The sequence below is a fragment of the Ferrovibrio sp. genome (assembly GCF_002796975.1).
Taxonomy (GTDB): domain Bacteria; phylum Pseudomonadota; class Alphaproteobacteria; order Ferrovibrionales; family Ferrovibrionaceae; genus Ferrovibrio.
Genome location: NZ_PEKV01000021.1, coordinates 3,677 through 51,611 on the forward strand (window position 1 = coordinate 3,677; position 47,935 = coordinate 51,611).

Genomic DNA, 47,935 nt, shown 5'->3' on the forward strand with positions numbered 1-47,935 from the left:
TCGGCAGCGAAACGCTGGCCCGGCCGCGTCGTGGTCGGCATCGATGCACGTTCGGGGCGTGTGGCGGTTGAGGGCTGGGCGGAGGCGAGCGATCTCGATGCCATCGATCTGGCGAAAAAATTCGTCGATGCCGGCGTCGCCGCCATCGTCTACACCGATATCGACCGCGACGGGTTGCTGAAGGGCGTCAATGTCGCGGCGACCGCGGCGATGGCACGTGCAGTGCCGATCCCGGTGATCGCCTCGGGCGGTCTCGCCGGCATCGAGGATCTCGTCGCGCTGAAACATGAAGCCGCCAACGGCGCCGCCATCGATGGCGCGATCCTGGGCCGTGCGCTGTATGACGGTCGTATCGACCCGGCGGCGGCTCTGAAGGAAGCAGCTTAGTCAAATGCGTAATGACGATCCTCGATAAGGCGACCGGCTGGATGGCGACCAAGGTGGCACGACTGGTTTTCGACCGGCAGCAGCTCGACTGGGCCAAGGTCGACCGCGTCGCCATCGACCGGCGCACCAGGGCGATTTCCGCCACGCTGTTGCTGGCGGGTGAGGATCATCCATTAGAGCTGCGCGGCAATTACGAGGACCGCGACGGCCGCATTGTCATCCAGTTGCTGTCGTTTTCGCGGCCGTGGATGGATGGCGCGACGCAGACCTTCGGCCTGCTCGACACCATCAACGCCGAACTGGCCGATCTGCAGGACAGTCATCCGCTGGCACGGCGCCTCGCCGCGCTGCTGCTCTAGGACGCATCCGATGTCTCTCAAGGTCCGCATCATTCCCTGCCTCGACGTCAAGGACGGCCGCGTCGTCAAAGGCGTGAATTTCGTCAACCTGCGCGATGCCGGCGATCCGGTCGAACAGGCCGCGGTCTACGACAAGGCCGGCGCTGACGAACTCACCTTCCTCGACATCACTGCCTCGTCGGAGGCACGCGACACGCTGTTCGATGTGGTGGCGCGCACCGCCGAGCGCTGCTTCATGCCGCTCACCGTCGGCGGCGGCGTGCGTACGGTGGAGGATGTGCGCAAGCTGCTGCTCGCCGGCGCCGACAAGACCTCGATCAACACTGCCGCTGTCAGCCGGCCGGAATTCGTGCGCGAAGCGGCTGAGAAATTCGGCAGCCAGTGCGTCGTGGTCGGCATCGATGCCAGGCGGGTGTCGCCAGACGGCAGTCCGGCAAAATGGGAAGTCTTCACCCATGGTGGTCGCAAGGGCACCGGGCTCGATGTGGTCGAATGGGCGAAGCGCATGGCAGACTACGGTGCCGGCGAGATCCTGCTCACTTCGATGGATCGCGACGGCACCGAAAAAGGCTTCGACCTCGATCTCACCCGCGCCGTGGCCGATGCGATCAGCATCCCGGTGGTAGCCTCGGGCGGCGTCGGCAATCTGGATCACTTTGTCGATGGCGTCGCCAAAGGCCATGCCTCGGCGGTGCTGGCAGCCTCGATTTTCCACTTCGGCCGGCATAGCATCGGCGAAGCGAAACAGCACATGGCCGCCGCCGGTATTCCGGTTCGGTTGTAAGATTGGGCGGCTGTAAGAGGGAGATGAAACGGCGATGAGCGAGAACCGCGATACGCTGGAACGGCTGTACGAGACCATCAAGTCGCGCAAGGGCGGCGATCCGGCCGTGTCGCATACTGCCAAACTCTTCGCCAAGGGCCGCGCCAAGATCGCGCAGAAGATGGGCGAGGAAGCCGTCGAGCTGGCGATTGCCGCCGTGTCGGAAACCCGGGAAGAGGTGATCTCGGAAAGCGCCGACCTGGTCTTTCACCTGCTGGTGCTCTGGGCCGAACTGGGTGTAACCGTCGAGGATGTGCGCGCTGAACTGCGCCGCCGCGAAGGCCAGTCCGGCATCGAGGAAAAGAAGGCCCGCCAGCTTACCTGATCCAGCGTTTCAATCCGGGAGAGACCAGCGATGGCTGCCGCCTACGACAGCAACAACATCTTTGCGAAGATCCTGCGCGGCGAGATCCCGTGCAAGAAGGTGCATGAGACCGCGCACAGCCTGGCCTTCCACGACATCAATCCGCTGTCGCCGGTGCATGTGCTGGTGATCCCGAAGGGGTCTTATGTAGGTTTCGACGATTTCTCGGCCAAGGCGTCGACTGACGAGATCGCCGATTATGTGAAGGCGATCGGCGACACGGCGCGCAAAGTGGGCGTCGATGCCGACGGCTACCGCCTGCTCAGCAACTGCGGCGCTCATGCCAATCAGGAAGTGCCGCATCTGCATGTCCATATCTTCGGCGGTCGCCCGCTGGGGCGGATGCTGAAGAAAGACGGCGAGTAACACTGAATCTCTAAATTTCCCGGTTTTCCGAGGCCGGCGGGCGATAACCCCGTCGGCTTTTTCATTGCAGCCAGGGCTTGTGACCTCGGAATGTTACTTTATAACGTTATAGAGTAACATTCTCTCAGGGGATTCGCATGTCATCTGTTTTCCGCCGCAGCCTGCTGCTCGGCACCGTTCTGCTGCCTGTTTCCGTTCAGGCCCAGGAAATACTGTCGCCGGTGGTCGTCACCGCACCGCTGCCGCAGACCAGCCAGGCCGATCTGGTCGAAGGCAGCAGCATTCTCAGCGGCGACGATCTCGACCGCCGCCGTGCCGCGACGCTCGGCGAAACCCTGCGGGGTCTGCCGGGCGTGTCGTCGACGTCGTTTGGTCCCGGCGCCGGAAGGCCGATCATCCGCGGTCAGGGCGGACCGCGTGTGCGCGCGATGGAAAACGGCCTCGACACCTTCGATGCCGCCACCGTCAGTCCCGATCATGCGGTGGCGGCACCGATGGGCGGCGCGCAGCGTGTCGAAGTGCTGCGCGGACCCGCGACGCTGCTCTATGGGTCGTCCGCCATCGGCGGCGTGGTCAATGTGATCGACGGCCGCATCCCGGACTCTGTGCCGAAGAACGGCGTCGGTGGTACCGCGCGCCTCGACTACGGCTCGGCGGCGCAGGAGAAAAGCGGCTTCGCCGGCATCGACGCTGCGGTGAACGACCGTTTCGTCGTACATGGCGAGGCCGGCGCGCTGACCGCCGATGACTATCGTGCTGGCGGCGGTCGCACCGTCGACAACTCGTCGATGCGCATCCAGAACGGCGCCGTCGGTGCCTCCTATCTGGGTGAAGCCGGTTATGTTGGCGCCAGCGTCAGCCACTTCAGCAGCTATTACGGTATTCCCGGCGACGAGGCCGTGCATATCGACCTGCAGCAGACCCGGCTCGACACCCGCTTCGGTCTCTACGATCCGCTGCCCGCGCTGGAGGAAGTGAAGCTGAAACTCGGCTATGCCAATTACCTGCATGACGAGATCGAGCCGACCGGCGAACCGGCGACGCGTTTTGACAACGACAGCTGGGAAGCCCGACTCGAAGCCATTCACAAACCGCTGTTCGGTGGCAACGATGGCGTCGTCGGCGTGCAAAGCACGCGGCGCGATTTTTCGGCGCGCGGCGAGGAGGCCTTCCTGCCGGCGACCGTCACCGACAGCAACGCGCTGTTTCTGCTCGAACGCTATGACACCGGCTCGTGGCTCTTTGCGCTCGGCGGGCGCATCGAGCAGGTCGAAATCGACAACCTGACCGCCACGAACGATCGCGACTATACGCCGGCCAGCGCCTCCTTCAGCGCCACCTGGCGCTTCACCCAAGGCTGGCAGGCGGGCGCGGCGCTGTCCTACACCGAACGCGCGCCGGCGGCGGAAGAGCTTTATGCCAATGGCGCACATCTGGCGACGCGCAGCTTTGAAATCGGCAATGTGGACCTCGCCAAGGAATCCGCCTGGTATTCGGAAATCTCGCTGCGCAAGGTGCAGGGCGATGTCACCGGCGGCGTGAATCTCTTTGCCACGCGCTACAGGGACTACATCTACGGCGCTTTCACCGGCAACCAGCAGGATGGGCTGGACGAACTGCAGATCGGCCAGACCGATGCCGACTTCCGCGGTGTCGAAGTCGATGCGGCCTGGACCTTCTGGCGCGGGCCGGTGAAGAACCGCCGCATGGGCCTCGATGGTGGAGTCGATTTCGTGCGCGCCGAGGATCGCAGCAACAGCAGTGCATTGCCGCTGATCCCGCCGCTCGGCTATCGCCTGGGTTTTGTCGCCGAACAGGACGATCTCGGTTTCCGTCTGGAACTCGCCGGTGTCGCGCGGCAGGACCGCACCGGCGCCAATGAGGCCGCCACCGACGGCTATCGCGTGATCAACGCAGCAGTCACCTGGCGGCCGTTTTCCGAAAACCGTAATGTCGCGCTGCTGCTGCAGGGCCGCAACCTGGCCGATGAAGAAGGTCGCCTGCACACATCGATGCTGAAGGACCAGGCGCCGATCCGCGGCCGTGAAATACGGCTCGGCGGCAGCGTCACGTTCTGACGAGCAATCCTGTTCCTTGACATCGCCGGGACAAGCCCGGGCATGACAGTTTGAGTTTAGGCGAATGCCTGAGCCGAATCAGCCCTACCGGCTTACCGCCGCTGCCACGGCGCGCACCAGGTCTTCCTGGAAAAAGGGCTTCGACAGTTTCGGCAGCGTGGATTCACGCGGCACTTCGGCATAGCCGGTGGCCAGGATGATCGGCAGGCCCGGGCGTTCGGCGCGCACGGTTTTCGCCAGCTGCAGCCCGGTCATCTGCGGCATCGCCTCGTCGGTGATCAGCAGATCGAGCGTGGCATGCTGGCGCAGGATCTCCAGCGCCTGCTGGCCCGACGTGGCTTCCAGCACGGTATGGCCCATCTCTTCCAGCATGGCGACGGTGTTCATCAGCACCAGCCGGTCGTCATCCACCGCCAGCACGGTCAGTGGCCGTGTCGACGACGGCGCGGCATCGCTGGCGGAACCTGCCTCGTCATGCGTGGCGGTCGCCGCGGCGAGCGGCAGCCAGAGTTCGGCGGTGGTGCCTTTGCCCTTCCTGCTGCTCAGTACCAGCCGGCCGCCCGACTGTTCGGCCAGGCCATGCACCATCGAGAGTCCCAACCCGGTGCCCCTGCCGATGCCCTTGGTGGTGAAGAACGGCTCGGCGGCGCGCTTCAGCGTCGCCTCGTCCATGCCCTCGCCGGTATCGGTGACCGACAGGCAGATATAGCGGCCCGGTGCCAGCGGTCCGGCCGGACCGCCGGCCGCGACGGTTTCCTCGCGCGCCGCGATCGCGATGCTGCCGCCGTTGGGCATGGCGTCGCGCGCATTCATCGTGAGGTTCAGCAGCGCCAGTTCCAGCTGGTTGGCGTCGGCCTGGACGGCGGCGAGCGTGTCCGGCATCCGCGTCTCGATCGCGATCGACGGTCCCAGCGTGCGCCGCAGCAGGTCGGTCATGCCGCGCACCAGTGCCGGCAGGTCGATGCTGCGCAGGTCGAGTTCCTGCTTGCGTGCAAAGGCCAGCAGGCGCTGGGTCAGTGCGGCGCCGCGCCTGGCGCCCTGCATGGCATTGTCCAGCAGCGGCGTCACCCTGGGATGTTCGGGCACGCGCTTTTTTAGCAGTTCGATACTGCCGATGATCGCCATGAGCAGGTTGTTGAAGTCATGCGCCACGCCGCCGGTCAGCTGGCCGATGGCATCCATCTTCTGCGACTGGAACAGCGCCTGCTGCGCCTGCTCCAGGGCCTGCTGCGTTTTCAGCTTCTCGGTCATGTCGCGCGTCACCTTGGCGAAGCCGACCAGCATGCCGGCCTCGTTGCGAATCGCATCGATCACCACATGCGCCCAGAACTGCGTGCCGTCCTTGCGCAGGCGCCAGCCTTCACGCTCGAAGCGGCCGTCCAGCGCCGCCGTCGCCAGGCCGCGTTCGGGCTCATTCTGCGCGCGGTCGTCTTCCGTGTAGAAGCGTGAGAAATGCTGGCCGATGATTTCTTCAGTGCTATAGCCCTTGATCTTCTCGGCGCCGGCATTCCAGCTCACCACCCGGCCATCGGGGTCGAGCATGTAGATCGCATAGTCGGTCACGCCCAGCACCAGGCGGCGGAACTGCTCCTCGCTGCGGCGCAGCCCTTCCTGCGCCAGCATGCGCTCGGTCAGATCGCGCGTCACCTTGGCGAAGCCGGTCAGCACACCGGAGTCGTCGTACACCGGATCGATCACCACACTTGCCCAGAAGCGCGTGCCGTCCTTGCGCAGGCGCCAGCCTTCGGCCTCGAAGCGGCCTTCGCGTTCAGCCGTCTCCAGCGCACGCTGCGGCATGCCCGCTTCGCGATCCTGCGGGCTGTAGAAGCGCGAGAAATGCTGGCCGATGATCTCGTCGGCGCGATACCCCTTGAACCGCTCCGCACCGGCATTCCAGCTCGTGACCGTGCCGTTCAGGTCGAGCATGTAGATGGCATAGTCGGTGATAGAGTTGACCAGCAGGCGATAGCGCCGGTCGTCGCTCAAGGCAGTGTTGTACGGCTGGTCCGCCGCCATGAATCCCCCGCAAACGAATGCTGCCTGTCGGCATATTGCTGAAACGCCCCACACTCCGGCGTCACGGACTGAACGGCGGCTCTGGCGGAAGGTTCCGGCCCAAAGAAGCTGAATCCGCAGGGCTGAACATGGAACGACGAGCCGGCCCCGGGCGATATTGAACCCGGTTCGGCCCCACGACTCAAGACATGGGACTCAAGGCATGCCACTCAAGGTGCGGTGGCTGTCATATCCCTGGCCGCCGGCGCAGGCAGGATACGCCGGGCCACCAGCACCTCGATGCTTTCCGATTTGCCGCGTAAAGCGACCGTTTCGCGCTGCCATTCCATGTCGGCCGGCGCCGATGAACCGGCGCGTTCGGCCACTTCAGCAGAAATCACCAGTTCGGCAGCGAAATCCTTGGTTGCACTCTCCAGCCGGCTGGCGGTGTTGACCGCATCGCCCACCGCGGTCAGGTGCATGGCGCTGCCATGGCCCATTTCGCCGACGATGGCCGGCCCGCAGTGAATGCCGATGCCGATACGCAGTTTCTGGTCCAGATCCATCTTCAGCGCGTCGTTCAGCTGCGCCAGCGCCTCGGCCATGCGGCGCGCGGCATCAAGGGCGCGGCGGCAGCCTTCGTCGGGGCCTTCATCGATGCCGAACAGCGCCATCACGCCGTCGCCGATGAACTTGTCGAGCTTGCCGCCGGCACTGTCGACCGCCTCGCCCATCGCCTTGAAATACTGGTTCAGCACAAACACCACGTCGTAGGGCAGCTTGCCTTCCGACAGTTTGGTGAAGCCGCGCAGATCGGCGAACAGGATCGCGATGCGCCGCTCGGAACCCTGCGCATACGAGTTGGCGCCATAGACCATGCGCGTTTGCACGCCGGCCGGCAGCAGCGGCAGCACGGCGAGATCGCCATAGGGCCGCACCTGACAGGCGAGCCGCACGCCGGGCGGCGCCTTGATACGGTCCAGCACCTTCTGCTCGGCGGCATCGGGCGGCGGCAGGTCGGCTGTTCCTGCACCGCTCAGGCGCACGCGACAGGTGGAGCAGCGGCCCTGGCCGCCGCAGACCGAGGCATGCGGATAACCGATCGCGCGGCTCGCTTCCAGCACGGTGAGATTACCGGCGAGACCACGGAACTTGCGGCCGTCGGGATAGCTGACAGTGACGATGCCGCGCCGCCGCCGCAGCAGGGCCGCCAGCATGCGGCCGAGCAGGGCGGCGGCGAGCAGTCCGATCATGCCCTGATAGGCGTAGTCGACATTGCGCATGCCGAAATCGTTCGCGACAGGCCCCGGCCAGTTGAGACTGCTGCGGAAAGCCTCCAGCCATTCCGGCTGCTGCATCGCCAGCAGCACGGCGCGGCCGGCCGAGAGATAGCCCATGGTCGCCAGCATCGGCAGCAGCAGCGCGAGCCCGAACAGGAAGGGCCAGATGCGTTCGGACAGGTTTTTCAGGCGCAGCCAGTAATAGATGCCGATGCAGCCATGGCCCCAGGCGATCAGGATCAGGATATTCTGGCGCAGGCCGATCAGCGGCTCCTGCACGAACTGCACGATCAGCACATAGGCGTAAGAGTCGTTGACGCCCATCGCCTCATGCAGGCCGCGCGTGCCGATCACATGATCGACCACCAGTGGCGGCACGCAGAGGCCGAGCGCCAGCTGTGCCCAGCCCTGCCAGGGAATACCGCGGTAATGGCCGCGCCGCAGCCAGTTGAACAGCGCCAGCAGCGGATGCGTGATGGCGGCGGCATAGAGCAGCAGCGTGCCGGGCCAGCTGCGCCAGACGAACTTGAACAGGCCCGAACCGGCATCCATCGCCTGCAGCGACACGATGCCCAGCGTATGATTGATCAGATGCGTGGCGAGGAAGGTGAACAGGATCAGTCCGGAAGCCAGCTTGGTCCGGCTGTAGATTTCCTCGTAACGCGCGCGCGCCGCCATGATGGCGCCAGACTATTGGGCCGGTACGGCAACGTCCAGCTTGTCGCGCTTCGCCTCTGTGGCACTGTCGCCTGAAGGCGAGGGAAGCTGCGGCGAGAACAGCAGTTCGAGATAGTTGCGGTAATGCCGCCACTGCGCCGCCAGGGGGCTCGCATCGCGCTGCACCTTCGACAGGATGAAGGCGCCCTCGGCCAGCGCCAGGCTCATCTCGGCCAGCGTCCGCAGCTCCACCGGCAGGCGCGGCGGATAGAGGCGCAGTACTGCTTCCAGCTTCGCGCCGATACGCGCGGTCCAGTGACTGAATACCTCGCGCACCACCTGCATGGTCGCATCGTCGAACAGCTGCGATTCATAGATGAAGGAGGCGTAGAGGCAGCCGGGATAAGGCGCGGTCAGCTTCGCGGTCTCTTCCTCATACAGCCCGATGCAGATCAGCAACTGCTGCAGCGGATCGCGGCTCAATGCTTCTGCCCGATCCAGGACATTTTGAAGATGCGCGGCATCGGCCTCGGCGTCGCGCTGCACCAGCGCCAGCGCCAGCTCGGCCTTGCTTTTGAAGTGATAGAAAAAGGCGCCCTTGGTGATGCCGGCGCGGCCGATCACCGCATCCACCGAGGCGGCCGAATAGCCGGTCTCCAGGATCAGGCCTTGGGCCGCATCCATGATGGCTTTCCGGGTGATGGTGCCGTCGCGGGGCAAATGCATCTCCAAAGGGGATGGGTGGATTATTATACGGGATGGTCGGTTTCACAAGGCTGTGAGCCAGGCCCAGCATAACCCCAAGATATTATAGCTTATTCAAATGGTAAGGCCAAAATTCGACAGGTTGTCGGGTTGCCGTAACGTATACCTTGACGGGAATGCCCGCTTTTATCTATACCGACCAGTCTGTAAGTTTCATGTTGGAGACCATGTCATGCTGCACGATCAGGCCGGTTACGCCCTCAGCGGCGCCACGGACGAGGCCCTGGCGCTGTTCGAAACCGCGCTGGGCCAGTTCCACACCTATACGGGCAACCCGCTCGAGACCGCCGAGGCCGCCATCGCGGCGGCGCCTGAATTTGCCATGACGCATCTGCTGCGCGCGCATCTCTATCTTTCCGGCATGGAAGCGCCCGGCATCGCGCCGGCTTTGCAGAGCATTGCGACCGCGCGCGAACTGGCCAGCACGGACCGCGAAACGCTGCATACCGTAGCAGCCGAGGCCTGGGCCGGCGGCCGCTTCGAGGCGGCGTCGGAACGCTTCGACGACATCCTGCTCGCCGCGCCACGCGACAGTCTTGCGCTACAGATGGGCCATCTGCTCGATTTCTATCGCGGCGATGCGCGCAACCTGCGCGACCGCGTCCTGCGCGTGCTGCCATCGTGGAGCACGGCGCTGCCGTATTATCACTCGGTGCTGGGCATGCACGCCTTCGGCCTGGAGGAAACCGGCGACTATGCGGCGGCTGAATCAGCAGGCCGCCGCGCCTGCGATCTCAACCCGCGCGATGCCTGGGCGCATCATGCCGTGCTGCATGTGATGGAAATGCAGGGTCGCGTGGAAGACGGCATCCGCTGGGCCACCACGCGCGAACCGCACTGGGCGGTCGACAACATGATGGCGGTGCATAACTGGTGGCATCTGATGCTCTACCATCTGGAGCGTGACGATCATGTGCAGGTGCTGCGCCTGTACGACGACAAGGTGCGCGGCGGCGGCTCCACCGTGGTCCTCGACCTGATCGATGCCTCGGCCATGCTGTGGCGCCTGCATCTGCGCGGCGTCGAGATCGGCGGCGCGCGCTGGACCGAACTGGCCCAGGCCTGGTCGGCGACGGCCGATGACGGCGTCTATGCCTTCAACGATGTGCATGGGCTGATCGCCTATCTCGGCGCCGGCCGCGCCGATCTCGCTGCGCGCCAGATGGACGCGCTGCATCGTTCGGCCGAACGCGGCAATTTCAGCAATGCGGCGATGACCGAGCAGGTCGGCCTGCCGGTCGCCAAGGCGCTGACCGCCTTCATGGACGGCCAGTACCAGGACTGCATCGCGCGGCTGCGCGGCATGCGCACGATCGCCAATCGCTTTGGCGGCAGCCATGCCCAGCGCGATCTGCTCGATCTCACGCTGCTCGAAGCGGCGCGCCGCGCCGACGACTGCAACCTGCTGCGCGCGCTCACTGCCGAACGCCTGCATGCGCGGCCGAAAAGCCCGCTGGCGCTGCGCTACCTCGCGGTGTCGAAGGAGCGTGTTGCGGCTTAAACGGTGAAGGCGGGCCGCACCTGTTCGGCCAGTGCGCGCATCACGGCTTTCCACTGCCGTTCGGCCTCTGGCCCAGCGGCGGCAAAAGCCCTGGCGAAGGCTTCGTATTGCAGGTCGGTCAGCCTGCTTTCCAGCGCCGCGCCCTTCGGCGTCAGCGTCAGCAGCGTCAGCCGGCGGTTGGTTGGCGCCGGCTTCTGCATCAGATGGCCCTGCGCGATCAGGTCGCGCATCGGCCGGTGCAGCGCCTGGCGCGACACTTCCAGCAGATCGATCAGGTTGGCGATGGCGATGCCGGGCCGGCGTGCCACCACATAGAGGATGCGGTGATGCGGCCGGCCGAAGTCCAGTTTGTCGAGCACCTTCTTCGGTCCGGCCACGCCGGCGCGGTAACCCAGGTAAAACAGCGAAATCGTCTCGTCCACGGATCCGCGCAGCGACTCAGACATGTCCCGGCGTGGCGCCGGCGCACGCGAAGCGGTGGATGTCTTGGCGGCTGTCATGGCGGAGATCCCGAACCGGAGCGAAGGCTGGCTGCAGCATACACCAAGGATTTCATAGGGCTAGCGGCCAGAACCGGTCCGCGGTGGCATAAATATCAATCATATTGATATTATCAATCATATTGATATATTCCTGCGGTTCCGCCGCCCTTGCATGAGGAGTCCGTCATGGCCGGTTTACTGTTCGCTTCTTTCGCCTACCTCTGTTTCAACCTTGTCTCCGGCGCGCTGGCGCTGTTCCTCACCGGCCTGCCGCAGATCGCCGGAGCCCCGCTGCCGATCACGGTCGATGCCTCGATCTGGCCGCCGCTTTCGCCCTGGCTGGCCGGTGCTATCGATCTCGGCCTGATCTTGCTGTTCGGCCTGCAGCACAGCGTGATGGCGCGGCCGGGCTTCAAACGCTGGCTCACCAGCTTTGTGCCGCCGCATCTGGAGCGCGCGGTCTACATGTTTGCGAGCAGCCCGGCATTGCTGATGGTGCTGCTGTTCTGGCAGCCGCTGCCCGGCATGATCTGGCGCAGCGACGACGGTTTCGTCACCCTGCTGCTCTGGGCGCTGTATGGCGCTGGCTGGCTGCTGCTGGTGGCCGCGACCTACATGATCGACCATTTCGAACTCTTCGGCCTGTCGCAGGTCTGGCGTCACTGGCGTGGCACACCTGCGCCGGCCGGGGGCTTCCGCATGGCTTATGCCTACCGTTATGTGCGGCATCCGATCTACACCGGCTGGCTCATCACCTTCTGGGCCACGCCGCAAATGAGCGCCAGCCACCTGCTGTTCGCCATCGGCATGTCCGCCTACATCGTCGTCGGCATCCTCTGCGAGGAACGCGATCTGATCGCGACCTTCGGCGACCGCTACCGCGACTATCGCGCCCGCGTGCCGGCGCTGATTCCCGGTTTCAAGAGCTGAAGGAGGCGCATCATGCCTGTGCTGCAAACATCTGCCGGCCGGCTGTCGTATTTCGACAACGAGAAAAGAGATGCACCCACCTTGCTGCTGCTGCATTCCAGTGGCGCGACGCACCGGCAATGGCGTCAGCTGATCGCACAGTTGGATGGGGGCTGGCGCATTCTCGCGCCGGACCTGTTCGGCTATGGCGACACGCCGATGCCCGAGCGTGTGTCGTCGCGCCGTTCCATCGTGCAGGACGAACTGAATCTGCTCGGTGCGCTGCTGCATCAGGTCGACGGCCCGGTGCATGTGATCGGCCATTCCTATGGCGGCGCTGTCGCGCTCGAACTGGCATTGCAGCATCCCGGCCGCATCGCCTCGCTGGCGGCCTACGAGCCGGTGATGTTCGCGCTGCTGCGCGACAGCAAACAGCAGGCGGCCTGGAGCGAGATCGCCCAGGTAGCGCAGCGCCAGGTCGAACTGGTTGAGGCGGGTGACCTGCGCGGCGCGGCGTCCCATTTCATCAGTTACTGGACCGCGCCGGGCGCATTCGAGGCAATGCCCGAGGCGATGCAGGCCACGGTCGCCACCGGTATGCCCAAGGTGGCGGCTGAATTCGGCGAAGTGCTGCGCCGGCGCGACGCGCCGCCGGATTTCAGCGCGCTGACCATGCCGGTGCTGCTGCTCTGCGGCAGCGACACGACTTGTGCGGTGCGCGGCGTCATCGCCGAACTGCGTCGCCTGCTTCCCGCCCCGCGTTTCGTGCAGGTGGCAGGCGCCCGCCATATGGCCCCGCTGCAGCAGCCCGATCTGGTCAATCCGCTGCTGGTCGATTTCCTCGCAACCGCCACCCAGGTGGCGCGGCACAGCCTGCGTCGGGCCGGCTGATCCGAAGAATCAGCCGTATACGGCCTATCCAGTGACTGGAGAGGGAACCGGGGTTGTAATCGGTCGTTTGTCTTCCTAAGTAATTTCTCGGAAAACCGAGAAAATACGAGATTCCTGCCTATCCGGGGCCGGGGAAGCGGAAAAATGACCGATTCTATTTCAACAGGGCAGGCCTCCAGCGAGGCCAATGCCCTGCAGACACCGCCGCTGCCGCAGTCGAACTGGGCGTTGTTCCTCGACATCGACGGCACGCTGCTCGACATCGCGGATGCGCCGGACCGCGTGCAGGTGCCGGCGCGGCTGCTGGACGATCTGCAGACCGCCGAGAAGAAACTCAGCGGCGCGCTGGCGCTGGTCTCGGGCCGGCCGATCTCCGAAATCGACAAGCTGTTCGATCCGCTGAAGCTCGCCGCCAGCGGCCAGCATGGCAGCGAATGGCGGCCGGTGCCCGGTGCCGTGACGCAGGCGGTGTCGGAAGCGCCGTTGCCCGCCGGCCTGCATGAGGCGGCGGCGAAACTCGGCAACCTGCATCCCGGCATCGTGGTCGAACGCAAGAGCCATGCGCTCGCCGTGCATTATCGCAACGCGCCCGACTTCGGTGCCGAGATCGGCGGCCGTCTGGCGGCGGCGATGGCGGGCTACGACGGCCTGATGCTGCTGCACGGCAAAGCGGTGTGGGAAATCAAGGATGCGCAGCAGTCGAAAGGCACGGCGGTCGGCCTGTTCATGCGCCAGCCGGCCTTTTCCGATCGCGTCGCGGTGTTCGTCGGCGACGACCGCACCGATGAAGACGGCTTCCATGCCGTGGAAGGCCTCGGCGGCCTCGCCATCCCGGTCGGGCAGCTGGCGCTGAAACGCGGACGTGGACCCGCTTTCGCCACGCCGGCGCAGGTGCGCAAGTGGCTTTCCGATTTTGCCATGCGTGATGAGGCTGCAGCATGACGTCGACCAAGGCAGCACATCGCAACTCGCTCGATCTCGGTATTATCGGCAATTCGGTGATCGCCGCACTGATCGATCGTCAGGCGCGCATCGTGTGGCATTGCGCGCCGCGGCTCGACAGCGATCCGGTCTTCTGCGACCTGCTGTCGCCCAAGATCGAGGGCGAGGGCCATTTCAGCATCGAACTACGCGGCCTGCAGCAGACTTCGCAGCACTATGTCGAAAATACTGCCGTGCTGGTCACCACACTGACCGATGCCCACGGCGCCAGCATCCGCATCACCGATTTCTGCCCGCGCTTCAAGCAGTATGACCGCACCTATCGCCCGGCCATGCTGATCCGTCGCATCGAACCGCTGAGCGGCACGCCTGTGGTGCGTGTGCGCATCCGCCCGCTGTTCGATTACGGCATGACGCAGCCGAGCCGCACGCTGGGCTCCAACCATATCCGCTTCACCGCGCCCGGCGCCGCGCTGCGACTGACCACCGATGCGCCGATTGCCTTTGTGGATGCCGAAAGCGAATTCGCGCTCACCCATCCGATGACGCTGGTACTGGGGCCCGACGAGAGCTTCACCGCCTCGATCACCCATATGGCGCGTGAATTCCAGGAACGCACCATCGAATACTGGATCGAATGGGCGCGCTATCTGTCGGTGCCGTTTGAATGGCAGGAAGCGGTGATCCGCGCCGCCATCACGCTGAAACTCTGCGCCTATGAAGAAACCGGCGCGATTCTCGCAGCATTGACCACCTCGATCCCCGAAGCCGCCGACACGCCGCGCAACTGGGACTACCGCTTCTGCTGGATGCGCGACGCATATTTCGTCGTGCAGGCGCTGAACCGGCTGGGTGCAACCAGGACGATGGAGGATTTCCTCCGCTACATCACCACCACCGTGGCTTTGCATCCCGATACCGAACTGCAGCCGGTCTACGGTCTCGATCCCGCCGCCTCGCTGGAAGAGCTGACCATGCCGGGTCTCACCGGCTATCGCGGCATGGGCCCGGTGCGCAAGGGCAATGCCGCCTTCTCGCAACGCCAGAACGACACCTACGGCTCGATCGTACTGGCGGTGGCGCAGATGTTCTTCGACAAGCGCCTGCCGCGCCGCGGCGACATCGCGCTGTTCGAGCAGCTCGAAGGGCTGGGCGAAAAGGCGGCGGCGCTGGCGCTCACCGAGGATGCCGGATTGTGGGAATTCCGCGGCCGGGCACGCGTACATACGCATTCGGCGGCGATGTGCTGGGCGGCCTGCCGCCGGTTGTCAAAGATCGCCGGCCTGTTCGGGCTGGAGGCGCGCGCCGGCTACTGGCGCGACCATGCCGAACGCATCCGCAAGGCGATCATGGAACATGCCTGGAACCCGAAGCTCAACAGCTTTGTCGAAAGCTTCGACGGCGAGGATCTCGATGCCTCGCTGCTGCTGCTGCAGGAGATCGGCTTCCTCGCCGCCGACGATCCGCGTTTCCTTGGCACGGTGGATGCGATCGGCAAAACGCTGAAGCGCGGCAGCCATCTGATGCGCTACGTGGCGCCCGACGATTTCGGCCTGCCGCATAACGCCTTTTCGATCTGTACTTTCTGGTATGTCGATGCGCTGGCCGCCACCGGCCGGCGCGACGAGGCGCGGCAGATGTTCGAAGGGCTGCTGGCCTCGCGCAATCATCTCGGACTGCTTTCGGAAGACATCGATACAGCGACAGGTGAACTATGGGGAAACTTCCCACAGACCTATTCGATGGTTGGTTTGATCGTTTGCGCGATGCGACTGTCCAAAAGCTGGGAGGAGGCGTTTTGGCGCGGCTCGTAATCGTCTCCAACCGCGTCGCCATGCCGCGCGAGCGTGCCGGCCGGGCCGGCGGCCTTGCCGTCGCCCTGCGCGAATCGCTGCAGCAGCATGGTGGGTTGTGGTTCGGCTGGAGCGGTGAGGTCAACGATGCGCCGTCGGCCGAGCCGCGTCGCGCCCGTCAGGGCCGCGTCGATTATGCCGTGCTCGATCTCACCACCGAAGAACACAAGGGTTTCTATCTCGAATTCTCCAACGGCATGCTCTGGCCGCTCTGCCATTACCGGCTCGGCCTGATCGAATTCCGCCGCTCGGCCTGGGACACCTATCTCGCCGTCAATGCGCGTTTCGCCGACCAGCTGGTGACACAGCTGAAGCCCGACGATGTGATCTGGATTCACGACTACCATTTCATCCCGCTGGCGGCCGAACTGCGCCGGCGCGGCGTGCAGAACCGCATCGGCTTCTTCATGCATATTCCCTTCCCGGCGCCGGAAGTGCTGGCCGCCCTGCCCGGGCATGACCGGCTGGTGCGCGATCTCTGCGCCTACGATCTGGTCGGTTTCCAGACCCGCGGCGATGTGCGCGCGCTGACCGAATATATCCTGCACGAGGCTGAAGGCACCGTGATCGGCAACAGCACCGAGGGCGATGTCCGCATTGCCGCTTTCGGCCGCGAGCTGCGCGTCGGCGCCTTCCCGATCGGCATCGACACGCAGGATTTTGCCGACATCGCCGCCGAGGGCGCCAACAGCGACGAAACCCAGCGTCTGACCGAAAGCCTGGTCGGCCGTGCGCTGGTGCTTGGCGTCGACCGGCTCGATTATTCCAAGGGCATCCCGCAGCGGTTCGAGGCCTTCCAGCATCTGCTCGGCAGCCGGCCTGAACATCGCGGCAAGGTCACCTTCATGCAGGTGGCGCCGATCTCGCGCGGCGAAGTGGCGCAGTATCGTAAACTGCGCAACGAACTGGACGCGCTCACCGGGCGCATCAACGGCAAATTCGCCGAATTCGACTGGGTGCCGGTGCGCTATCTCAACAAGTCGTTTGCCCGCAACACGCTGGCCGGTTTCTACCGCCATGCCCGCGTCGGCCTGATCACGCCGCTGCGCGACGGCATGAATCTGGTGGCCAAGGAGTATGTCGCCTCGCAGAATCCGGCCGATCCCGGCGCGCTGGTGCTGTCGCGCTTTGCCGGCGCCGCGCGCGAGCTGAAGGGTGCGCTGCTGGTGAACCCCTACGACACCGAGCATATCGCCGATGCGCTGCACCGCGCGCTGGTCATGCCGCTGGACGAGCGGCGCCAGCGCTGGGAATCGATGATGGGCGTGCTCAAGGTCAATACCATTTCGCACTGGCGCGAGAATTACCTCGCCGCCCTGCAGGCCGAGGGTCATCCGGCAGCGCATGATAACGGGCATGACAATGGCGGGCTGGCAGGGGCCGCCGAATAGATAGTTGACTTAGTCAAGTATTGGTGCAGGATGGGCAGCGAGGAGAGCGCCTGCCCATGCCGAAGCCTGCTGCCCGTAAAACCAGTCCTGTCTCCGGGCAGGTCGAGCGCATGCGGCGCTTCAACCGCTTCTACACCCACAAGATCGGCCTGCTCGAAGGCGGCAAACTCTACGATCCGTTTTCGCTGACCGAGACCCGCGTGCTCTACGAGATCGCCCATCGCGACCGCGTCACGGCGTCGGATCTGGTGCGCGATTTCGGCATCGATGCCGGTTACCTGAGCCGTATGCTGCGCGGTTTCGGGAAGCAGGGCCTGGTGGTGCGCAAGGCGGCGAAGGAAGACGCACGCCAGAGCATCCTCAGCTTAACAGTTGCGGGCCGTAAGGCTTTCGCGCCGCAGGAGGATGTGTCGCGCCGCGTGCTCAGCCCGCTGATCGAACGCCTGCCGGCCACGGACCGCGCCCGGCTGGTCGAGGCGATGGACACCATCACGCAGCTTCTCTCTGGGGAAACCCCCGCCGTAAAGGCAGGCTTCACCTTACGCCCGCATCGCCCCGGCGACATCGGCTGGATGGTGCAGAAGCATGGCGAGCTGTACACCGCGGAATATGGCTGGGACAGCACGTTCGAGGCGCTGGCCGCCGAAGTCGGCATGCAGTTTCTGCGCGACTTCGACCCGAAATGGGAAAATGCCTGGATCGCCGAACTGGACAGCGGCGAACGTGTCGGCTGCGTCTTCCTGATCCGAAAATCCACGACGGTGGCCAAGCTGCGCGTGCTGATCGTCGATCCGAAGGCGCGCGGCCTCGGCGTCGGCAAGGCACTCGTCAATGCGTGTATCGATTTCGCGCGCGCCAAAGGCTATCGCAAGATCACGCTGTGGACGAACAGTGTCCTTCTGGCGGCGCGCGGCATCTATGAAAAGACCGGCTTCAAACTGGTGCACAGCGAGACGCATCAGAGCTTTGGCCAGACGCTGGTCGGCGAGACCTGGGAACTCAGGCTTTGACCGCAAAAAGCTGGGCGCCGATTGCAGTCTCGGCCGCCGTCGGCGTGCAGGTCGGCCTCGCACTGGTCGCCACGCGCTATGCGGTGAACGAGAGCGGCCCGGCCACGCTGGCGATGTTCCGCTATGCCATTGGCGCCGCCTGCCTGCTGCCGGTGATGGCGCATCTGCGCATGCCGATGCGCTTTGCCTGGCGCGACGCCCTGCCGATCGCCGTTTTCGGCATTCTGCAATTCGGCATCCTGATCGTGCTGATCAATTATGGTCTCGCGCATATCACCGCAGCGCGTGCAGCCCTGCTGTTTGCCAGTTTCCCGCTGATGACCATGATCATCGCAGCAATGCTCGGCCGCGAGAAACTCACGCTGCTGAAAACCGCCGGCGTGCTGCTCACCATTCTCGGCGTCGGCATCACGCTCGGTGAAAAGCTTTTCGACGCAACGGGCGCAGCCGATAGCTGGGTGGGCGAAGGCGCCGTGCTGCTGGCGGCTTTCTGCGGTGCGCTGTGCAGCGTGCTGTTCAAACCTTATCTGCAGCGCTATCCCACGCTCAGTATCGGGGCTTACTCGATGCTGGCCAGCGTCGCCTTCCTGATCTTCCTTGCCATGTGGGAAGGCGCCTTCACCGGCTGGTCGGGCTACAGCGCCACCGGCTGGTTCGCAGTGATTTTCATCGGCCTGAGCAGCGGCATCGGCTATTTCGGCTGGCTCTGGGCCCTGCGCCATGCACCGCCGACGCAGGTGACGGTGTTCCTGGGCTTAAGCCCGATCACGGCAGGAATCATCGGCGCGCTGCTGCTGGCAGAACCCCTCACCTGGCCGCTGATCGCCGGCATGGCGGTGGTGCTGGCCGGTTTGTGGCTGGCGCTGCGGCCCGGAAAAGCCATGGCGCCGCCCGCATGAGCCGGCAGCGCCAGAAAAGTATATTTATTGCAATGAGTTAAGCCGTAAGCTGCTGCCTGGCGGTTTCCAGCAGCTCGGCCAGCTTGGCGGCCAGACGATGCTCGGAAACGTCGACATTCTTGGCTTTCAGATCGGCCTGCACCTTGCGGATCACGTCGGCGTCGCCGGCTTCGTCGAGATCGGCCGCCACGACGTCCCTGGCATAAGATTCCGCCGCCTCGCCGGTCAGGCCGATCTGCTCCGCCACCCACAGGCCGAGCAGCTTGTTGCGCCGCGCGGTGGCCTTGAAGGCAAGCTCCTCATCATGGGCGTGCTTCTTCTCGAAGGCATCCTTACGGTCGTCGAAGGTGGTCATACAGGCCTCGTCATAAGCGGGGAGAAAGCTGTCCGATATATAGGGGTGCCCCGCCCCCGGCTGCAAGTGTCCGGCCCGGCAGAGATTTATGACGGAAAACCGCGCCGGATCTGGCCATTTCGGGGCGCTGCTTTTCCACCGCATATTGTGGTATATTGTGGTCCGGCCAGGCCCCGGCGCATTGCGACACGGACCCCCTTGCGGTATCTAGGGCGCGAGCTTTCCCTATAGCCGGACAGGTGTGCCATGACGCGCCGCAGACAGGTTTACGAGGGCAAGGCGAAGGTCCTCTTCGAGGGTCCCGAGCCGGGCACTCTGGTGCAGTATTTCAAAGACGACGCGACCGCGTTCAATAACAAGAAGAAGGGCACCATCACCGGCAAGGGTGTCCTGAACAACCGGATTTCCGAATACCTCATGACCCGCCTGGGTGAGGTCGGCATCCCGACGCATTTCGTGCGCCGGCTGAACATGCGCGAGCAGCTGATCAAGGAAGTCGAGATCATTCCGCTCGAAGTCGTCGTGCGCAATGTCGCCGCCGGCTCGCTGGCCACGCGTCTCGGCGTCGCCGAGGGCACCATGCTGCCGCGTTCGATCGTCGAGTTCTATTACAAGAACGACGAGCTGGGCGACCCGCTGGTCTCGGAAGAACACATCACCTGCTTCGGCTGGGCCAATCCGCAGGAAATCGATGAGCTGATGCATCTCGCGCTGCGCATCAACGACTTCCTCTCCGGCCTGTTCCTCGGCATCGGCATCCGCCTGGTCGACTTCAAGCTGGAATTCGGCCGCTGGTGGCAGAATGACGAGATGCGCATCATCCTGGCCGACGAGATCAGCCCGGACAGCGCCCGTCTGTGGGATCTCAAGACCAACGAGAAGATGGACAAGGACCGCTTCCGCCGCGATCTCGGCAATGTCGCCGAGGCCTATCAGGAAGTGGCGCGGCGGCTGGGCATCCTGCCCGAAGGTGGCCCGCGCGACATCAAGGGTCCCGACACCATGCAGTAAGAGGCGCGATACAGGCGCCGTGAGAATACCGCGGCGGCCCTGCAAAAGGCCGCCGCTGTTGTTTCTGAAAGAAAGAGGATTTCGCGAATCATGAAAGCCCGCGTGCATGTTTCCCTCAAGAACGGTGTGCTCGATCCGCAGGGCCGCGCCATCGGCCAGGCGCTGCACTCGCTGGGCTTCGGCGATGTCGGCGAGGTGCGCCAGGGCAAGCTGATCGAGCTCGAACTGACCGGCGCGCTGGCGTCGAAGTCTAGGCCTGAGATCGAGGCCGCCGTGAAGGACATGGCGCAGAAGCTGCTCGCCAATACGGTGATCGAGAATTTCTCGGTCGAACTGGTGGGCTGATCGGAATGCTACGCACGGCCTTGGCTGCAACCGCCACGCTCCCGCTTCTGGCGGGCTGCGCATCGGTGCAGCAGCCGACCGCCGTGCCGCCTGTCGCGACCGATAAGGCGCGCGTCATCTTCTACACCGCAGCCGACTACCGGCCAGTGATCGCGCATGGCGTCCGGCTGAATGAGGCCGATATCGGTCGCCTCAACGGCCCCAATCAGATTGTGTTTCGCGAGGTTGCACCGGGCAGTCATGTCGCCGACATGATCCGCGCCGGCATGTTTGCCAGCAAAGCGCCGATCTCGGTGATGCAGCGAGACCTGCAGGCCGGCGAAACCTGGTATCTGCGCGTCACTGAATATGGCGTGAACTGCCGAATCGTTAGCGAGGTGGAAACCCTGGTCATGTCCGGCATCGCCGGCCTGATCGCGAGCAAGATGATTGACGGTCGGGAGCGGCGGCAATGCGATTCCTATGCGCCCGATCTCTGGTCGGCGCCGCAGGACACGGGTCTTGCTGAGGTGAACCAGATCGTCTACGGCATGGCCGATCCCAAGACACAGCTGGCTATATCCACTGCGCCGGACAATGCTGTTGGCGCACCACCGAGCCTGGACCAGGTTAAGGAGGAATGGCCGCTGCTGGAAAAAATCGTGGCGCGCCAAGCTGAGCGCAATATTGTTCTGGTGGAAAATGAATTCAGTGCTACCACCAACACTTTAAGCGTCTACAAATACGAGCCGCTCGAGACTCGTGCAGGTGGCTCTGCCGATGAATTCGGCGTGGTCGTGCGGCTGCATGCGCAATACAAAAGTTCAGGCTCTCTTGCCTACAGGTCCGGCGTGCGTGACATGCTGTTCCAGTTGAGGGTGGCCAATAGTGGCGTGGTTGCGATCGCCCCACCCGTCAGGCCGCATGTGGTAGAAAGTGCGCCTGCGGGCCAAGCCGGGATTTCGCGGGATCGCGCCACGGTGCAGGCAGAATGGCCGACGCTGGAGAAGGCGTTGCACCAGCATTTCGAGCGTAATACTGCGGCTTATGAAGGCATCTTCGAAGCGACGCCGTACACTATGCAGGCCTATTCCTTCGCTTTGGTCGATACGATGCCGGGCATACAGCCAGGGCAGTATCGCATTATAGCCAGAGTCACGGCCGGCTATATACGCGAGGGTTCGCGCGCCCGGACGTCGGGCGCGCGCGACATCATATTTGATATGCGCGGCGTCGAAGATGGCGTCGCAGTCCAGTCCGTAACCGCGGCACGAGGCAGACAATGACCAGTCCTGATACAGTCACGAGCATTTCATGAAAGCCGCCCTCATCACCTTCCCCGGATCGAACCGCGAGCGCGACATGCGCATGGCGCTGACCAAGGCGAGTGGCGGCAAGCCGCCGGTCGATGTCTGGCATGGCGACAGCGACCTGCCGCAGGGCATCGACCTGATCGTGCTGCCCGGTGGTTTTTCCTACGGCGACTATCTGCGCTGCGGCGCCATGGCAGCGAATTCGCCGATCATGCGCGAAGTCAAAAAGCGCGCCGACAACGGCACGCGCGTGCTGGCGGTGTGCAACGGCTTCCAGATTGCCTGCGAAGCCGGCCTGCTGCCGGGCGCGCTGATGACCAATGCCGGCCTGCAGTTCATCTGCAAGGACGTGAACCTGCGCGTCGAGACGACGCAGAGCGAGTTCACGAAGAAATACCGCAAGGGCCAGACCATTCGCGTGCCGGTCGCGCATCACGACGGCAACTACACGCTGGATGCTGACGCCGTGAAGAAGCTGGAGGACGAGGATCGCATCGCCTTCCGCTATGCCGATCCGCTCGGCAATGTCGCAGCAGAGACCAACCTGAATGGTTCGGTCGCCAATATCGCCGGCATCTACAATGCCAGGAAGACTGTGCTGGGCCTGATGCCGCATCCGGAAAACGCCACCGACCCGATGTGCGGCGGCATGGACGGCTACGGCCTGTTTGAATCGATTGCGGAGTCGCTCGCGTGAGTGAAGCTAAGAAGGCCGTAGAGTATCCCAAGGATCTGATGGGCCTGACCAAGGCCGAATACGATCTGGTGCTGGAGATCATGGGCCGCGTACCCAATCAGGTCGAGCTTGGCATCTTCTCGGTGATGTGGTCGGAGCACTGCTCCTACAAGTCGTCGAAGAAGTGGCTCAAGACCCTGCCGACCAAAGCCCCGTGGGTGATCTGCGGTCCGGGCGAGAATGCCGGCGTGATCGATATCGGCGACGGCGATGCCGCCATCTTCAAGATGGAAAGCCACAATCATCCCTCCTTCATCGAACCCTATCAGGGCGCGGCGACCGGCGTCGGCGGCATCCTGCGCGACGTCTTCACCATGGGCGCGCGTCCCATCGCGAATCTCAACGCGCTGCGCTTCGGTTCGCCCGACCATGCCAAAACACGCCATCTGGTGTCGGGCGTGGTGCATGGCATCGGCGGATATGGCAACTGCGTCGGCGTGCCGACTGTCGGCGGCGAGGTGAATTTCCACCCGAGCTATAACGGCAACATCCTGGTCAATGCGATGACCGTCGGTCTCGCCAAGCAGGACAGGATTTTCTATTCGGCGGCTGCCGGCCTTGGCAATCCGGTCGTCTATGTCGGCTCCAAGACCGGTCGTGACGGCATCCACGGCGCCACCATGGCGTCCGCCGAATTCAACGAGGACAGCGAAGAGAAACGCCCCACGGTTCAGGTCGGCGATCCCTTCACCGAAAAGCTGCTGATCGAGGCCTGCCTCGAACTGATGAACACCGACACCATCGTCGCGATCCAGGATATGGGCGCGGCTGGCCTGACCTCGTCGTCCTTCGAGATGGCATCGAAGGGCGGCATGGGCATTGTCATCGATCTCGACAAGGTGCCGGCGCGCGAAACCGGCATGACGCCGTTCGAATTCATGCTCTCCGAAAGTCAGGAGCGTATGCTGATCATCCTCAAGCCGGGCAGCGAGCCGCAGGCCGAGGCGATCTTCAAAAAGTGGGAACTCGATTTCGCCGTCATCGGCCATCTCACCGATACCGGCCGTATGGTGCTGCGCTTCAGCGGCGAGCAGGTCGGCGATCTGCCGATCGATCCGCTGGCGCAGGCCTCGCCCGAGTATGATCGCCCCTGGGTGAAGACGCCGCCGCAGAAGCCGCTCGGCCGCGTCAATCACCCGCTGCCGTTTGTCGAAGCACTCGGCAAGCTGATCGGCTCGCCGGATCTCAGCTCGCGGCGCTGGATCTGGGAACAGTATGATCACCTGGTGCGCGGCGACACGGCGCAGATCCCCGGAGGGGATGCCGCCGTGGTGCGTGTCGAGGGCCATGCCAGCAAGGCGCTGGCGATGACCACCGACTGCACGCCGCGCTATGTGTTCGCCGATCCGGTCGAGGGCGGCAAGCAGGCCGTGGCGGAAACCTGGCGCAACATCACCGCCGTCGGCGGCCGTCCGCTGGCGATCACCGACAACATGAATTTCGGCAACCCGGAACGTCCCGACATCATGGGGCAGTTCGTCGGCGCGGTCGAAGGCATCCGCGAAGCCTGCCTGGCGCTGGATTACCCGGTCGTCTCGGGCAACGTGTCGCTCTACAACGAGACCAATGGCAAGGGCATTCTCCCCACGCCCGCCATCGGCGGCGTCGGCGTCCTTGATGATGTGTCGAAGATGGCGACGCTCGCCTTCAAGCTGCCGGGCGAAGCCATCCTTCTCGTGGGCAAGACCCAGGGCCATCTCGGCCAGTCGGTCTACCTGCGCGATATCTGCGGCCAGGAAGCCGGGCCGCCGCCGCCGGTCGATCTCAAGGCCGAAAAGACCAACGGCGATGCCGTGCGCATGCTCATCACCAAGGGCATGGTCTCGGCGGTGCATGACTGCGCCGATGGCGGCCTGGCGGTGGCGCTGGCCGATATGGCCATGGCTGCCGGTTTCGGCGCCGAGGTGACATTGCCTTCGGGCGACGAATTCGAGATCGGTTTCGGCGAGGACCAGGCCCGCTATGTCGTCACCTGCCCGGCCGATCGGGCCGAGGCCGTGATCGCGGCGGTCGAGGTGTCGGGCGCGCCGGTCGCCAAGCTCGGCCTGACCGGCGGGGATACGTTGACCTTCCGGGGCCTCGGCACCATATCGGTGGCGCAGCTCAAAGCGGCCCATGAGGGCTGGCTGCCGGGCTACATGGCCGGTAAACAGTAAGCAGTACTGTTTTTTGGGGCCAAAAGGGATTTTTGAACATGGCAATGGATGCCAGTGAAATCGAGAGCATGATCAGGGACGCGCTGCCCGATGCGCAGGTGCGCATCGACGACCTGCGCGGCGACGGCGACCATTACGCCGCCACCGTGGTCTCGGCTGCGTTTGCCGGCAAGACCCGGGTGCAGCAGCACCAGATGGTCTATGCCGCGCTGAAGGGCCGCATGGGCGGCCAGCTGCATGCCCTGCAGCTCACCACGCAAACACCTTAAACTACGACCAGAGGACGATCGCCATGAGCGAGAAAGAACAGACTTTCGAGCGTATCCGCGAAGAGCTTGCCGGCAATGAGGTCGTGCTGTTCATGAAGGGCACGCCGGTATTTCCGCAATGCGGCTTCTCGGCCGTCACCGTGCAGGTGCTGTCGCGGCTTGGCCTGAAGTTCAAGGGCATCGATATCCTGTCGGATCCGGCAATCCGCACGCATCTGAAGGAATTCTCCGACTGGCCGACCTTCCCGCAGCTCTATGTGAAGGGCGAGTTCGTCGGCGGCTGCGACATCGTGAAAGAGATGTATCAGAACGGCGAACTGCAGACCTATCTCACTGAGAAGGGCGTCGCCGTCCAGGAAGCGTAAACCCGCTCGGCATCAGGGTTTCAAAGGCGTCGCCGGTGTTGAGCCGGCCGCGCCTTTTTCGTTACTGGTTCTGCGCAAATCGCGCCGCACCGGCAATGGGCGTGAGCCAGTCGGCGGCATGATCGCAATAGATTTCCGTCGCCGCCGTCAGTCCGCCGATGTCGTCGAGCGAACCGGCCTTGATCACCACATGCCTGGGTGCTGCGGCGATCCGCACCAGGATCGGCGCACCGCAGTGGCCGCAGAAATGGCGGTTCACCGGCTGGCCGCTGTCGCCTGAATCGACAAACACCTTCGTCTCGCCGCGCTGTTCGTAGTCGCTCTCACGCACCACGATGTTGAACGAGAACAGACTGCCGCTCTGCCGCCTGCAATGCGTGCAGTGGCAGACCACGCCGGGACGCGGTTCGGCTTTCAGTGTGTAGCGCACGGCACCACAGAGGCAGCCGCCTTCGCGGTCGGTCATCTCAGTCCTCGGTGATCTGCTGCGTGACGTTATCGACGACGATCGGGCTGTCGAGCCAGGTCACCTGCGGTTCGCAGTTGTATTTGCCGCGCACGAAGGCGCGCCAGTCGTCGCTGTACATGGCTTCAGCATCCTTGCGCGACTGCCACAGATAGATGCCGCCGACCGTGACGCCGTCGGGATACAGCACATAGGTCTTGCGGATCAGCCCGGCCACGCCGCGATAGGTCGGCGCGGTGGTGCGGAAGATGGCGACGGCCTCGTCGCGGCTGATCGGTTTGGACAGGGTGAAGCTGGTCAGGGTGGTGATCATGGGATCTCCAGTCTCGGGATGGCGGGGTTTCCCCCGCTGGGGAAATCCGCTAGTTTTTGACACGCTGTCGAGAAACCATATTCTTGACGCCGCGTCAAATACTAATTTCTGCGCTGTATTCTGAGGAAAACCCCATGCGGCCACGTGAATTCGACCAGGATGCCGTGCTGCGCATCGCCTTCGACCAGTTCTGGCGCAAGGGTGTGCGCGGCGCCTCGCTGTCCGACATTGCGCGCGAGGCCGCTGTCCAGCGCGGCAGCCTGTACAACGCCTTCGGCAGCAAGGAGGCGCTGTTCCTCGCCGCCTACGACCGCTATTCCGGCAATTATCTGGTCGCGGTCGAGAAGGTGCTGAACGGTGCCAGCCTGCGCGACAGCCTGACGACATTCTTCGACATGACGATCCGCAATTTCCGCTCCGGGACGCCGTCGCGCGGCTGCCCCACCACGCGCGGCCTGATGGAACTCGACACCAGCGCGGGGGACGGCGTCGATGAACAGGCGCGCAAGACTTTCGCTGCGCTGGTCACGCGCGTCACGACGCTGATCGAGGATGCGTTTTCGCGCGCCGCCGCGCGCGGCGAGTTCAGCGGCGATGCGACGGCGGCCGCCTGGCAGATCGCCACGGTGACGCGCGGCCTTGCCGTGCTGGAACGTGCCTTCGACGACGAAGCGCAGTTGCGAAAGATCGCAGGTGATACAATCAACTTGGTGTTGGGCGATCTTCCGCTGGGCAAGGCCGCCCGTCCGGCATAAGCTGCGATGCAGGATGGCCAACAAAGATTCCGCCGCGCTGATCAAGCGCTACTTCGATGCCCTCAACGACCGCGACGTCGATGGCTGTCTCAGCCTGCTGGCCGACGACGTGGTGCATGACCTGTCGGGCATGCATGGCGACGGCAGCAGCGAGGCCGGCAAACCCGCCTTCCGCGCCTGGCTCGACCGCACCGCGCGTTGCTTTGAGGAAAAGGCCGTCGATCTGTTCGTCATCGCCAATGTGGACGGCACGCGCGCCGAAGCGGAATTCACATTGCTCGGCGTCTATCTCGAAACCGAGGACGGCCTGCCCGACGCGGAAGGCCAGAATTACAGCCTGCCTGCGGGCGCCATCTTCGAGATCCGCGATGGAAAGGTGACGCGCGTGTCCGACATGCTCGACACGCATCAGAGTTCCGCCAGTCACTGACTGACTTGCAGCGGCGTATAGCTGCGCTGCGCCTTCCAGGCCGCGAGCGCCAGTTCCACCTGCCTGAACAGCGGCTGCGGCAGTGCATCCAGTGCAGGTCTTCACGGCGAAAGGCTGGCCGACACAGAATTTGCCGTCACTGGATTTTACGGCAGTGTCTCTTCATTCGAGAAGAGCTGCAAAAGCGTAGAAAATGTACCTCGGTTCTTTCGCAGAAAATTTCTAATTTCAATAAAATCAGTCGGCGTGCCAATTAAACCGGCTATTGCTTCGGAATACTTTTGGCTTTTTTGAATGATGACCAAGTTCTGGCACAGGAAGTCAGTAATAAGAATTTTTGCGCGTTTTTCTAATTTAACGTGATTACAGATATAACAACTAAATTCCATGGTATTGCACAGTTGCCCAAAGTAGATGCCGAATAGCTCATCATTATCTTTTGCGTCTATTTTTATCTTTGCCCAGCCAGTTTCGATTTGAGTTTGAATTTGAGAAATTGTTTGAATTTCGTTGCCTTCGGATTGAAGCACCAATTGCCGATATACTATTGGAAAACCAATTACCGCAATTAATGCAGCAAAAATGCTACTTATATTGTCTAAGGTTGGGACGTTTTCTAACGGCCCTTTAGAAAAATCAAAAGAAAGTAAGAAACATAGGAGAAGGCCTGCGGCTGGTATGCAGAGCGCAATTCTCTTTGCGAAGCGCAACGTATTAGCTTCCAGATTTTCCGCCGCCTTGGCCCGGCTTAGTTTTTATATGACCGGTAGTAAAGCTTTTCTTCTCGGTTACAGGAGGATTGGCTGGCTTAGTTTCTTTCACATGAGTTGTGCTGAAGCCGCCTTTCACATGTTTGAGTGAAAATCCATCTTGTGCAACACCGCGGGTTCCTTGCTTGGGATCTTTAGTATTTGCCATTACTGCCCCCTATCTATTTTTCAAGTACCGCTTGGAAATTTAGCACATGAAAAAAAATTAGCCCGCACAAACGGCGGGCTAATTATATCGTTATGAACGCATACAGTATTAAGCGTCGACCAGGTCGCGCTGCTTCGTCGCGGCGGTAAACTGCGCGGTCAATGTCGCCACACGCTTGCCGAGATGCTTCGCGGTTTCCAGGTCGCTCGCGATCGGCCCCTTGTCCGGACCTTCGTCGCTGTTCGACTGCGCCATGGCGCCAAGGAAGCTGCCGAGGCGGTTGAGGTCGTTCACGCTGCCCTTGGAATTGTTGTTGCCCGGCATCAGGCCCAGGCTGACCCAGACCATGCCATGCTGGGCGGCGAAGATCGAAAGCTGCTGCAGCGTGTTCAGCTTGTCGCCGGACTGCGAGGCGGAATTGGTGAAGCCGGCGGCCAGCTTGCCGTTCCACTGGCCCCAGACTTTCGAGGTGGCGTCCATCCAGGTTTTGAACGGGCCCGAGACGCTGCCCATATAGGTCGGCGCGCCAAACACGATCGCATCGGCGGCAGTGATCTCGGCAATGCGGGCTTCGGCCTCGGCGACCGGCACCAGCAGAACCTGCGCGCCGCCGGCGGCTGCGCCGTCTGCCACGGCTTCGGCCTGTTTCTGGGTATGGCCGTAGCCGCTGTGATAGACCACGGCAACGACGGGTTTGGATGTCTGGCTCATCGGAGTAAGTCCCTGTTTTTCCATTGAATATATGTGATTACTTCAAGCAATCCAGTTACCTGAAGTGACTATTGATATGGCCCCTTGATTTCCTGAGTAAAGTAGGTACTTAAAAGTAACTAGTGCAAATTGAGAACCTGGAGCTTTGTCAGATGGCCAGCCCCGCCGGCACCCGCAATGAATGCCCGATCGATGCCGTGCTGCGGCTGCTGATGGGGCCCTGGACCACCTACATCCTCTACATCCTGCGCACCCAGGGCCCGCGCCGCTTCGGCGAGCTGAAACGCGAGGTCGGCGGCATCTCGGCGAAGGTGCTGACCGAGCGGCTGCGCATGCTGGAAGAGGCCCGTCTGGTGCATCGCGACTACCAGGCGACGATCCCGCCGCAGGTGACCTACAGCCTGGCGCCGCGTGGCGCCGAACTGAATCCGATGCTGGATGCGCTGAAGGACATCGCGCTGCGCTGGCAGAAGGAAGACTCGCAGGCCGCCGCGAAGCAGGCGGCGGAGTAACGGCGCGTCAGATCAGGTTGTGGAATTTCAGCAGCGCGTCGAGCCGCTGCTTCAGCGTCTGCAGCGAGACCGGCTTGACCAGATAGCCGTCGACCTTGAGCTGTCTGGCTGAGATCACGGTTTCCTGCTGCTTGTCGGCGGTCAGGAAAATCACCGGCGTGGCGGCAATATCCGGGTGCTTGAAGTCGCGCAGCATGCCGAGGTAGCCGAGCCCGTCCATCGGCTCCATATGCACGTCGCACAGCACCACCTGCGGCCGCGTGCGGACGGTTTCCTTGAAGCCGTCGCCGCCGTCTTTTGACTCGTTGATATGCTGAAAGCCGATCTGCCGCAGCAGGCCGGTGATCATGTGTCGCGTGTAGGATTCATCCTCGATCACCAGGATGCGCAGGTCCTTGTAGCGGCTGCTGTCGTCGATCATGCGGGGGCGTCCTCGTGTTGCAGGATAACCGGCAGCAGGCTGCGCAGTTCATCCAGTGTGGCGGGCAGCAGTTCGGCCATCAGCTGCATCATGGCGACATCGCCGGCATCGCAGGCATCCTGCAGATCGCCGGCGATGGTCCCGAGCCGGGCCGCACCGACCGAAAGGGCGCCGCCCTTCAGGGCATGCGCCAGCGGGCGCAGAGCCTGCGGATCGCCGGTCCGCGCGGCGGCGTCGATGGCCGCGAGCCGACCCGTGGCATCAATGACGAAATCCTGCAGCAGCTGGCGCGCCATCGCGTTGAAGTTCCCGAAGCTCTCGCGCAGGCGGTCCGGATCGAAAATCGCCCGGTCCCAGTCGGGTGCGGTCCGTGCCGTACCGCTAGCGGAAGCTGTCGGAACCCGGCGTAGCGGCAGGGCCTGCGGCAGCCATTTTTCCAGCATGGCGGCCAGCGCGCGCGAATTCACCGGCTTGCTCAGATAACCGTCCATGCCGGCCTGCAGGCATTGCTGCTCGGTGCCGGTCAGCGCATCGGCGGTCAGCGCGATGATCGGCAGGCGCGCGCCGGTTCCAGCCTCCTGTTCCTCGCTGCGGATACGCGCGGTCAGTTCGAACCCGTCCATCTCGGGCATATGGAAATCGGTCAGCAGCAGGCCATGGCCGCCGCGTTCGCGCAGCGCCAGCGCCGCGGCGCCATGGTCGCCGATTTCGCAGGCATAGCCCATGCGGCCCAGCATCTGCTCGATCACCAGGCGGTTGGTGGCATTGTCTTCGGCCACCAGCACCAGCGCCTGCGCGGCGCGCGCGGTTTCGATCTCCGGCGGCGCGAAGGCCATATCCTCGCGGAAGGTGCTGGCGACGCTGGCGGGATCAATGCGGCCGGCGGCAATCCCGGCCGCGTGGCGCAGCGCTGCACCGCTCAGCGGATAGGTCAGGGTCAGATCGAAACGGCTGCGGGCAGCGGCATCGAGTGTCGAGACCAGCGCGCGCGGCGCCAGCAGACCGAAACGTCCGGCGCCGATCTGTTGCGGCGCCTGCAGCGCGCCGGCACTGCGCGCATCCACCAGCGTCAGGTCGACAGCCGGGCCGCCGACCGACGTCAGGGTCTCTGCCGTCACCACTTCGGCACCCAGCGCGCGCAGCTGGCGTTGCGCCACCGTCTGCTGCTGCGGTGGCAGGCCGACCAGCAGAACGCGCAGGGTCGCGTCTGTCACGGTTTCGCTGGCGGCGTCTTCCGTGACCGCCGGCAGCGGCAGCTCGAACCAGAAGACCGAGCCCGCGCCGATGCGGCTGTCGACGCCGATGCGTCCGCCCATCATCCCGCAGAGCCGGTGGCAGATCGACAGGCCGAGGCCGGTGCCGCCGTATTTGCGCGCCGTGGATGAGTCTGCCTGCTCGAAGGGCCGGAACAGGCGCTGCATCTGCTCCGGCGTCAGGCCGATGCCGGTATCGCGGATCTCAAACCGCAGCCAGTCGTCTGTCGTTCCGGCGCCGGCACAGGGCATCACGGCCAGCGTCACCGCACCGTCATGGGTGAACTTCACCGCATTGCCGCCGAGATTGAGCAGCACCTGCCGCAGCCGCGTCGGATCGCCAATGCGGCGTCCGGCCAGCGCGGGATCGAAATCCACCACCAGCTCCAGCATCTTCTCGTCGGCGCGCGGCGCCAGCAGTTCGCCCACGCCATCCACGGTTTCGGCCAGGGAGAATTCCACCCGCTCGATATCGAGCCTGCCGGCCTCGATCTTGGAAAAGTCCAGGATATCGTTGATCACGGTGAGCAGCGCCTGCGCCGACTCGCGGATCACCCGCGCCATGCGATGCTGCTCGCCGTTCAGCGGCGTCAGTTCCAGCATCTCCGCCATCGACATCACGCCGTTCATCGGCGTGCGGATTTCGTGGCTCATGGTGGCGAGGAAATTGGATTTCGCCTGCGTCGCCGCTTCGGCCTGGTCGCGCGCCGCCACCAGTTCGCGTTCGGCCTTGCGTCGTGCGGCCATTTCCACGCGCAGCTTCACGGCATAGGCGATGATCGCGGCCGCAACGGCGGTGGCGAGCAGCAGCAGCAGCAGATTGCGCTGCAGATCCCGCCGCGCCGCCGCGGTGACGATCTCGATATCCTGCGCCAGATAGACATGCAGCGGCATCGCCGCGGCATGGCGCAGTTCGGCGCGGCCGAGGATATAGTCAGTCCCGGCGATGCCTGTGCGCTGCACGCGGCCGGCGGTGGGCGCAGCCGCGATCAGCGCGCGTTCGATGCGGCCCGGTTGCAGAAAACTCTGCAGCGCCGCGCCGACATCGCCGCGCGTCGCCTCAAGCGCCGCAGGCAGCTGCGGATGGCCGACCATGGCCCCGGCTGGATCGGTGGCGAAAACGATGCTGCCGGCGTATTTCGTGTCGCTCTGCGCCAGTGCGGCCTGGCGCTGGCGCAGGATGTCCGACAGCGTCTCGATCGTCATGTCGATGCCGAGCACGGCCCAGAGGCTGCCGTCGCGCCGGCGCAGCGCGCGTGCATGGGTCACGCCGAGTTTGCCGGTCGAGGCGAAGACATAGGGGGCGGTCCAGATCGCGCCGTTGCCGGCGACGGCATCGCGGTACCAGGGCCGCTGTCGCGGATCGTAGCCGTCCGGCGGCAGGTCGATGCCGTGCCAGTCGTGTTCGCCGCGCCGCATGAAAGACCAGCGGTTCTGCAGCCGCCCATCGGGCAGGCGCAGCAACTGCCGCCGCGTGCCCATCGCCGGATCGAGACCGGCGCCGGCCTGCGCCGTCACTTCAACAGGCACGAATTCCTGGCTGTGCAGGAAACTGCCGTCGGGAAAGCCGAGATAGATGCCGTTGATCTGCGGCAGATGCCGCACCGGATGGCCGGCCAGCGCGAAGAACAGCCGTTCCACATCCGCAAAGCTCAGTTCGTCCAGCCGCGCTTCGATCACCGCATCGGTGATGGCGGCGGCCGGCGTGAACAGCGCGTCGAAAGCGGCGCCGACCTCGGCGATCAGTTCGGTGAACTGCCCCTCGGCCTCGGTCGTCAGTCGCGCCTGCTGGCGCTGCTGCAGCAGCAGCGTCGCCAGCCCGCCCAGCAGCAGGACGGCTGCGACAGCCAGCATCGGCAGCAGCAGTCGGCGCAACGCAGTCCTCATTTGCCGCTCTCATTTTCTCCCATAGGTGGCAGGGTACGGCGTTGTCCGTATTTGGCGCAATACCAAACACGCCGCCGGTCGCCGTCAGGCCAGCGGCAGGATGCGGCCGCCGTTCAGCGCAGGCTGTCGAGCCAGGCCAGTGCGCTGGGAATGTCGGTAAAGGCCTGCACCGGGCCGGTGCGCGCCGAAAGTTCGCTGTAGGTCTCGAACATCCGCACCATGCTGCTGTCGGATTCCTGCCGCACGACGATGGCGTGCGGCGCGGCGGGATCGAAGGGATCCTGCATCACATGCATGCGCACATCGGCGGGCTGGATATTGGCGAAACTCGCCGCGCTGAAATCGACCAGCAAAGCATAGGCAGGATCGAAATCCGGCGCGCGGCGCAGTTCGGCCTGGTGCGTGCTGATGTCGGCGGCCGAGGGTGTGCCGGTGAAAGTCACCAGAACCAGGCGGCGGGCAGGGTCGATGCGGTAGCTGATCATGGGCGGGGTGGCGGGACAGGGTCAGTCGCGTCCGCCATTTCTGCATTCCATGCGCGCAAAGGCAATGCCGCAATGAAAAAGGCCCCGGATCGCTCCGGGGCCTTCTCAAATTCGGAGTGATCCGAACCGATTAGCGCGAGTAATACTCGACGACCATGTTCGGTTCCATCTTCACCGGATAGGGAACGTCAGCCAGCAGCGGCACGCGCTTGAAGGTGCCACGCAGCTTGTTCTCTTCGAATTCGATGTAGTCGGGCACGTCACGCTCGCCCGACTTCACGGATTCGAGCACGAAGGTGAAGTCCTTGGCAGCGCCGCGCACTTCGATCACGTCGCCGATCTTCACCTGGTAGCTCGGGACGGTGACGCGGCGGCCGTTCACGGCGATATGGCCATGGCTGACGAACTGGCGGGCGGCGAACACGGTGGCCACCACCTTCATGCGGTAGACCACGGCGTCGAGGCGACGCTCCAGCAGGCCGATCAGATTTTCCGAAGTGTCACCGCGACGGCGGTTGGCTTCGGCATAGGCGCGGCGGAACTGCTTCTCGGTGATGTTGCCGTAGTAGCCCTTCAGACGCTGCTTCGCCATGAGCTGGATGCCGTAGTCGGTCGGCTTCTTGCGCTTCTGGCCATGCTGGCCCGGCGGATATTCGCGCTTGTTGATCGGGCTCTTGGCGCGACCCCAGAGGTTTTCTCCGAGGCGGCGGTTAATCTTGTACTTGGATTCCTGACGCTTGCTCATTCTATGTGTAGTCCTGAATTCGGCGCACGGTCGGACGGCAGCCACGACGACCCGGTCCATGCAAGGAATGCCGATCCCTCCGGTGAGGAACCGGAGAGGGCGGGCGCATCATAGGGATAGCGGACCCTCCGTCAAGGCCATTGGCGGACCGGCACCCGGCAGGCACGGGACAGACAGCGGGCAGACGCCGGCCTTGGCTTTGTTCGCATAATGTTCTATAATGCGAGGGCTCAGGCCGGGCTGCTGCCGCGGAATGGCAGGACAGCCACCGGGGCGGCGAACCGCCACGAATGCTAGCGAACCGGTACGAGCACGGGCGAAGCAAAACGAACTCAAACGAACCCAAACGAACACCAACGAAGCCGAACGAACCGAAACGGACACAAACGAAGCGAAACGAAACACATCTGGCCGGGCGCGAATCCCCATCATCCTGACAGGAACTGGCAGTATGATGAGGCAGACTGTGGTTCCTCCGCTCCACACCGGGGCCTCCCAGACGGGTGAAAGACCATGTCCCGCGCCGAACGTCTGCTTGCCCTGATCCAGTGCCTGCGCCGCCACCGCCAGCCGGTCAGCGGCCAGAACCTCGCCACCGAACTCGGCATTTCGCTCCGCACGCTCTATCGCGACATCGCCAGCCTGCAGGCCCAGGGCGCCAGCATCGATGGCGAGCCCGGTGTCGGCTATGTGCTGCGGCCGGGCTTCATGCTGCCGCCGCTGATGTTTTCGGAAGAGGAGCTGGAGGCTCTGCTGCTCGGCTCGCGCTGGGTGGCCGAACGCGCCGACGCCCGTCTGGGCGCAGCGGCCCGCAACGCGATCGCCCGCATCGGCGCGGTGCTGCCGGTCGATCTGCGCGATGCGCTCGACAGCGACAGCCTCTTCATCGCCGGTGCGCCGAAGATCGCCGCCGGCGATGCCGAGCTGGCGACGATCCGCCAGCTGATCCGCAGCGAACACAAGATGCAGATGGCCTATCGCGACGAAACCGGCCGCGACAGCAATCGCGTTGTCTGGCCGTTTGCGCTCGCCTTCTTCGAGAGCGTGCGCATGGTGGTGGCCTGGTGCGAGCTGCGTCAGGCCTTCCGGCATTTCCGCACCGACCGCATCGTGACGCTCACGCCGATTGCGCAGCGCTATCCGAAACGCCGCGCCGCCCTGATGAAGGCCTGGCGCGAGGAAGAGGCCATCCACCGCGCCCAATGCGAGGCCGAAGCGGCGGCTGCCGTTGCGTCCCTGCCGGACGAGGATGAGGCGGCGGCATAGGGCTAGACTTTTGTCACGGCCGCGCTTCTATTCGGAAGATCATTCACGCGCGGAGCCGTCATGCAGTTGCATCTGTCCACCTGGGCCGAGGTCGAATCCTATCTGAAGCGTTCGACCGGCATCATCATCCCGATCGGCTCGACCGAGCAGCATGGTCCAAACGGTCTGGTCGGGACGGATGCGATCTGTGCCGAAGTCTTCGCCCGCGAGGTCGGCAAACATGCCGATGCCATGGTGGCGCCGACGCTCTCCGTCGGCATGGCGCAGCATCACTTGGCGTTTTCCGGCTCGATGACCTTGCGGCCCTCCACCATGATCGCGGTGATCCGCGACTGGGTGGCGTCGCTCAGCCGTCACGGCTTCGACCGCTTCTTCTTCCTCAACGGCCATGGCGGCAACATTGCCACCACCACGGCGGCGTTTTCGGAGATCTACGCGGAGGCCTCGCTCGCGCAGCCCGGCCACAACCTGCCGAGCGTGCGCTGCATGATCAAGAACTGGTGGGAAGCGCCGAGCGCCCGGCGGCTGTCGAACAGCCTCTTTCCTGGTGAAGAAGGGAGTCATGCCACACCCAGCGAGGTCAGCGTTACCTTCCATGCCTACCCCGAAGCGATCAAGCAGGCCGAGATGACGCCGCGCGTCGCGCCGCAGGGCGGGTTCACCGATGCCGCCGATTATCGCGGCCGCTTCCCCGATGGCCGCATCGGCTCGAATCCGGCGCTGGCCACGGCTGCGCATGGCAAGACCATCATGGACGCCGTCGTGCCGGAGCTGGCCGAAAGTTACAAGGCGTTCGTCTCTGCATGATTTGGGCTGCGTGATCGCAATAAACGGGAAGCGGGCGCGGGCCTGGCGCGTTAAATCAGGCGCATGACATCGCTCGCTTCCCGCATTGAGTCGCTGCCCTGGTCCGCCCTGATTGAAAGACTGGATCAACAGGGCTTCGCCACCACAGGTCCGCTTCTGACGGCGGATGACTGCACAGCACTCACGGCGCTGTATGACGACCCCGCGCCATGGCGCAACCGCGTGGTGATGGCGCGACACGGGTTCGGTCAGGGTGAATACCGCTATTTCAGCTATCCGCTGCCCGCCGCTGTGCAGACGTTGCGCGAAAACATCTATCCGCGGCTGGCGCCGCTCGCCAACCGCTGGCAGCAGGCGGACAAATTTCCGGCGCAGCATGCCGACTATATCGCGGCCTGCCATGCTGCCGGCCAGTCGCGGCCGACGCCTTTGCTGCTGCGCTACGGTCCAGGTGACTATAACCGGCTGCACCAGGATCTCTATGGCGAGATGGTGTTTCCGCTGCAGCTCACTGTGCTGCTCAGCGATCCGGCGGCGTTCAGCGGCGGCGACTTCGTGCTGGTGGAAAACAAGCCGCGCAGCCAGAGCCGCGCCGAAGTGGTGCGCTTAGCGCAGGGCGAAGCGGTGATCTTCGCGGTCAACCAGCGTCCGGTCAAAGGCACGCGCGGCACGTATCGCGTGGCGATGCGTCATGGCGTGTCCACTTTGCACAGCGGCAGCCGCCACACGCTCGGCGTGATCTTCCACGACGCGGGTTAGCTGCGGCACGGCCAGACATGCACCGACAGGGTCTGCTCGCGGCCATCGAGACGGCGGTCGCCGGCCGCGTCGAAGGCCGGCAGGGCCGGATCGTGCAGCCGGGCTTCCGTCAGCGCCGCATCCGACACCGCGATGCGGCAACCCAGTGTGCGCGTCAGCGTCTCCAGCCGGCTGGCGATATTGACGGTGTCGCCGACCACGGTGAATTCCAGCCGCTGCGCGCTGCCGACATTGGCCGCCACCACCGGGCCGTAATGCACGCCGACCGAGAGCCGCAGCGGCACATGGCCGCGTTGCTCGCGTTTGGCATTCCAGCGCTCCACCTCGCCCTGTAGCGCCACGGCGCAGCGCACGGCCCGCGCCGCCGCATCGGGCTGGCTGCGAATGCCGCCAAAGGTGGCGAGGAAACCGTCGCCGAGATATTTGTCGAGCGAGCCGCCATGGGCAAACACCACGCCGCTGCCGCGCTCGTGCAGGCTTTTCAGCAAGCGCACCACGCGATCCGGCGCCATATGCTCCGACAGGCCGGTGAAGCCGACGATATCGGCGAACAGCACGGCGACGTTGCGGTTGGCCGGCGCGCCGAAACTTTCAGCCGCCGCCGGATCCGACATGATCGCATCGGCCACGTCGGGCGCGACATAGCGGGCGAGGTCGGCGCGCGCGATCTCGGCGCGGGTGTGGCGCAGCAGCAGGGCGCGCGATCGCCAGACGGCGGCGGCCAGCACGGCGGTGGCGATGGCGGTCAGCACCACTTGGTTCAGCAGTTGGAAATAGCCGACATAGTAGGGATTGGTGATCAGTTGCAGCAGCGCCTGCGGCGAGGCGCCGATGTCCGGCGGGATCTGCAGCGTGTCGGGCCGCTGGTTCACCAGTACCACGCCCACCGTCCAGGTCAGGATCGACCACAGTCCGGTCCACACCACCTGCAGCGGCGAATAGGACAGCGCCGAGCCGACGATCAGCAACACCAGATAAAGGAGTTCCGGACCGCGCACGCGCATCTGGATCGGAAAGCCGTAATCCAGCCCACCCGGCGGCGGCAGGATCACCACCGCCGTCACCAGGATCGCATCCAGTATGACGAAGCCGAGACGGATCGGCACGGCATGGCGGTGCCGGCGCAGCAGATGCGGCACCCAGCCGAGCAGCAGGAACACGACGGCGACGCCGATATAGTAGAACTGCCGCTGGCCATCGATCGCCAGCAGCAGATAGGCCATCACCACGGCGACGGCGATCAGGCGCGCGCGGAAGGCGAACACCAGCCCGCGCTGTTCCTCGCCGGCAATGGCCTGGCCGAGCCGGCTGGCGAAACGGGAGGCGGCGTGATCGGCCTCGGCCATGGGGCATCCTTCTGTACGAAACGCGGCATCCTGCCGGATCGAAGTTTGCGCAATCTGTGACGGCGGCGGCAGTTTTCGCAATTGCAGCTGCGCCAACCGCCAACAAGATCGTGATCGCTGCATTGCACACGGCATGCAGTCGTTCGCGCAGCAACGAATCACGCATCACGAAAATACCGTATTCTGGTCACACGAGCTGCATGCTTGCCGGAGTATGGTGAGCGCCATAGATGAAGCGCAGGGCAGTTACGCAGCCCGCGCGACGGGATGGACCAAGTCGTTGTACACGCTGCGCCGGCATGCAACCGGGATGGCAGCGGAGAGGAAAGGAGGGGCCAATGGACGCACGCAGCACCGCCATTCATCTGATCGGTGGAACGGAAGTCTGCTGGCTTGCCGCCGAGCCCGCCCTCAGCGACATGCTGGCCGATCCCATGACGCAGCTGCTGATGCGGCGCGATGGCGTGCAGGAGGCGGAGATCCGCCGCCTGGCCCAGCGTCTGCGTCAGGCCGGCGCCCGCCGCCAGGCCGAAAACCGCGACAGCGCCGGGGTCGAAGCCGCGCTCTGACCGGCACGTACCAGGCTTCTAATGATTTAAGTCATTGACCGGGCAGGGTTAACAGTCTGCCTGGTCTTCTTATCCTGAAAATATGATAATAATTATCACTTGCATTATGGCCAGACGCCCGCTAGGCTCTGGTCATACCGGGCCGGTGGCAAGGCTGCGGGTCGGAGATCCTCGGGTTTCGACTGAAGAGGCAAGGCCATGTCTCGCAAAACGATGCGCCGCCAGACACCGCTCACCATGCTCGGTCAGGCCCTGCTCGGCCTGGCGGATGCCTGCCGCGATATCCGGGTCATCGCCCGGGCGGGATAGAATTTCGGAAGAGGTCGGCGGCAGCTCTCCCACCCTGTCTGCTGCCGATCTGCGGCCGGCGATGCGTCCCTCGCGCATCCCGGCCGCTTTATTTTTGATCAGGCCGCGACCACCCAGCCGTCGCTGTCCAGCTTCACGGCAAAGGGTTCGAGCGCCTTGGTCTTGCACGGGCCGATGAAGCACATGCCGTCGTGGATGGTGAACAGCGCGCCATGGGTGCCGCATTGCAGCGCGTCGCGCCGCAGGTTGAAGAACTTGTCGGGCTGCCAGTCGAGCGAGGTGCGCGCATGCGGGCATTCGTTGACATAGCCGAACACGCCGCCCATCCAGCGCACCACGAAACACTGAAAGCGCTCCTTGCCCTCGCCGAAGGAAAATCCCCTGGCGTCGGTCTCACCCAGTTCATCGAGGCGCAGCAGTCTGGTGCCGGGTGCGGGATGGTTGGGGCGGGTCATGATGCATCCAACCCAAACGGTGTCATGGCCGGGCTTGACCCGGCCATCCACGCCTTATTCCTTTTGCAGTGTACAACAAGCATCGTTGCAGAACCCGACCACGTGGATGGCCGGGTCAAGCCCGGCCATGACAATCTTTGTTACGCGCTCACACCACCCATTTTACAAATCAGCTTCCATGCAGCTGCATCGACGGGCTGCACCGAAAGCCGCGACTGTTTCAGCAAGGCCATGCCCTGCAGCTTTGGTTCGGCCTTGATCATCGCCAGCGTCACCGGGGTCTTGAGCGGCATCAAAGCTTTCACTGCCACCATGCCGAACCTGCCGGTCTCGTCGGTCGGATCGGGGTGATACAGCTTGGCGATCTCGACAATGCCGACGATCTGCTTCTCGTCCACCGAATGATAGAAGAAGGCGCGGTCGCCCAGCGCCATCGCCTTCATGTTGTTGGCGGCCTGGTAATTGCGCACGCCGTTCCAGGTCTCGACCTTCTTCTTGACCTGCTGGTCCCACGACCAGGCGGAAGGTTCGGATTTCATCAGCCAGTAGTTCATGTCATGCCTCGGTCCTGAAGGGTCTGGCGAGCAATGCCGCCAGCGTTTCGTCGATCGCTCTGGATTTATGCAGCACCGCATCTACTGCCGCGCAGATCGGCATGTCGACGCCATGCCGGCCGGCCAGCGCTTCGATGGCGCGGGCGGTGTGCACGCCTTCCGCCACGGTGCGTCGCGCGCCCATGATCTGCTGCAGGCTCTGGCCTTCGCCCAGTGCAATCCCGAGCGAGAGATTGCGTGACTGCGTGCCTGAACAGGTCAGCACCAGATCGCCCAGCCCCGACAGGCCCATCAGGGTTTCGCGTTTCGCGCCGAGCGCCAGACCGAGCCGCGACATCTCGGCCAGCCCGCGCGTGATCAGGGCGGCGCGCGCATTATCGCCGAGTTTGCGCCCGATCACGATGCCGCAGGCAATCGCCAGCACGTTCTTCACCGCGCCACCGATCTGCGCGCCGATCACGTCGTCCGACAGATACGGCCGGAAGGTTGGGCGACCGAGCCGCTGCACCAGCTTTGCGCCCAAAGCTGCATCTGCGCAGGCCAGCGTGCTGGCGGCCGGCAGACCGCGCGCGATTTCAGCAGCGAAGTTGGGCCCGCTTAAAATCGCCAGCGGCCGGCCAGGCAGCAACTCGGCCAGCACGTCGCTGGGCAGCAAACCGGTGTTGATTTCGATACCCTTGGCCGCAATCACGATGGGAGCAGCCAGCGGCAGCGCGTTGCGGATCGCATCGGCAAACGGGCGCAGGGTCTGCGCCGGCACTGCCAGCACCAGGGCGTCGCAGTCTTTTAACTCACTGAGATCGCCGGTCGCCTTGAGGTTTGCCGGCAGTTTCACATCGGGCAGATACAGCGGATTGGCATGGGAGGCATTGATGCTGCGCACCACATCGGCATTGCGTGCCCAGAGCACGGTATCGCCCTGTTCAGCAGAGAGCGCAGCCAATGCTGTGCCCCAGGCGCCGCCACCGATGACACCGATGCGCTTCACGCTTTCACTCCGGCGTAAGGCTTCGGTGCCGCGAGGCTGTCGAGCGGCCAGCGCGCGCGGGCCGGCGCTTCGAGATCGTCGACCATCCCGAGGCGAAACCGCTCCAGCCCGGCCCAGGCAATCATTGCGCCATTGTCGGTGCACAGCGCCATCGGCGGCGCGGTGAAGTGCATGCCGTGATCGGCAGCGAGATTGACGAGGCCGTCGCGCAACGCCTTGTTCGCCGCCACGCCACCGGCGACGACGAAATGTCGGTCTTTCGCGTCATGCGCCGCATCGAACAAGGCGATGGCATTCTTCGCGCGATCCAGAATGACCGCCATCACGGTGCGCTGGAAACTGGCGGCGAGATCGGCCTTGTCCTGTTCGCTGGGACTCTGCCCGCAGCTTTCCAGCGCCAGGCGCACGGCGGTCTTCAGGCCTGAGAAACTGAAATCGCAGCCCGGCTTGCCTTTCAGCGGCAGCGGCAGGTTGAAACGCGCGGCATTGCCCTGCTTTGCTATCCGCTCGATGGCCGGACCGCCGGGATAACCGAGGCCGAGCAGTTTTGCTGTCTTGTCGAAGGCTTCGCCGGCGGCGTCGTCAATCGTGGTGCCGAGCCGTGTGTAACGGCCGACGCCTTCGACGATCAGAAACTGGCAATGGCCGCCCGACACCAGCAGCAGCAGATACGGGAAGGGCACGTCGTCGCTGATCCGCACCGAGAGCGCATGGCCCTCCAGGTGATTGACGGCAATGAGCGGCTTGCCGGTCGCGTAAGATAAAGCCTTGGCCGTCATCAGCCCGACCATGACGCCGCCGATCAGGCCGGGCCCGGCGGTGGCGGCGATGGCATCCAGATCGGCCAGCTCCAGCCCGGCGTCGGACAGCGCTGCGGCCACCAGCCCGTCCAGATGCTCGATATGGGCGCGGGAGGCGATTTCGGGCACCACGCCGCCATAGGGCGCGTGTTCCCTCATCTGCGAGAACAGGCTATGACTGACGATGCGGCGCGACGGGTCGGCTGCATCCGTCACCACGGCGCAGGCGGTTTCGTCGCAACTGGTTTCGATGCCGAGCACGCGCATCGCAGATCGTCCGCTCCGTCAGAGATTTAGAGTGAGTAGGCCTTAACATTATGACGCCAAGCCAGCAAGTGAAGCCCGAAAAGCCCGTCCTGAATATCGGGACGCGCGGCTCGCCGCTGGCTTTGGCCCAGGCGCATGAAACCCGCGACCGTCTGCTCAAGGCGCATCCTGGCTTACGCGAGGACCAGATCGCCATCCGGGTGATCAAGACCACCGGCGACCAGATCCAGGATCGCGCGCTGGCCGAGGCTGGCGGCAAGGGGCTGTTCACCAAGGAGATCGAAGACGCGCTGCTGTCGGGCGAGATCGACCTGGCCGTGCATTCGATGAAGGACATGCCGACGGCGCTTCCTGCGGGCCTGATGATGGGCGCCTACCTGCCGCGTGAAGATGTGCGCGACGTCCTGCTGGCTTTGACGCCGATGAGCCTGGCCGAGATTCCGCAGGGCGCCACGGTGGGAACGGCATCCCTGCGCCGCAAAGCCTTCCTCCTGGCGCGCCGGCCCGACCTTTCCGTGGTCACCTTCCGCGGCAATGTGCAGACCCGCCTGCGCAAGCTGGCAGCCGGCGATGTCGCCGCGACATTTCTGGCCATGGCCGGACTCAATCGCCTGAAGATCGCACCGCCGGGCATGCGCGTGCTGCAGACGGATGAAATGCTGCCCGCCGTGGCGCAGGGCTGCATCGGCATCGAGTGCCGCGAGAATGATGCGCGTGTGCTGGACTATCTCAAGCCGCTCGACGATGCTGCAACACGCATGCGCGTCGAAGCCGAGCGCGCGCTGCTCGCCGTGCTGGATGGCTCCTGCCGCACGCCGATTGCCGCTCTGGCCGAACTCGATGGCGTCGGCCTGCGCCTGCGCGGCGCAATCGCAAGGCCTGATGGCACCGAGCTGATCGAGATCGAGCGCCGTGGCAATGCGCGCGACGGCGTGAAGATGGGCGAAGATGCCGGCGCAGAACTGAAACGCCGCATCGGCCCGGATTTCTTCAAAGAATAATGAACCTGCTGCTGACACGGCCCGAGGCGGAATCGCGCAGTCTGCGCGACAGGCTGCAGGCGATGGGGCACACCGTCGATACCGCACCGATGCTGGCGATCCGAAACAAGCATGATGCGGGCGACGAGCTGCGTGCCGCGTTGCAGGGCGTGACGGCCCTGCTGTTCACCTCGGCGAACGGCGTGCGCGCCTTCGCCGAGGCCAGCCCGCTGCGCGAGGTCATGGTTTATGCGGTCGGCCCGGCCAGCGCGCTGGCAGCAAAAGCAGCCGGCTTCGCCCGTGTCGAGGCAGCGGGCGGCGATGTCGATCTGCTGGCGGGGCTTGTGCGCGCCCGGCACTCCGGCGCGGCTGGAACGTTACTGCATGCAGCCGGCTCGGCCCGGGCCGGCGATCTGCAGGCCATGTTGCAACAGGATGGATATGACGTGCGCCGCGTGGTGCTCTACGATGCCGAAACGGCCATTGAACTGCCGCCCGCCGTCGTCGCGCGTTTCGCCGCGCAAGGCTATGACGGCGTGCTGCTTTTCTCTCCCCGCACGGCGGCCACTTTTGTTAACCTGGTGCAGGCTGCGGGCATCGCGGACGGCGCGGCGGTAGCCACGGCCTACTGTCTGAGCGACAATGTCGCGCGCGAAGCCGCCGTCCTGCCCTGGGCGGCGGTGACGGTGGCGCGGAGTCCGGGCGAGGCCGATCTGGTCGCGCTGCTGAAGTGACGGAGTGACGATGAGCGAAAAGCCAGCGCAGGAAAAAATCATCGACGCCGAGGTCGAGCCGCTGGGCAAGTCCGGCAACGGAACCGGCCGCAGCCTGCGCATCGCGCTCTACCTGCTGGCTGCCGTGGTGCTCTCGGTGGCGATTGCCGTGGGCTATCATCTCGCTGTCAGCGGCCGGCTCGACGACCTGCTTGGCCGGGTCTCCGGTTCGACGCCTACGCCGGAATCGCGGCCTGCCGAACCGGCGCCTGCGGTGGCTGTGCCATCCTCATCTTCGTCGTCGTCGTCGGCTCCGTTGGTGGTGCCGATGTCGCCGCGCGACGCCCGGCTCGACCAGCTCGAGAACCGCTTCGCCAGCCTGACGGCGAGCCTCGAACGCCTGCAGCAGCTGCCGGCGTCGAACGCCGCCGATCCGCAGAAGCTGCATGATCTGGAACAGCAGATCGTGGCGCTGCGCGCCGCGCTCGAAACCTCGGCTGCACAGCGCACGGCGTTGCAAAGTCAGGTCGCAGAATTGCAGGGCCGCATGACAGCGCTGAGCGAAGCGCGCCTTGCCTCTTTGCGCGAGCCTTTCGTGCAGCTGATCGGCTGGGCTGAGCTGCGCGAACATGCCCGCCGTGGCGAGGCTTTCGCGCGCGAAGCAACCGTGCTCGGCACCTATGCCGAAGCCCAGGGCGGCAACCTGAAGACTGCCTTCGCGGCCGTGCAGCCCTTTGCCGAACAGACAGTGCCGTCGGCTGCCGCGCTGGCGGCGCGGTTCGGCACGCTGGCGGAACAGAAGCGCGCCACGCCTGCGACTCCCGATGCAACGGCTGCGGCCGACAAGGCCTGGTGGCAGCGCGCCGTCGACAAGCTGAGCAGCCTGGTCAGCATCCGCCGCGCTGGTGCGCCCGATGCCGCCACGGTGGAAGGCCGGCTCGATCTGGCAGCCAGCGCACTGGCGCAGGGCGATCTGAAATCTGCCGTCGCCGAACTCGACGATCTGACGCTGACCGGTCCGCTGAACGACTGGCGCGATCAGGTGCAGGCGCGGCTGAAGCTGGATGCAGCCCTCGATGCTTATGGCGCCGCGCTGCGCGCGCATCTGACGGTACAGTGACATGCTGCGTCTCGTGCGTGGCGCGCTGGTTCTGATCGCGCTGATGGCGCTGGCGGGCTTTGCCGCCTGGATCGCCGACCAGCCCGGCCGCGTCGCCCTCACCTGGTTCGGCTGGCGCATCGAGGCGCCGGCACCGCTGCTGGCGCTCGGCCTGCTGCTGCTCGGCCTCGCCGCCTTCATGCTGACCTGGGCGCTGGCCTGGGCGGCAGCATTGCCGCAGCGCCGCCGGCTGAAACGCCAGCAGAAGGGCTACGCCAATTTCGCCGCCGGCATGGTGGCGGTCGCCGCGGGCGAAGCCGACCGCGCGCTCAGCCTGGCCGACAAGGCGCGCCGGCAACTCGACGATCCGGCATTGTCGCGCCTGCTGGTGGCACATGCCGCGCAGCTGAAAGGCGATGCCGCACTGGCGCATGAAGCTTACCTCGCGCTCAGCCAGGATCCCGGCACGGCGTTTCTCGGCACGCGCGGGCTGCTGGCCGATGCGCGTCGCGGCAACGACCGCGCCAGCGCATTTGAACAGGCGCAGCGCGCCTCGCGGCTCCGGCCGTCCTCGCCTTTCGCGGCTGAGGCCGAGCTGCAGCTGCTGGTCGAAGCGGCCGACTGGGACGGCGCGCGCAAACGTCTCGAGACCGCGCGCAAGAAGAAAGCTGTGACGCGCGAGGCGGCCAGCGCCTTGTCGGCGCGGCTCGATCTGGCCGAGGCGCAGGCAGCACTTGTGCGCGGCGACCCGCGCATGGCGCGGCAATGGGCCGAACGTGCGGCGAAAGTATTGCCGGACCATCCGGCGCCGCCGGTGCTGATGGCGCGCGCCGCCGACACCGCTGCGGCGCGCGAGGCCGCCGCCTTCCACCTCAGGCGGGCTTTTGCGCGGACGCCGTCAGAGGCTTTGGCTGAAGCCTGGCTGACGCTGCAGCGTGAGACGCCGGCCGAGAAACTGATGGGACGCGCGGAAGATTTCGTCGCCGAGCGCAAACCGGAAGTGGCGAGTCAGCTGCTGTTCGCGGCGGCAGCGTTGCAGATCCGCGATTTCACCGCGGCACGCGCCGCGCTCAACACGGCCGGACCTTCGGGTGGCGCCTGGGCGGCGCGGCTGCTGGCGAAGCTGGCGGAAGACAGCGAGGGCGACGCCACGGCCGCCGATCACTGGCACAGGCTCGCCGGTCAGCATGCACCGTGGCAATGCGGCCATTGCGGCACTGGTGCTGCCGACTGGTCGCTGCTCTGCGCCTCCTGCGGCAGTTTCGATACGCTCGATCCCACAAAGCTCGGCGAAGCTTTGCCGCTGGCGGCACCGCCGCGTCCGCTGCTGGAACGGAAAGCCTGACCGGCGTCTCAGTCAGTCGGCGTCTTTATCCATGCGCGGGAGTAAATCGTAAGGCAGCCTGAAGCCGGGCAATGCCGCGATGCGGTCCCACCAGGCCTTCACATGCGGCCAGGCGGTGATGTCGAACCTGGCTTCCGCCATATGCGCCACCACGCCGAAGACGGCGATGTCGGCGATGGTCGGTGCGGTGCCGACCAGGAACTGCTGGCCGTCCAGCAGGTCGTTCAGCACTTCCAGGCCCATCTCGGCCCATTTGCGGTGATAGTCCACCACGGCCTGATCGGGTTTGGCGAAACGCTCGAAGAAGCGCGAGCGGTTGATGCCGGGTTCGAGCCGGTCGCTTTCCCAGACCAGCCATTCGCGGATGCGCTGGCGGTCCCGATCGNNCCGTCATGCACGATGGCCGGCACCTGGCCGTAGCGGTTGATCTTGAGGAAGTCGGCGCTTTTATGCTGGCCCTTGGCCAGGTCGATATGGCGGTAGTCGAAACCCAGTCCGCAGAGCGCGAACATCAGCCCGACCTTGTAGGTCGGGGCGGAGAGGAAACTGCCGTAGAGCGTATAGGCGGCGGCCATGATGCGACTTTACCCCCGAAATCCTGTCCTGAACCCCAGCTTCGCCGCCCGGTTCCCGAGGCGGGGGCCAGAAACAACTCCTTGGCCCGCAGCGCTAATTTTGGCCGATCTTGCGGCTTGCCAAGCCGCCGGCCGGGCCGTATTTTCCGCGCGCGGTCCGGCTGGGTCAACTGGCTGGAAACGCATCTGACGGACGCCGTGCCGGCGTAGCTCAGCTGGTAGAGCAAGACTTTCGTAAAGTCGAGGTCGGGGGTTCGAGTCCCTCCGCCGGCACCATCCGCAAGGCAGCGATACCAGGCGTTTAGCTGCCCCGGTCGCACCGCCGCCTCGCCCCTGTAAATCACCTTCCGTCACTTCGCCGGCCGCGCGTAGCCTTCGGCCAGCACCGCCCGCACGCAGGCGACGACATCGGCGATGGCGAAGGGTTTCGAGATATAGGCGTCGGCACCGAGATTCCTGCCGATGCGCCGGTCGGCCTCGCCGCCCTTGGCCGACAGCATGATGATGCGCATGTCGTCATAGCGGCGGTTGGCACGCAGCGCACGGCAAATCTCGTACCCGTTTCCTTTCGGCATCATCAGGTCGAGCAGCACGACATCGGGGCGCTGCTGTTCGATGGCCGCCAGCGTCTGCTCGCCATCGGCGGCGGTGCGCACGTCGTGGCCTTCGCGCTGCATCAGGAAGCACAGCGCCTGCGCTATGTTGGCGTCGTCGTCAGCAATCAGC

54 protein-coding genes and 1 tRNA gene (1 of these 55 only partly in view) are annotated in these 47,935 nt (G+C 64.5%); 33 read left to right on the forward strand and 22 right to left on the reverse strand.

The features are described from left to right. The 6 genes from CTR53_RS19785 to CTR53_RS19810 all read left to right on the forward strand — a co-directional run. Positions 1–387, forward strand: the 3' portion of a protein-coding gene (locus CTR53_RS19785) for a HisA/HisF-related TIM barrel protein (RefSeq protein WP_290817674.1). It extends 87 nt beyond the left edge of the window; 387 of the gene's 474 nt are visible here — the last part of the coding sequence; its start codon lies off the left edge, out of view; it ends in the stop codon at positions 385–387. An 11-nt stretch (positions 388–398) separates the two neighbouring features. Beyond that, positions 399–746, forward strand: a complete 348-nt coding sequence (locus tag CTR53_RS19790; RefSeq protein WP_290817677.1) for a hypothetical protein — start codon at positions 399–401, stop codon at positions 744–746. A gap of 10 nt (positions 747–756) precedes the next feature. Beyond that, positions 757–1,530 carry an imidazole glycerol phosphate synthase subunit HisF gene (hisF, locus tag CTR53_RS19795; protein WP_290817680.1) on the forward strand — a complete coding sequence of 258 codons (774 nt, stop codon included), beginning with the start codon at positions 757–759 and terminating at the stop codon, positions 1,528–1,530. A gap of 34 nt (positions 1,531–1,564) precedes the next feature. After that, positions 1,565–1,894: a phosphoribosyl-ATP diphosphatase gene (locus CTR53_RS19800; RefSeq protein WP_290817683.1), complete on the forward strand. Its 330-nt coding sequence runs from the start codon at positions 1,565–1,567 to the stop codon at positions 1,892–1,894. Between the two features lie 30 nt (positions 1,895–1,924). Next, a complete protein-coding gene (locus CTR53_RS19805) occupies positions 1,925–2,299 on the forward strand; it encodes a histidine triad nucleotide-binding protein (protein WP_290817685.1) in 375 nt (124 codons plus the stop codon). Positions 2,300–2,436: 137 nt separating this feature from the next. Beyond that, complete coding sequence (locus CTR53_RS19810) at positions 2,437–4,377, forward strand: TonB-dependent receptor (RefSeq protein WP_290817688.1); 1,941 nt, start codon at positions 2,437–2,439, stop codon at positions 4,375–4,377. A gap of 84 nt (positions 4,378–4,461) precedes the next feature. Here the strand turns inward: CTR53_RS19810 and CTR53_RS19815 are convergent, their stop codons facing one another. The 3 genes from CTR53_RS19815 to CTR53_RS19825 all read right to left on the reverse strand — a co-directional run bounded on the left by CTR53_RS19815 (position 4,462) and on the right by CTR53_RS19825 (position 9,029). After that, positions 4,462–6,393 carry a PAS domain-containing sensor histidine kinase gene (locus CTR53_RS19815; RefSeq protein ID WP_290817691.1) on the reverse strand — a complete coding sequence of 644 codons (1,932 nt, stop codon included), beginning with the start codon at positions 6,391–6,393 and terminating at the stop codon, positions 4,462–4,464. Between the two features lie 209 nt (positions 6,394–6,602). After that, positions 6,603–8,330, reverse strand: a complete 1,728-nt coding sequence (locus CTR53_RS19820; protein WP_290817694.1) for an adenylate/guanylate cyclase domain-containing protein — start codon at positions 8,328–8,330, stop codon at positions 6,603–6,605. A gap of 12 nt (positions 8,331–8,342) precedes the next feature. Then, a complete protein-coding gene (locus CTR53_RS19825) occupies positions 8,343–9,029 on the reverse strand; it encodes a TetR/AcrR family transcriptional regulator (RefSeq protein ID WP_290817697.1) in 687 nt (228 codons plus the stop codon). A 217-nt stretch (positions 9,030–9,246) separates the two neighbouring features. Between CTR53_RS19825 and CTR53_RS19830 the strand changes: the two genes are divergently transcribed. Next, complete coding sequence (locus CTR53_RS19830) at positions 9,247–10,575, forward strand: tetratricopeptide repeat protein (RefSeq protein ID WP_290817700.1); 1,329 nt, start codon at positions 9,247–9,249, stop codon at positions 10,573–10,575. Here the strand turns inward: CTR53_RS19830 and CTR53_RS19835 are convergent. After that, on the reverse strand, positions 10,572–11,075 hold the full coding sequence (locus tag CTR53_RS19835; RefSeq protein ID WP_290817702.1) for a MarR family transcriptional regulator: 504 nt from the start codon (positions 11,073–11,075) through the stop codon (positions 10,572–10,574). The two genes, CTR53_RS19830 and CTR53_RS19835, sit on opposite strands and share 4 nt — an antisense overlap. A 168-nt stretch (positions 11,076–11,243) precedes the next feature. On the opposite strand from CTR53_RS19835, the gene CTR53_RS19840 reads away from it, so the two are divergent. The 7 genes from CTR53_RS19840 to CTR53_RS19870 all read left to right on the forward strand — a co-directional run bounded on the left by CTR53_RS19840 (position 11,244) and on the right by CTR53_RS19870 (position 18,952). Further along, positions 11,244–11,987, forward strand: coding sequence for an isoprenylcysteine carboxylmethyltransferase family protein (locus CTR53_RS19840; protein WP_290817705.1), 744 nt, complete (start codon positions 11,244–11,246; stop codon positions 11,985–11,987). A gap of 12 nt (positions 11,988–11,999) precedes the next feature. Further along, a complete protein-coding gene (locus CTR53_RS19845; protein WP_290817707.1) occupies positions 12,000–12,857 on the forward strand; it encodes an alpha/beta hydrolase in 858 nt (285 codons plus the stop codon). A gap of 144 nt (positions 12,858–13,001) precedes the next feature. After that, positions 13,002–13,799, forward strand: a complete 798-nt coding sequence (gene otsB / locus CTR53_RS19850) for a trehalose-phosphatase (RefSeq protein ID WP_290817710.1) — start codon at positions 13,002–13,004, stop codon at positions 13,797–13,799. After that, complete coding sequence (locus CTR53_RS19855; protein ID WP_290817714.1) at positions 13,796–15,613, forward strand: glycoside hydrolase family 15 protein; 1,818 nt, start codon at positions 13,796–13,798, stop codon at positions 15,611–15,613. The genes otsB and CTR53_RS19855 overlap by 4 nt, the downstream gene beginning before the upstream one ends. Then, a complete protein-coding gene (gene otsA, locus CTR53_RS19860) occupies positions 15,598–17,043 on the forward strand; it encodes an alpha,alpha-trehalose-phosphate synthase (UDP-forming) (protein ID WP_290817717.1) in 1,446 nt (481 codons plus the stop codon). The genes CTR53_RS19855 and otsA overlap by 16 nt, the downstream gene beginning before the upstream one ends. Before the next feature lie 56 nt (positions 17,044–17,099). Continuing rightward, a complete protein-coding gene (locus CTR53_RS19865; RefSeq protein WP_290817720.1) occupies positions 17,100–18,053 on the forward strand; it encodes a helix-turn-helix domain-containing GNAT family N-acetyltransferase in 954 nt (317 codons plus the stop codon). Further along, positions 18,050–18,952: a DMT family transporter gene (locus tag CTR53_RS19870; RefSeq protein ID WP_290817723.1), complete on the forward strand. Its 903-nt coding sequence runs from the start codon at positions 18,050–18,052 to the stop codon at positions 18,950–18,952. Before CTR53_RS19865 ends, CTR53_RS19870 begins: the two co-directional genes overlap by 4 nt. Before the next feature lie 37 nt (positions 18,953–18,989). Here the strand turns inward: CTR53_RS19870 and CTR53_RS19875 are convergent, their stop codons facing one another. Then, on the reverse strand, positions 18,990–19,307 hold the full coding sequence (locus tag CTR53_RS19875) for a DUF1476 domain-containing protein (RefSeq protein ID WP_290817726.1): 318 nt from the start codon (positions 19,305–19,307) through the stop codon (positions 18,990–18,992). 246 nt (positions 19,308–19,553) lie between these two features. Here CTR53_RS19875 and purC point away from each other — a divergent pair, with 246 nt between their 5' ends. The 7 genes from purC (at position 19,554) to grxD (ending at position 25,481) form a co-directional block, all read left to right on the forward strand. Beyond that, entirely contained in the window at positions 19,554–20,318 is a 765-nt protein-coding gene (gene purC / locus CTR53_RS19880; RefSeq protein WP_144067843.1) for a phosphoribosylaminoimidazolesuccinocarboxamide synthase, read from the forward strand. 90 nt (positions 20,319–20,408) lie between these two features. Next, positions 20,409–20,663, forward strand: coding sequence for a phosphoribosylformylglycinamidine synthase subunit PurS (purS, locus tag CTR53_RS19885; RefSeq protein ID WP_290817731.1), 255 nt, complete (start codon positions 20,409–20,411; stop codon positions 20,661–20,663). Between the two features lie 5 nt (positions 20,664–20,668). Continuing rightward, entirely contained in the window at positions 20,669–21,928 is a 1,260-nt protein-coding gene (locus CTR53_RS19890; protein WP_290817734.1) for a hypothetical protein, read from the forward strand. Positions 21,929–21,956: 28 nt separating this feature from the next. After that, on the forward strand, positions 21,957–22,652 hold the full coding sequence (gene purQ, locus CTR53_RS19895; protein ID WP_290817737.1) for a phosphoribosylformylglycinamidine synthase subunit PurQ: 696 nt from the start codon (positions 21,957–21,959) through the stop codon (positions 22,650–22,652). Positions 22,653–22,690: 38 nt separating this feature from the next. Continuing rightward, positions 22,691–24,847, forward strand: a complete 2,157-nt coding sequence (purL, locus tag CTR53_RS19900; RefSeq protein ID WP_290817831.1) for a phosphoribosylformylglycinamidine synthase subunit PurL — start codon at positions 22,691–22,693, stop codon at positions 24,845–24,847. 38 nt (positions 24,848–24,885) lie between these two features. Further along, positions 24,886–25,116, forward strand: a complete 231-nt coding sequence (locus tag CTR53_RS19905) for a BolA family protein (RefSeq protein WP_290817740.1) — start codon at positions 24,886–24,888, stop codon at positions 25,114–25,116. Positions 25,117–25,139: 23 nt separating this feature from the next. Next, positions 25,140–25,481: a Grx4 family monothiol glutaredoxin gene (gene grxD, locus CTR53_RS19910; protein ID WP_290817743.1), complete on the forward strand. Its 342-nt coding sequence runs from the start codon at positions 25,140–25,142 to the stop codon at positions 25,479–25,481. Between the two features lie 61 nt (positions 25,482–25,542). Here grxD and CTR53_RS19915 read toward each other — a convergent pair whose 3' ends face one another. Together CTR53_RS19915 and CTR53_RS19920 are read right to left on the reverse strand one after the other, a co-directional pair. Further along, positions 25,543–25,947: a GFA family protein gene (locus CTR53_RS19915; RefSeq protein WP_290817746.1), complete on the reverse strand. Its 405-nt coding sequence runs from the start codon at positions 25,945–25,947 to the stop codon at positions 25,543–25,545. A gap of 1 nt (position 25,948) precedes the next feature. Continuing rightward, positions 25,949–26,260, reverse strand: a complete 312-nt coding sequence (locus CTR53_RS19920; protein WP_290817749.1) for a hypothetical protein — start codon at positions 26,258–26,260, stop codon at positions 25,949–25,951. A 134-nt stretch (positions 26,261–26,394) separates the two neighbouring features. Between CTR53_RS19920 and CTR53_RS19925 the strand changes: the two genes are divergently transcribed. Together CTR53_RS19925 and CTR53_RS19930 are read left to right on the forward strand one after the other, a co-directional pair. After that, a complete protein-coding gene (locus CTR53_RS19925) occupies positions 26,395–27,015 on the forward strand; it encodes a TetR/AcrR family transcriptional regulator (RefSeq protein WP_290817752.1) in 621 nt (206 codons plus the stop codon). A 13-nt stretch (positions 27,016–27,028) separates the two neighbouring features. Further along, positions 27,029–27,445 (forward strand): nuclear transport factor 2 family protein, encoded by a 417-nt coding sequence (locus CTR53_RS19930; RefSeq protein ID WP_290817755.1) that lies wholly within the window; start codon positions 27,029–27,031, stop codon positions 27,443–27,445. A gap of 146 nt (positions 27,446–27,591) precedes the next feature. Here the strand turns inward: CTR53_RS19930 and CTR53_RS19935 are convergent, their stop codons facing one another. The 3 genes from CTR53_RS19935 to CTR53_RS19945 form a co-directional block, all read right to left on the reverse strand. Next, positions 27,592–28,155 carry a hypothetical protein gene (locus CTR53_RS19935; RefSeq protein WP_290817758.1) on the reverse strand — a complete coding sequence of 188 codons (564 nt, stop codon included), beginning with the start codon at positions 28,153–28,155 and terminating at the stop codon, positions 27,592–27,594. Positions 28,156–28,159: 4 nt separating this feature from the next. Beyond that, positions 28,160–28,363, reverse strand: a complete 204-nt coding sequence (locus CTR53_RS19940) for a hypothetical protein (protein ID WP_290817760.1) — start codon at positions 28,361–28,363, stop codon at positions 28,160–28,162. 108 nt (positions 28,364–28,471) lie between these two features. Then, positions 28,472–29,074: a flavodoxin family protein gene (locus CTR53_RS19945; protein ID WP_290817763.1), complete on the reverse strand. Its 603-nt coding sequence runs from the start codon at positions 29,072–29,074 to the stop codon at positions 28,472–28,474. 152 nt (positions 29,075–29,226) lie between these two features. On the opposite strand from CTR53_RS19945, the gene CTR53_RS19950 reads away from it, so the two are divergent. Next, positions 29,227–29,586, forward strand: coding sequence for a helix-turn-helix domain-containing protein (locus tag CTR53_RS19950; RefSeq protein ID WP_290817766.1), 360 nt, complete (start codon positions 29,227–29,229; stop codon positions 29,584–29,586). A 7-nt stretch (positions 29,587–29,593) separates the two neighbouring features. On the opposite strand, the gene CTR53_RS19955 is transcribed toward CTR53_RS19950, so the two are convergent. The 4 genes from CTR53_RS19955 to rpsD all read right to left on the reverse strand — a co-directional run bounded on the left by CTR53_RS19955 (position 29,594) and on the right by rpsD (position 34,377). Next, positions 29,594–30,007, reverse strand: coding sequence for a response regulator (locus tag CTR53_RS19955; protein WP_290817769.1), 414 nt, complete (start codon positions 30,005–30,007; stop codon positions 29,594–29,596). Then, positions 30,004–33,147 carry a hybrid sensor histidine kinase/response regulator gene (locus CTR53_RS19960; RefSeq protein ID WP_290817772.1) on the reverse strand — a complete coding sequence of 1,048 codons (3,144 nt, stop codon included), beginning with the start codon at positions 33,145–33,147 and terminating at the stop codon, positions 30,004–30,006. Before CTR53_RS19960 ends, CTR53_RS19955 begins: the two co-directional genes overlap by 4 nt. Positions 33,148–33,260: 113 nt before the next feature. Continuing rightward, positions 33,261–33,632 (reverse strand): hypothetical protein, encoded by a 372-nt coding sequence (locus CTR53_RS19965; protein WP_290817775.1) that lies wholly within the window; start codon positions 33,630–33,632, stop codon positions 33,261–33,263. 130 nt (positions 33,633–33,762) lie between these two features. Further along, entirely contained in the window at positions 33,763–34,377 is a 615-nt protein-coding gene (gene rpsD / locus CTR53_RS19970; protein ID WP_290817778.1) for a 30S ribosomal protein S4, read from the reverse strand. A gap of 513 nt (positions 34,378–34,890) precedes the next feature. Here rpsD and CTR53_RS19975 point away from each other — a divergent pair. The 3 genes from CTR53_RS19975 to CTR53_RS19985 all read left to right on the forward strand — a co-directional run bounded on the left by CTR53_RS19975 (position 34,891) and on the right by CTR53_RS19985 (position 37,209). Next, on the forward strand, positions 34,891–35,643 hold the full coding sequence (locus CTR53_RS19975; protein WP_290817781.1) for a YafY family protein: 753 nt from the start codon (positions 34,891–34,893) through the stop codon (positions 35,641–35,643). A 60-nt stretch (positions 35,644–35,703) separates the two neighbouring features. After that, positions 35,704–36,450, forward strand: a complete 747-nt coding sequence (locus tag CTR53_RS19980) for a creatininase family protein (RefSeq protein WP_290817784.1) — start codon at positions 35,704–35,706, stop codon at positions 36,448–36,450. Positions 36,451–36,513: 63 nt separating this feature from the next. After that, positions 36,514–37,209, forward strand: a complete 696-nt coding sequence (locus CTR53_RS19985) for a 2OG-Fe(II) oxygenase (RefSeq protein ID WP_290817787.1) — start codon at positions 36,514–36,516, stop codon at positions 37,207–37,209. Here CTR53_RS19985 and CTR53_RS19990 read toward each other — a convergent pair. Continuing rightward, positions 37,206–38,555, reverse strand: a complete 1,350-nt coding sequence (locus CTR53_RS19990) for an adenylate/guanylate cyclase domain-containing protein (protein ID WP_290817790.1) — start codon at positions 38,553–38,555, stop codon at positions 37,206–37,208. The two genes, CTR53_RS19985 and CTR53_RS19990, sit on opposite strands and share 4 nt — an antisense overlap. Positions 38,556–38,893: 338 nt before the next feature. On the opposite strand from CTR53_RS19990, the gene CTR53_RS19995 reads away from it, so the two are divergent. Beyond that, positions 38,894–39,124 (forward strand): hypothetical protein, encoded by a 231-nt coding sequence (locus tag CTR53_RS19995; RefSeq protein ID WP_290817793.1) that lies wholly within the window; start codon positions 38,894–38,896, stop codon positions 39,122–39,124. Positions 39,125–39,531: 407 nt separating this feature from the next. Here the strand turns inward: CTR53_RS19995 and CTR53_RS20000 are convergent, their stop codons facing one another. The 4 genes from CTR53_RS20000 to tsaD form a co-directional block, all read right to left on the reverse strand. Continuing rightward, positions 39,532–39,888 carry a Rieske 2Fe-2S domain-containing protein gene (locus CTR53_RS20000; protein WP_290817797.1) on the reverse strand — a complete coding sequence of 119 codons (357 nt, stop codon included), beginning with the start codon at positions 39,886–39,888 and terminating at the stop codon, positions 39,532–39,534. 140 nt (positions 39,889–40,028) lie between these two features. Continuing rightward, positions 40,029–40,442, reverse strand: coding sequence for an EVE domain-containing protein (locus CTR53_RS20005; RefSeq protein ID WP_290817800.1), 414 nt, complete (start codon positions 40,440–40,442; stop codon positions 40,029–40,031). A 1-nt stretch (position 40,443) separates the two neighbouring features. Further along, a complete protein-coding gene (locus CTR53_RS20010; protein ID WP_290817804.1) occupies positions 40,444–41,430 on the reverse strand; it encodes an NAD(P)H-dependent glycerol-3-phosphate dehydrogenase in 987 nt (328 codons plus the stop codon). Further along, a complete protein-coding gene (tsaD, locus tag CTR53_RS20015; RefSeq protein WP_290817807.1) occupies positions 41,427–42,497 on the reverse strand; it encodes a tRNA (adenosine(37)-N6)-threonylcarbamoyltransferase complex transferase subunit TsaD in 1,071 nt (356 codons plus the stop codon). Before tsaD ends, CTR53_RS20010 begins: the two co-directional genes overlap by 4 nt. Before the next feature lie 50 nt (positions 42,498–42,547). Here tsaD and hemC point away from each other — a divergent pair, with 50 nt between their 5' ends. The 4 genes from hemC to CTR53_RS20035 are packed head-to-tail and all read left to right on the forward strand — an operon-like array spanning position 42,548 to position 46,634. Beyond that, positions 42,548–43,498: a hydroxymethylbilane synthase gene (hemC, locus tag CTR53_RS20020; protein WP_290817810.1), complete on the forward strand. Its 951-nt coding sequence runs from the start codon at positions 42,548–42,550 to the stop codon at positions 43,496–43,498. Then, positions 43,498–44,211 (forward strand): uroporphyrinogen-III synthase, encoded by a 714-nt coding sequence (locus CTR53_RS20025; RefSeq protein WP_290817813.1) that lies wholly within the window; start codon positions 43,498–43,500, stop codon positions 44,209–44,211. The genes hemC and CTR53_RS20025 overlap by 1 nt, the downstream gene beginning before the upstream one ends. A 10-nt stretch (positions 44,212–44,221) precedes the next feature. Then, on the forward strand, positions 44,222–45,310 hold the full coding sequence (locus CTR53_RS20030) for a hypothetical protein (RefSeq protein ID WP_290817816.1): 1,089 nt from the start codon (positions 44,222–44,224) through the stop codon (positions 45,308–45,310). Position 45,311: 1 nt separating this feature from the next. Next, on the forward strand, positions 45,312–46,634 hold the full coding sequence (locus CTR53_RS20035) for a heme biosynthesis HemY N-terminal domain-containing protein (RefSeq protein ID WP_290817819.1): 1,323 nt from the start codon (positions 45,312–45,314) through the stop codon (positions 46,632–46,634). Between the two features lie 12 nt (positions 46,635–46,646). On the opposite strand, the gene CTR53_RS20040 is transcribed toward CTR53_RS20035, so the two are convergent. Together CTR53_RS20040 and CTR53_RS20045 are read right to left on the reverse strand one after the other, a co-directional pair. Further along, positions 46,647–46,904: a glutathione binding-like protein gene (locus tag CTR53_RS20040; RefSeq protein ID WP_290817822.1), complete on the reverse strand. Its 258-nt coding sequence runs from the start codon at positions 46,902–46,904 to the stop codon at positions 46,647–46,649. Further along, positions 46,859–47,209 carry a glutathione S-transferase N-terminal domain-containing protein gene (locus CTR53_RS20045; RefSeq protein WP_290817825.1) on the reverse strand — a complete coding sequence of 117 codons (351 nt, stop codon included), beginning with the start codon at positions 47,207–47,209 and terminating at the stop codon, positions 46,859–46,861. Before CTR53_RS20045 ends, CTR53_RS20040 begins: the two co-directional genes overlap by 46 nt. Before the next feature lie 200 nt (positions 47,210–47,409). Here CTR53_RS20045 and CTR53_RS20050 point away from each other — a divergent pair. Beyond that, positions 47,410–47,485, forward strand: a tRNA-Thr gene (locus tag CTR53_RS20050). Positions 47,486–47,559: 74 nt separating this feature from the next. Here the strand turns inward: CTR53_RS20050 and CTR53_RS20055 are convergent. Further along, positions 47,560–47,935, reverse strand: a 376-nt coding sequence (locus CTR53_RS20055; protein ID WP_367159006.1) for a response regulator transcription factor, incomplete at its 5' end; no start/stop codon positions are given.

Coding starts and splice junctions, on each gene's coding strand:
- CTR53_RS19790 (WP_290817677.1), top strand. CDS start 399: ATGACGATCCTCGATAAGGCGACCGGCTGGATGGCGACCAAGGTGGCA.
- hisF (WP_290817680.1), top strand. CDS start 757: ATGTCTCTCAAGGTCCGCATCATTCCCTGCCTCGACGTCAAGGACGGC.
- CTR53_RS19800 (WP_290817683.1), top strand. CDS start 1,565: ATGAGCGAGAACCGCGATACGCTGGAACGGCTGTACGAGACCATCAAG.
- CTR53_RS19805 (WP_290817685.1), top strand. CDS start 1,925: ATGGCTGCCGCCTACGACAGCAACAACATCTTTGCGAAGATCCTGCGC.
- CTR53_RS19810 (WP_290817688.1), top strand. CDS start 2,437: ATGTCATCTGTTTTCCGCCGCAGCCTGCTGCTCGGCACCGTTCTGCTG.
- CTR53_RS19815 (WP_290817691.1), bottom strand. CDS start 6,393: ATGGCGGCGGACCAGCCGTACAACACTGCCTTGAGCGACGACCGGCGC.
- CTR53_RS19820 (WP_290817694.1), bottom strand. CDS start 8,330: ATGGCGGCGCGCGCGCGTTACGAGGAAATCTACAGCCGGACCAAGCTG.
- CTR53_RS19830 (WP_290817700.1), top strand. CDS start 9,247: ATGCTGCACGATCAGGCCGGTTACGCCCTCAGCGGCGCCACGGACGAG.
- CTR53_RS19835 (WP_290817702.1), bottom strand. CDS start 11,075: ATGACAGCCGCCAAGACATCCACCGCTTCGCGTGCGCCGGCGCCACGC.
- CTR53_RS19840 (WP_290817705.1), top strand. CDS start 11,244: ATGGCCGGTTTACTGTTCGCTTCTTTCGCCTACCTCTGTTTCAACCTT.
- CTR53_RS19845 (WP_290817707.1), top strand. CDS start 12,000: ATGCCTGTGCTGCAAACATCTGCCGGCCGGCTGTCGTATTTCGACAAC.
- otsB (WP_290817710.1), top strand. CDS start 13,002: ATGACCGATTCTATTTCAACAGGGCAGGCCTCCAGCGAGGCCAATGCC.
- CTR53_RS19855 (WP_290817714.1), top strand. CDS start 13,796: ATGACGTCGACCAAGGCAGCACATCGCAACTCGCTCGATCTCGGTATT.
- CTR53_RS19865 (WP_290817720.1), top strand. CDS start 17,100: ATGCCGAAGCCTGCTGCCCGTAAAACCAGTCCTGTCTCCGGGCAGGTC.
- CTR53_RS19875 (WP_290817726.1), bottom strand. CDS start 19,307: ATGACCACCTTCGACGACCGTAAGGATGCCTTCGAGAAGAAGCACGCC.
- purC (WP_144067843.1), top strand. CDS start 19,554: ATGACGCGCCGCAGACAGGTTTACGAGGGCAAGGCGAAGGTCCTCTTC.
- purS (WP_290817731.1), top strand. CDS start 20,409: ATGAAAGCCCGCGTGCATGTTTCCCTCAAGAACGGTGTGCTCGATCCG.
- CTR53_RS19890 (WP_290817734.1), top strand. CDS start 20,669: ATGCTACGCACGGCCTTGGCTGCAACCGCCACGCTCCCGCTTCTGGCG.
- purQ (WP_290817737.1), top strand. CDS start 21,957: ATGAAAGCCGCCCTCATCACCTTCCCCGGATCGAACCGCGAGCGCGAC.
- purL (WP_290817831.1), top strand. CDS start 22,691: ATGGGCCTGACCAAGGCCGAATACGATCTGGTGCTGGAGATCATGGGC.
- CTR53_RS19905 (WP_290817740.1), top strand. CDS start 24,886: ATGGCAATGGATGCCAGTGAAATCGAGAGCATGATCAGGGACGCGCTG.
- grxD (WP_290817743.1), top strand. CDS start 25,140: ATGAGCGAGAAAGAACAGACTTTCGAGCGTATCCGCGAAGAGCTTGCC.
- CTR53_RS19915 (WP_290817746.1), bottom strand. CDS start 25,947: ATGACCGACCGCGAAGGCGGCTGCCTCTGTGGTGCCGTGCGCTACACA.
- CTR53_RS19920 (WP_290817749.1), bottom strand. CDS start 26,260: ATGATCACCACCCTGACCAGCTTCACCCTGTCCAAACCGATCAGCCGC.
- CTR53_RS19925 (WP_290817752.1), top strand. CDS start 26,395: ATGCGGCCACGTGAATTCGACCAGGATGCCGTGCTGCGCATCGCCTTC.
- CTR53_RS19930 (WP_290817755.1), top strand. CDS start 27,029: ATGGCCAACAAAGATTCCGCCGCGCTGATCAAGCGCTACTTCGATGCC.
- CTR53_RS19940 (WP_290817760.1), bottom strand. CDS start 28,363: ATGGCAAATACTAAAGATCCCAAGCAAGGAACCCGCGGTGTTGCACAA.
- CTR53_RS19945 (WP_290817763.1), bottom strand. CDS start 29,074: ATGAGCCAGACATCCAAACCCGTCGTTGCCGTGGTCTATCACAGCGGC.
- CTR53_RS19950 (WP_290817766.1), top strand. CDS start 29,227: ATGGCCAGCCCCGCCGGCACCCGCAATGAATGCCCGATCGATGCCGTG.
- CTR53_RS19955 (WP_290817769.1), bottom strand. CDS start 30,007: ATGATCGACGACAGCAGCCGCTACAAGGACCTGCGCATCCTGGTGATC.
- CTR53_RS19960 (WP_290817772.1), bottom strand. CDS start 33,147: ATGAGGACTGCGTTGCGCCGACTGCTGCTGCCGATGCTGGCTGTCGCA.
- CTR53_RS19965 (WP_290817775.1), bottom strand. CDS start 33,632: ATGATCAGCTACCGCATCGACCCTGCCCGCCGCCTGGTTCTGGTGACT.
- rpsD (WP_290817778.1), bottom strand. CDS start 34,377: ATGAGCAAGCGTCAGGAATCCAAGTACAAGATTAACCGCCGCCTCGGA.
- CTR53_RS19975 (WP_290817781.1), top strand. CDS start 34,891: ATGTCCCGCGCCGAACGTCTGCTTGCCCTGATCCAGTGCCTGCGCCGC.
- CTR53_RS19980 (WP_290817784.1), top strand. CDS start 35,704: ATGCAGTTGCATCTGTCCACCTGGGCCGAGGTCGAATCCTATCTGAAG.
- CTR53_RS19985 (WP_290817787.1), top strand. CDS start 36,514: ATGACATCGCTCGCTTCCCGCATTGAGTCGCTGCCCTGGTCCGCCCTG.
- CTR53_RS19990 (WP_290817790.1), bottom strand. CDS start 38,555: ATGGCCGAGGCCGATCACGCCGCCTCCCGTTTCGCCAGCCGGCTCGGC.
- CTR53_RS19995 (WP_290817793.1), top strand. CDS start 38,894: ATGGACGCACGCAGCACCGCCATTCATCTGATCGGTGGAACGGAAGTC.
- CTR53_RS20000 (WP_290817797.1), bottom strand. CDS start 39,888: ATGACCCGCCCCAACCATCCCGCACCCGGCACCAGACTGCTGCGCCTC.
- CTR53_RS20005 (WP_290817800.1), bottom strand. CDS start 40,442: ATGAACTACTGGCTGATGAAATCCGAACCTTCCGCCTGGTCGTGGGAC.
- tsaD (WP_290817807.1), bottom strand. CDS start 42,497: ATGCGCGTGCTCGGCATCGAAACCAGTTGCGACGAAACCGCCTGCGCC.
- hemC (WP_290817810.1), top strand. CDS start 42,548: ATGACGCCAAGCCAGCAAGTGAAGCCCGAAAAGCCCGTCCTGAATATC.
- CTR53_RS20025 (WP_290817813.1), top strand. CDS start 43,498: ATGAACCTGCTGCTGACACGGCCCGAGGCGGAATCGCGCAGTCTGCGC.
- CTR53_RS20030 (WP_290817816.1), top strand. CDS start 44,222: ATGAGCGAAAAGCCAGCGCAGGAAAAAATCATCGACGCCGAGGTCGAG.
- CTR53_RS20035 (WP_290817819.1), top strand. CDS start 45,312: ATGCTGCGTCTCGTGCGTGGCGCGCTGGTTCTGATCGCGCTGATGGCG.